Annotated in this window: 53 protein-coding genes (2 of these 53 cut by a window edge); 32 read left to right on the top strand and 21 right to left on the bottom strand. The window is 71.3% G+C overall.

The window, feature by feature from the left end:
- The 6 genes from MQV74_RS09665 to MQV74_RS09640 form a co-directional block, all read right to left on the bottom strand.
- Positions 1 to 294, bottom strand: the start of a protein-coding gene (locus tag MQV74_RS09665) for a PAC2 family protein (RefSeq protein ID WP_242715838.1). Its footprint begins 1,002 nt before the window's first position; 294 of the gene's 1,296 nt are visible here — the first part of the coding sequence; the start codon lies at positions 292 to 294; its stop codon lies off the left edge, out of view.
- Positions 295 to 452: 158 nt separating this feature from the next.
- Positions 453 to 1,124 carry a FadR/GntR family transcriptional regulator gene (locus tag MQV74_RS09660; RefSeq protein ID WP_242715836.1) on the bottom strand — a complete coding sequence of 224 codons (672 nt, stop codon included), beginning with the start codon at positions 1,122 to 1,124 and terminating at the stop codon, positions 453 to 455.
- A 114-nt stretch (positions 1,125 to 1,238) separates the two neighbouring features.
- Positions 1,239 to 2,003 (bottom strand): ferredoxin reductase, encoded by a 765-nt coding sequence (locus tag MQV74_RS09655; protein WP_242715834.1) that lies wholly within the window; start codon positions 2,001 to 2,003, stop codon positions 1,239 to 1,241.
- Positions 1,996 to 2,625, bottom strand: a complete 630-nt coding sequence (locus tag MQV74_RS09650; protein WP_242715832.1) for a sulfite oxidase-like oxidoreductase — start codon at positions 2,623 to 2,625, stop codon at positions 1,996 to 1,998. Before MQV74_RS09650 ends, MQV74_RS09655 begins: the two co-directional genes overlap by 8 nt.
- Positions 2,622 to 3,944, bottom strand: coding sequence for an amidohydrolase (locus MQV74_RS09645; RefSeq protein ID WP_242715830.1), 1,323 nt, complete (start codon positions 3,942 to 3,944; stop codon positions 2,622 to 2,624). The genes MQV74_RS09650 and MQV74_RS09645 overlap by 4 nt, the downstream gene beginning before the upstream one ends.
- A 36-nt stretch (positions 3,945 to 3,980) precedes the next feature.
- Positions 3,981 to 4,772: a phosphorylase family protein gene (locus tag MQV74_RS09640; RefSeq protein ID WP_242715828.1), complete on the bottom strand. Its 792-nt coding sequence runs from the start codon at positions 4,770 to 4,772 to the stop codon at positions 3,981 to 3,983.
- Positions 4,773 to 4,970: 198 nt separating this feature from the next.
- Here MQV74_RS09640 and mtnA point away from each other — a divergent pair, with 198 nt between their 5' ends.
- On the top strand, positions 4,971 to 6,014 hold the full coding sequence (gene mtnA / locus MQV74_RS09635) for an S-methyl-5-thioribose-1-phosphate isomerase (protein WP_242715826.1): 1,044 nt from the start codon (positions 4,971 to 4,973) through the stop codon (positions 6,012 to 6,014).
- A gap of 12 nt (positions 6,015 to 6,026) precedes the next feature.
- Here mtnA and mtnB read toward each other — a convergent pair whose 3' ends face one another.
- The 8 genes from mtnB to MQV74_RS09595 all read right to left on the bottom strand — a co-directional run bounded on the left by mtnB (position 6,027) and on the right by MQV74_RS09595 (position 14,466).
- Positions 6,027 to 6,629 (bottom strand): methylthioribulose 1-phosphate dehydratase, encoded by a 603-nt coding sequence (gene mtnB / locus MQV74_RS09630; RefSeq protein ID WP_242728563.1) that lies wholly within the window; start codon positions 6,627 to 6,629, stop codon positions 6,027 to 6,029.
- A 62-nt stretch (positions 6,630 to 6,691) separates the two neighbouring features.
- A complete protein-coding gene (gene mtnC / locus MQV74_RS09625) occupies positions 6,692 to 7,414 on the bottom strand; it encodes an acireductone synthase (RefSeq protein WP_242715824.1) in 723 nt (240 codons plus the stop codon).
- Positions 7,411 to 8,004: a 1,2-dihydroxy-3-keto-5-methylthiopentene dioxygenase gene (locus MQV74_RS09620; RefSeq protein ID WP_242715822.1), complete on the bottom strand. Its 594-nt coding sequence runs from the start codon at positions 8,002 to 8,004 to the stop codon at positions 7,411 to 7,413. Before MQV74_RS09620 ends, mtnC begins: the two co-directional genes overlap by 4 nt.
- Positions 8,005 to 8,083: 79 nt before the next feature.
- Entirely contained in the window at positions 8,084 to 9,148 is a 1,065-nt protein-coding gene (locus tag MQV74_RS09615) for an LLM class flavin-dependent oxidoreductase (protein WP_242715820.1), read from the bottom strand.
- Positions 9,149 to 9,288: 140 nt separating this feature from the next.
- Positions 9,289 to 10,908, bottom strand: coding sequence for a glycerol-3-phosphate dehydrogenase/oxidase (locus MQV74_RS09610; RefSeq protein WP_242715818.1), 1,620 nt, complete (start codon positions 10,906 to 10,908; stop codon positions 9,289 to 9,291).
- Positions 10,909 to 10,938: 30 nt separating this feature from the next.
- Positions 10,939 to 12,477, bottom strand: a complete 1,539-nt coding sequence (gene glpK, locus MQV74_RS09605; protein ID WP_242715816.1) for a glycerol kinase GlpK — start codon at positions 12,475 to 12,477, stop codon at positions 10,939 to 10,941.
- Positions 12,478 to 12,523: 46 nt separating this feature from the next.
- Positions 12,524 to 13,309, bottom strand: a complete 786-nt coding sequence (locus tag MQV74_RS09600; protein WP_138958707.1) for an MIP/aquaporin family protein — start codon at positions 13,307 to 13,309, stop codon at positions 12,524 to 12,526.
- Positions 13,310 to 13,701: 392 nt separating this feature from the next.
- Complete coding sequence (locus tag MQV74_RS09595) at positions 13,702 to 14,466, bottom strand: IclR family transcriptional regulator (RefSeq protein WP_242715813.1); 765 nt, start codon at positions 14,464 to 14,466, stop codon at positions 13,702 to 13,704.
- Positions 14,467 to 14,764: 298 nt separating this feature from the next.
- On the opposite strand from MQV74_RS09595, the gene metH reads away from it, so the two are divergent.
- From metH to MQV74_RS09575, 4 genes are all read left to right on the top strand, one after another.
- Positions 14,765 to 18,295, top strand: a complete 3,531-nt coding sequence (metH, locus tag MQV74_RS09590) for a methionine synthase (RefSeq protein WP_242715811.1) — start codon at positions 14,765 to 14,767, stop codon at positions 18,293 to 18,295.
- Positions 18,296 to 18,418: 123 nt separating this feature from the next.
- Positions 18,419 to 19,129, top strand: coding sequence for an HAD family hydrolase (locus MQV74_RS09585; protein WP_242715809.1), 711 nt, complete (start codon positions 18,419 to 18,421; stop codon positions 19,127 to 19,129).
- 415 nt (positions 19,130 to 19,544) lie between these two features.
- The gene (locus MQV74_RS09580) at positions 19,545 to 21,155 is read left to right on the top strand and encodes an ABC transporter substrate-binding protein (protein ID WP_242715807.1); all 1,611 of its coding nucleotides are present in this window, start codon (positions 19,545 to 19,547) and stop codon (positions 21,153 to 21,155) included.
- Between the two features lie 43 nt (positions 21,156 to 21,198).
- Positions 21,199 to 22,776: an ABC transporter substrate-binding protein gene (locus MQV74_RS09575; RefSeq protein WP_242715800.1), complete on the top strand. Its 1,578-nt coding sequence runs from the start codon at positions 21,199 to 21,201 to the stop codon at positions 22,774 to 22,776.
- 97 nt (positions 22,777 to 22,873) lie between these two features.
- On the opposite strand, the gene MQV74_RS09570 is transcribed toward MQV74_RS09575, so the two are convergent.
- Together MQV74_RS09570 and MQV74_RS09565 are read right to left on the bottom strand one after the other, a co-directional pair.
- Positions 22,874 to 23,545 carry a response regulator gene (locus MQV74_RS09570; protein ID WP_016639462.1) on the bottom strand — a complete coding sequence of 224 codons (672 nt, stop codon included), beginning with the start codon at positions 23,543 to 23,545 and terminating at the stop codon, positions 22,874 to 22,876.
- Between the two features lie 15 nt (positions 23,546 to 23,560).
- Positions 23,561 to 24,451 (bottom strand): RecB family exonuclease, encoded by an 891-nt coding sequence (locus MQV74_RS09565; RefSeq protein ID WP_138958701.1) that lies wholly within the window; start codon positions 24,449 to 24,451, stop codon positions 23,561 to 23,563.
- Between the two features lie 469 nt (positions 24,452 to 24,920).
- On the opposite strand from MQV74_RS09565, the gene MQV74_RS41140 reads away from it, so the two are divergent.
- From MQV74_RS41140 to MQV74_RS09550, 3 genes are all read left to right on the top strand, one after another.
- Positions 24,921 to 26,528, top strand: coding sequence for a site-2 protease family protein (locus tag MQV74_RS41140; RefSeq protein WP_441349353.1), 1,608 nt, complete (start codon positions 24,921 to 24,923; stop codon positions 26,526 to 26,528).
- A 56-nt stretch (positions 26,529 to 26,584) separates the two neighbouring features.
- Positions 26,585 to 27,487, top strand: coding sequence for a tRNA (adenine-N1)-methyltransferase (locus MQV74_RS09555; RefSeq protein WP_138958700.1), 903 nt, complete (start codon positions 26,585 to 26,587; stop codon positions 27,485 to 27,487).
- 231 nt (positions 27,488 to 27,718) lie between these two features.
- Positions 27,719 to 28,303: a hypothetical protein gene (locus MQV74_RS09550; protein ID WP_242715796.1), complete on the top strand. Its 585-nt coding sequence runs from the start codon at positions 27,719 to 27,721 to the stop codon at positions 28,301 to 28,303.
- Between the two features lie 129 nt (positions 28,304 to 28,432).
- On the opposite strand, the gene MQV74_RS09545 is transcribed toward MQV74_RS09550, so the two are convergent.
- Complete coding sequence (locus MQV74_RS09545) at positions 28,433 to 28,747, bottom strand: ferredoxin (protein ID WP_138958699.1); 315 nt, start codon at positions 28,745 to 28,747, stop codon at positions 28,433 to 28,435.
- Between the two features lie 254 nt (positions 28,748 to 29,001).
- Here MQV74_RS09545 and arc point away from each other — a divergent pair, with 254 nt between their 5' ends.
- From arc to prcA, 6 genes are all read left to right on the top strand, one after another.
- On the top strand, positions 29,002 to 30,768 hold the full coding sequence (gene arc / locus MQV74_RS09540) for a proteasome ATPase (protein WP_242715794.1): 1,767 nt from the start codon (positions 29,002 to 29,004) through the stop codon (positions 30,766 to 30,768).
- A 259-nt stretch (positions 30,769 to 31,027) separates the two neighbouring features.
- Positions 31,028 to 32,539 carry a depupylase/deamidase Dop gene (dop, locus tag MQV74_RS09535; RefSeq protein ID WP_374120601.1) on the top strand — a complete coding sequence of 504 codons (1,512 nt, stop codon included), beginning with the start codon at positions 31,028 to 31,030 and terminating at the stop codon, positions 32,537 to 32,539.
- A gap of 131 nt (positions 32,540 to 32,670) precedes the next feature.
- On the top strand, positions 32,671 to 32,889 hold the full coding sequence (locus MQV74_RS09530) for a ubiquitin-like protein Pup (RefSeq protein ID WP_030356241.1): 219 nt from the start codon (positions 32,671 to 32,673) through the stop codon (positions 32,887 to 32,889).
- 8 nt (positions 32,890 to 32,897) lie between these two features.
- Positions 32,898 to 33,494 (top strand): endonuclease VII domain-containing protein, encoded by a 597-nt coding sequence (locus MQV74_RS09525; RefSeq protein ID WP_308402253.1) that lies wholly within the window; start codon positions 32,898 to 32,900, stop codon positions 33,492 to 33,494.
- Entirely contained in the window at positions 33,446 to 34,291 is an 846-nt protein-coding gene (gene prcB / locus MQV74_RS09520; protein ID WP_030684327.1) for a proteasome subunit beta, read from the top strand. Before MQV74_RS09525 ends, prcB begins: the two co-directional genes overlap by 49 nt.
- A gap of 48 nt (positions 34,292 to 34,339) precedes the next feature.
- Complete coding sequence (gene prcA, locus MQV74_RS09515; protein WP_242715792.1) at positions 34,340 to 35,119, top strand: proteasome subunit alpha; 780 nt, start codon at positions 34,340 to 34,342, stop codon at positions 35,117 to 35,119.
- A gap of 63 nt (positions 35,120 to 35,182) precedes the next feature.
- Here prcA and MQV74_RS09510 read toward each other — a convergent pair whose 3' ends face one another.
- Positions 35,183 to 36,244: a LacI family DNA-binding transcriptional regulator gene (locus MQV74_RS09510; RefSeq protein WP_242715785.1), complete on the bottom strand. Its 1,062-nt coding sequence runs from the start codon at positions 36,242 to 36,244 to the stop codon at positions 35,183 to 35,185.
- Between the two features lie 144 nt (positions 36,245 to 36,388).
- Here MQV74_RS09510 and MQV74_RS09505 point away from each other — a divergent pair, with 144 nt between their 5' ends.
- The 17 genes from MQV74_RS09505 (at position 36,389) to MQV74_RS09425 (ending at position 54,686) form a co-directional block, all read left to right on the top strand.
- Complete coding sequence (locus MQV74_RS09505; RefSeq protein ID WP_242715783.1) at positions 36,389 to 37,663, top strand: MFS transporter; 1,275 nt, start codon at positions 36,389 to 36,391, stop codon at positions 37,661 to 37,663.
- Positions 37,664 to 37,672: 9 nt separating this feature from the next.
- Positions 37,673 to 39,034: a Pup--protein ligase gene (pafA, locus tag MQV74_RS09500; protein ID WP_138958692.1), complete on the top strand. Its 1,362-nt coding sequence runs from the start codon at positions 37,673 to 37,675 to the stop codon at positions 39,032 to 39,034.
- A 175-nt stretch (positions 39,035 to 39,209) separates the two neighbouring features.
- A complete protein-coding gene (locus MQV74_RS09495; protein WP_242715781.1) occupies positions 39,210 to 40,202 on the top strand; it encodes an FKBP-type peptidyl-prolyl cis-trans isomerase in 993 nt (330 codons plus the stop codon).
- Between the two features lie 59 nt (positions 40,203 to 40,261).
- Entirely contained in the window at positions 40,262 to 40,636 is a 375-nt protein-coding gene (locus MQV74_RS09490; protein ID WP_242715779.1) for an FKBP-type peptidyl-prolyl cis-trans isomerase, read from the top strand.
- A 254-nt stretch (positions 40,637 to 40,890) separates the two neighbouring features.
- Positions 40,891 to 41,928, top strand: coding sequence for a helix-turn-helix transcriptional regulator (locus MQV74_RS09485; RefSeq protein ID WP_242715777.1), 1,038 nt, complete (start codon positions 40,891 to 40,893; stop codon positions 41,926 to 41,928).
- Between the two features lie 17 nt (positions 41,929 to 41,945).
- Positions 41,946 to 42,983 (top strand): helix-turn-helix transcriptional regulator, encoded by a 1,038-nt coding sequence (locus MQV74_RS09480; RefSeq protein WP_242715767.1) that lies wholly within the window; start codon positions 41,946 to 41,948, stop codon positions 42,981 to 42,983.
- Between the two features lie 562 nt (positions 42,984 to 43,545).
- Entirely contained in the window at positions 43,546 to 43,788 is a 243-nt protein-coding gene (locus MQV74_RS09475; protein WP_242715765.1) for a phage terminase large subunit family protein, read from the top strand.
- A gap of 9 nt (positions 43,789 to 43,797) precedes the next feature.
- Complete coding sequence (locus MQV74_RS09470; RefSeq protein WP_242715763.1) at positions 43,798 to 43,995, top strand: hypothetical protein; 198 nt, start codon at positions 43,798 to 43,800, stop codon at positions 43,993 to 43,995.
- Positions 43,996 to 44,289: 294 nt separating this feature from the next.
- Positions 44,290 to 44,577 carry a Sec-independent protein translocase subunit TatA gene (gene tatA / locus MQV74_RS09465; RefSeq protein WP_138958688.1) on the top strand — a complete coding sequence of 96 codons (288 nt, stop codon included), beginning with the start codon at positions 44,290 to 44,292 and terminating at the stop codon, positions 44,575 to 44,577.
- Between the two features lie 95 nt (positions 44,578 to 44,672).
- Complete coding sequence (tatC, locus tag MQV74_RS09460; protein ID WP_242728557.1) at positions 44,673 to 45,569, top strand: twin-arginine translocase subunit TatC; 897 nt, start codon at positions 44,673 to 44,675, stop codon at positions 45,567 to 45,569.
- A gap of 101 nt (positions 45,570 to 45,670) precedes the next feature.
- Positions 45,671 to 46,561, top strand: a complete 891-nt coding sequence (locus MQV74_RS09455) for a diacylglycerol kinase (protein WP_242715761.1) — start codon at positions 45,671 to 45,673, stop codon at positions 46,559 to 46,561.
- Between the two features lie 105 nt (positions 46,562 to 46,666).
- On the top strand, positions 46,667 to 49,474 hold the full coding sequence (locus tag MQV74_RS09450) for a DEAD/DEAH box helicase (RefSeq protein WP_242715754.1): 2,808 nt from the start codon (positions 46,667 to 46,669) through the stop codon (positions 49,472 to 49,474).
- A gap of 640 nt (positions 49,475 to 50,114) precedes the next feature.
- Positions 50,115 to 51,743 carry an ATP-binding protein gene (locus MQV74_RS09445; protein WP_242715752.1) on the top strand — a complete coding sequence of 543 codons (1,629 nt, stop codon included), beginning with the start codon at positions 50,115 to 50,117 and terminating at the stop codon, positions 51,741 to 51,743.
- Positions 51,740 to 52,147, top strand: coding sequence for a roadblock/LC7 domain-containing protein (locus MQV74_RS09440; protein WP_138958684.1), 408 nt, complete (start codon positions 51,740 to 51,742; stop codon positions 52,145 to 52,147). Before MQV74_RS09445 ends, MQV74_RS09440 begins: the two co-directional genes overlap by 4 nt.
- A complete protein-coding gene (locus MQV74_RS09435; protein ID WP_138958683.1) occupies positions 52,144 to 52,563 on the top strand; it encodes a DUF742 domain-containing protein in 420 nt (139 codons plus the stop codon). Before MQV74_RS09440 ends, MQV74_RS09435 begins: the two co-directional genes overlap by 4 nt.
- Entirely contained in the window at positions 52,544 to 53,173 is a 630-nt protein-coding gene (locus MQV74_RS09430; protein WP_242715750.1) for a GTP-binding protein, read from the top strand. Before MQV74_RS09435 ends, MQV74_RS09430 begins: the two co-directional genes overlap by 20 nt.
- A 40-nt stretch (positions 53,174 to 53,213) precedes the next feature.
- Entirely contained in the window at positions 53,214 to 54,686 is a 1,473-nt protein-coding gene (locus MQV74_RS09425; RefSeq protein WP_242715748.1) for a cytochrome P450, read from the top strand.
- A 16-nt stretch (positions 54,687 to 54,702) separates the two neighbouring features.
- Here MQV74_RS09425 and MQV74_RS09420 read toward each other — a convergent pair whose 3' ends face one another.
- A complete protein-coding gene (locus MQV74_RS09420; protein WP_242715746.1) occupies positions 54,703 to 55,650 on the bottom strand; it encodes a pseudouridine synthase in 948 nt (315 codons plus the stop codon).
- A gap of 107 nt (positions 55,651 to 55,757) precedes the next feature.
- Here MQV74_RS09420 and MQV74_RS09415 point away from each other — a divergent pair, with 107 nt between their 5' ends.
- Complete coding sequence (locus MQV74_RS09415) at positions 55,758 to 56,336, top strand: GNAT family N-acetyltransferase (RefSeq protein ID WP_242715744.1); 579 nt, start codon at positions 55,758 to 55,760, stop codon at positions 56,334 to 56,336.
- A gap of 60 nt (positions 56,337 to 56,396) precedes the next feature.
- Here the strand turns inward: MQV74_RS09415 and MQV74_RS09410 are convergent, their stop codons facing one another.
- Together MQV74_RS09410 and MQV74_RS09405 are read right to left on the bottom strand one after the other, a co-directional pair.
- Positions 56,397 to 57,230 carry a siderophore-interacting protein gene (locus MQV74_RS09410; RefSeq protein ID WP_242715742.1) on the bottom strand — a complete coding sequence of 278 codons (834 nt, stop codon included), beginning with the start codon at positions 57,228 to 57,230 and terminating at the stop codon, positions 56,397 to 56,399.
- Positions 57,231 to 57,290: 60 nt separating this feature from the next.
- Positions 57,291 to 57,348, bottom strand: the end of a protein-coding gene (locus MQV74_RS09405; protein ID WP_242728556.1) for a 5'-3' exonuclease. It continues 857 nt past the right edge of the window; the window shows 58 of its 915 coding nt (coding positions 858-915); its start codon lies off the right edge, out of view — the gene reads right to left on this strand; its stop codon occupies positions 57,291 to 57,293.

Here is a 57,348-nt window from a genome sequence, read left to right as displayed (position 1 = left end):
GATGCCCCGGACCAGGACCAGGTCGCGCGGCTTCTCGCCGCCGACGCGGACGACCGAGAGCCGGGTCGTCGGCCACGTGATCTTGCGCACGCCGCCGTCCAGCCACACCGTGGGGCGGTTGACCTGGAAGTCGTAGTAGTCCTCGGCGTCCAGTGCCGCGAAGACCTCGCCCTTCCACTCCTTGTCGAGATGCGCGACCGCGGTGGAGGCGGCGTCGCCGGCGTCGTTCCAGCCCTCGAACGCGGCCACCATGACCGGGTCGATCAGCTCGGGTACCCCCTCGAGCTCGATCACCCAGGCCTCCTTCCGACGTTCTCCGCTAAGTACGCCCCAACCTTACGGCGTCCCGCGGGGGCCTCCGCAGCCCCCCGGCGGCGCCGAGTGCCGGATCACTGCCCAGGTCAATCGCGCCTCACTCCTGCCGTGCCCGGTTCGGCCGCGGAGCCCGGAGTTCAGAGGGTGGAGCGCAGCCACTGCTCCACGCTCGCGATGTGCACGGTCGCCCAGGACCTGGCCGCTTCCGCGTCCCGGTCCCGCAGGGCGCCGAGGATCGCCCGGTGCTCGCGCAGCGTGCGGCTGACCGCGTCCTCCTGGGTGAGGCCGCGCCAGACGCGGGCCCGCGTCGTCGGCCCGGACAGGCCGTCGAGCAGCGAGCACAGGACGGAGTTCCCCGACCACTGGACGATGCCGCGGTGGAACTCCAGGTCGCAGGCCACCAGCTCCTCCACGGACGGCGCGGCGCCGAGGGCGTCCAACTGCTCCGTCAGGGCGTCCAGTTCCGCCTCGCTGATCCGCGCGGCCGCCATCGCCGTCGCGGCGGGCTCCAGGATGCGGCGTACGGCGAGGAACTCCAGGACCGTGTCGTCGCGGTGGAAGTCGACCACGAAGCTCAGGGCTTCGAGGAGCAGCTGCGGATCGAGGCTGGTGACGTAGGTGCCGTCGCCCTGTCGTACGTCGAGGATGCGGATCAGGGAGAGCGCGCGCACCGCCTCGCGCAGCGAGTTGCGGGACAGGCCGAGTTCGGCGGCCAGCTCGCTCTCCTTGGGGAGGCGGTCGCCGGGGCGCAGCGCACCCGAGACGATCATGCCCTTGATCTTTTCGATGGCCTCGTCCGTGACAGCCATGGGGACCTCGCCTCGGTGAAGAGCAGCAGGAACGGACATCGGATGTCCGGTAGGTAAATAGACATCGGATGTATCGGCTCATTATGTCCCTTGGAGTCCTACGGGGAACGGGGTTCAGCCGAAGCGTTCGATCCTGATCCGGTCCACGGGCTGGCCGCCCTCCACCAGGAGGCGCGAGGCGTGCTCGGCGAAGCCGTTGGAGCCGCAGACGTACGCCTCCCAGCCGCCTTCGGGCCGCCCGGCGCCGAGGTGGGGCGCCAAGTGCGCGGCGGTGAGGCGTCCTTCGGCGCGGGTGAGGATCACGTCCGTCTCGGCCCCGTACTCGTCGGCGTAGAGGAGGTCGGCGCGGGTGCGGGCCGAGACGAGCAGACGCAGCGGCACGGTCAGGCCCGCCCGCCGGTGGTGGCGGATCATCGACATCAGCGGGACCACGCCGGAGCCCGCGCCGAGCAGCAGCGCGGGCCGGTCGCCGGGCCAGGCGAAGAAGCCGGACAGCGGGCCGCGCACCTCCACGGTGTCGCCCTCCCGCGCGACGGTGTGCAGATGCCCCGAGACCTCGCCGCCCGGCACGTGGTCCAGGGTCAGCTCGATCTCGCCGCTGTCGTCCGGCGCGGAGGCCAGGGAGTAGTGGCGCTGGGCGACGTAGCCGTCCGCGGCGGTCAGGCGCAGCATCAGGTGCTGGCCCGGCAGGTGCCCCTGCCAGTGCGGCACCTTGAGCCGGAAGGTCGCGGCGGCGTGCGTCTCGCGGCGGATCCCGGTGATCAGGGCCTGCTGCCAGTGGGCCGCGGCCTGCTCGCTCACGGCGATGCGCCCGGGCACCGCGAAGGCGGTCGGGGGGACGAAACGGGGGACGAACGCCCCCGTGCTGGTCTCAGTCACCGGCGTACCGCTCCTCACGCCACGGGTCGCCCCGGTGGTGATAGCCGTTCTTCTCCCAGAAGCCCGGCTCGTCGTGGTCGAGGAGCTCCAGGCCCGCGATCCACTTGGCGCTCTTCCAGAAGTACAGGTGCGGCACGACGAGCCGGGCGGGCCCGCCGTGCTCGGGCGGCAGCGGCGCCCCGTCGTACTCCCAGACGATCCAGGCCCGGCCGCCGGTCACGTCGGCGAGCGGCAGGTTCGCGGTGTAGCCGGTGTGGGAGTACGCGACGACGTGCGTGGCGGCGGGCAGCGGGCCGCCCGCCCCGGCGAGGAACGCGTCCAGGCTCACGCCGCCGAAGCGCACGCCGAACTTGGACCAGCTCGTCACGCAGTGGATGTCGCCCCGGTACTCGGAAGCGGGCAGCGCGTGCGCCTCGTCCCAGGTCCAGGTGCGCGGGCTCGCCACCAGGCCGCCGACGCGGAACGTCCAGTCGGCGGCCGCCAGCTGGGGCGTGACCTCGGCGGAGAGCACGGGCCAGGTGTCGCGGGCGTCGTACTGGCCCGGTGGCAGGCGCGGGTCGCGGTCGGCGGCGCGGGCGCGGCCGGTGAAGCCGCGGGTCGGGGCGGGGGGCGGGGAGCTCATGACAGGCGTGCGGGTTCGGCCGGGGCCACGGCGTCGTTGAGGGCGCGCAGCACGTTCGGTTCGTCGAGGGTGAGCAGGGCGCGGTCGCGCATCAGGACGCGGCCGTCGACGACGGTGTCGCGCACGTCCGCGGCCGTGGCGGCGTAGGCGAGCATGCCGTAGGGGTCGTGGCGCGGCGCCAGGTGCGGCCGGTCGAGGCCGACGACGATCAGGTCGGCGCGCTTGCCCGGCTCCAGGGAGCCGAGCCGGTCGCCGAGGCCCAGGGCCCGCGCCGACTCGATGGTGGCCATCCGCACGGCCTGCTCGGCGCCGACCGCCGTCGGGTCGCCGCCCGCCTTGTGGACGAGCGCCGCGAGCCGGACCGCGCCGAGCACGTCGAGCGTGTTGGAGCTCACGGCGCCGTCGGTGCCGATGCCGACCGTGACGCCCGCGTCGAGCAGGTCGGGTACGCGGGCGATGCCGCAGCCCAGCTTCAGGTTCGACGCCGGGCAGTGCGCGACGGACGTCCCCGTGCGGGCGAGCGCCGCGATCTCCGCGTCGGTCAGCTCGACGGCGTGCGCGAGGAGCGTGTCCGGGCCGAGCACGCCGAGCGAGTCGAGCAGCTCCACCGGGCGCATGCCGTACCGCTCGCCGACCAGGGCCACCTCGGCCGCGTTCTCGGCCGCGTGCAGATGCAGCAGGGCGCCGTGGGCGCGGGCGAGCGCGGTGATCGCGGCGAGCTGGTCGGGCGCCAGGGTGTACGCGGAGTGCGCGAAGAGCACCGGCCTGGTGCCCGGCGCGGCGGCGCGGGCGGCCAGCCAGGCGCCCGCCCGGGCGAGCCGCTCCGCGTACGGACGGCCGTCCGGCGGCTCCGGCACGTCCATGAACGTCGGGCCGGTGAGCAGCCGCCACCCGGCCGCGCGCGCCACCTCGTCGGCGGCCTCGTGGAACCAGTACATGTCGAGCGCGGTGGTCACTCCGCCGCGCACCGACTCGGCGATCGCCGCGCGCAGGCCCACCGCGACGGTCTCCGGCGTGAGCAGCTCGGCCTCGCGCGGCACGACCCGCTCCAGGAAGCCCTGGAGGGTGACGTCGTCGGCGGTGCCGCGCAGCAGCGTCATCGCCAGGTGGGTGTGCGTGTTGACGAGCCCCGGCAGGACGAGACAGCCGCGCGCGTCGATCTCCTCGGCCGGGGCGTACCGGTCGCGCAGGTGCTCGGCGGGGCCGACGGCCACGATCTCACCGGCGCGCACGGCGACGGCACCGTCGCTCACCACGGTGCCGGTCGCGTCGACGGTCAGGACGTCGCCGCCGTGGACGAGGAGGTCTATGGGGAGCATGTGGTGCGTATCTCCAGGGTGCTTCCGCGGGCGGTTCTACCGGGTTTGTCCGGTCTGCGCGGGGACGTCGGCGGCCAACAGGCGCAGCGCGTCCAAGGTTATCCGGGCGCCACGGGCGACTCCGTCGGCGACCTCCGACCGGTGCGGGTCGTAGCCGCCGGTGGCCTCCTCGTCGACCAGCTCGTCGGCGTTCGCGCCGTCCACGACGAGCGCGCCGCCCGCGACGAGGCCGTGCGTCGAGGCGAACACGTACAGGGCGCTCAGCTCCATCTCAATGGCGGCGACGCCCGCCCGCTCGTACGCGTCGGTCGGCAGCGGCAGGAAGCCGGGCTGGAAGGCGGCCCGCGTCCACACCACGCCCCGGTGGTGCGGGGCCCCGGCGGCACGGGCCGCCCGCTGCAGCGCGAGCACCGCCTCGGGCGTCCCGAACGCCGGGTACTCGGCCGGGATCAGCTGTCCCGTCACGCCGTCGTCGCGCACCGCCGCGTCCGCGATCACCAGGTCGCCGGCCGCGATGCCGGGCCGGATGGCGCCCGCCGTACCGAGCCGGATGACATGCGTCACACCCGCCTGCGCCAGCTCCTGGAAGAGCAGCAGCGCCCCGGGCGCGCCCACGCCGTGCGAGGCCACGACCACGGGCAGCTCCTGCCAGGTCCCGGTGAAGGTGCGGTACTCCCGGCGGTACGCCACCTCCTTCGCGTCGTCGAGGAGGTCGGCGACGGCCGCCGCACGGGCGGGGTCGCCGACGACGACGGCGTACGGCGGCAGTCCGGTGCGGGGCAGGCCGGTGATGGGCTGCGGGGCGGGGGACGCCGAGGACATGGTCATGTGCGCGCTCCTGGCTGGGTCCGGGGGAGCCGGGGAATCCGAGAGCTCCGAGGGCTTCGGGGGCTTCGGGGGAAGTGTGCCGGGAGCCGGGCGCGGCGGCGGCGCCGGGGTGGCCCGACGGCGTCGAACTCACGTTCAGGGCGCTCGGGTACGGTGGCCGCGCGAGCCGGACCCGTACCGCCACCGGGAGTTGACCCCATGAGCAAGGCGAGCACCGAGGACCTCAGGGCCGTCGTCTGGACGGACACCGGGAGCGGCCCCGCGCTCTGTCTCGTCGACCAGACGGCCCTGCCGCACGCCCTGAAGCGCCTCGACGTCCGCACGGTCGACCAACTCGTCGATGCCATCGTGCGGTTGGTGGTCCGCGGCGCGCCCGCGATCGGCGCGGCCGGGGCGTACGGCGTCGCGCTCGCCCTGGTCCAGGGGGAGCGCGAGGGCTGGGACCGCGCGCGGGTCGACGCCGAGGTCGCCCGCGTCCGCGCGGCGCGCCCCACCGCCGTCAACCTCATGGCCTGCGTGGACCGCGTCGCCGCACACCTCGACGAGGGGCTTGGCGCGGTGCTCGCCGAGGCGGACGCCGTCGTACGGGAAGACCTCGCGGCCAACCACGCCCTGGGCCGGCACGGCGCCGACTGGCTCCTCGACCGCCTCGGCCCGGACCGGCCGCTGCGCGTCCTCACCCACTGCAACACCGGCGCGCTCGCCACGGCGGGCTGGGGCACCGCGCTCGGCGTCATCCGGGAGCTGCACCGGCGCGGCCGCCTCGACTCCGTGTACGCCGACGAGACCCGGCCGCTGCTCCAGGGCGCGCGGCTCACCGCCTGGGAGCTCGCCCACGCGGGCATCCCGCACTACGTCCAGGCGGACGCGGCAGCCGCGGGAGTCATCCTGCGCGGCGAGGTCGACGCGGCGGTCGTCGGCGCGGACCGGATCGCCGCGAACGGCGACACCGCGAACAAGGTGGGCACCGTGGGCATAGCCCTCGCCTGCGCGCACGCGGGCATCCCCTTCGTCGTGGCCGCGCCCACCACGACCGTGGACCTCGCCACGGCGTCCGGGACGGACATCCCCATCGAACTGCGCGCCGAGGACGAGGTCCTGGAGTGGGCGGGCGTCCGCACCGCCCCCGCCGGATCGCGCGGCCACAACCCCGCGTTCGACGTCACCCCGGGCTCCCTGGTGACCGCCCTGGTGACGGAGCGCGGCGTCCGCGAGGTGGCGAAGGGCGAGCTGCCGAGGTAGCCCCGCAGGGGGTCACCCCGTCAGGGCCAGCTCCAGGAGCCACTCGACGACCTCCGTGCGGTGCCGCGCCTGCCGCGGGTCGTCGCCCCAGACGTACAGCCCGTGCCCGGCCACGACCACCGCGGGCATCCCCGGCCGCAGCGCCGCCTCAAGACGGTCCCCGAGCTCCGCCATGTCCTGGCTGTTCCCGATCACCGGCAGGACCACCGCGACGTCGTGCGTCCGGTACCCGAGCCCCTTGAGCATCTCCAGGCCCTCGAACTCGATCCCGCCCGGCCGCCGCCCGCCCATCGCCACGGCAGCCACGGTGTGTACGTGCACGACGGCGCCCGCCCCGGTGAGCCGCACCACGCGCGCGTGCAGCGCGGCCTCGGCCGACGGCCGCCCGGCGCCGACCGCGGCGCCCGCCGCGTCCGTCAGGACCACGTCGGCCGCGGTCAGTTCGCCCTTGTCGAGCCCGCTGGCCGTCACGGCGAGCCGTACGGGATTGCGGGAGACGACGACGGAGAGGTTCCCCGAGGTCCCGCGCATCCAGCCGAAGGAGGCGAACCGCGCGGCCTCCGCCGCGAGCACCGCCCCGGCCTCCTCCAGACCGATGTCCAGAGGGACGTCCAGGCCGACGTCCAGGCCGACGTCCGGGCCGACCTCCGGCGCGACCACCGCACGCGACTCCCCACTCACGACGTCACCAGCCCCACCTCGTCGAACGACCCCGCTTCCGGATGCCCGCCGACGCCCTCGGCGAAGTACGGCTCCCCGGCCCGGCGCACCCCGACCGTCCGCCACCCCGCCTCCCGGGCCGCGTCCAGCTCGCCGAGCCGGTCGGACAGGAACACCGTGCGGCCGGGCGGGACGCCGACCGCGGCGGTGATGGCCCGGTAGGAGCCGGGGTCCTGCTTGGGCCCCGCGTTCTCCGTGTCGTACCAGCCGCTGACCAGGCCGGTGAGCGACCCGTGCGCCGAGTGCGTGAACCACGCGCGCTGCGCCGCCACCGACCCCGACGAGTACACGTAAAGCCGGATCCCGGCCGCGTACCAGCTCCGCAGCCGCGGCACCACGTCGTCGAAGAAGGGCGCGACGAGGTCGCCGCGGGCGAAGCCCTCCGCCCAGACGACGCCCTGGAGCGCCTTCAGAGGCGTGGCCTTGCGGTCCTCGTCGGCCCAGGCGCCGAGGACCTTCTCGATCCGCGCGGCGTCCGCGCCGGGCTCGCCGATCTCCTCGCGGACCTGGGCGACGGCGCGCGCGACGACGGCCTCGTGGGACCGCTCGGCCAGCAGCGCCCCGAACCGCTCCCTGGCGTAGGGGTACATGACGTCCACGACGAACCCGGTGGCGCTCGTGGTGCCCTCGATGTCGAGCACCACCGCGTCCACGGTGCCGGGCCCGAAGCCCACGCTCACCTCGCGGATCCCGTGTGACCGGCGTGGATCGTGTCGAAGTCCGGGAAGTGCCCGGCGATGTCGCTGCCGGTGAACGTGCCGACCCAGCCGTCCTCCTCGTGGAAGAAGCGGATCGCCGTGAAGGAGGGCGACGTGCCCATGTCGAACCAGTGCGTCGTGCCGCGCGGCACCCCGAGCAGATCGCCCTTCTCGCAGTACACGGCGTGCACTTCGCGGCGTACGTGCAGATAGAAGATCCCCGCGCCCGCGACGAAGAAGCGCACCTCGTCATCGTCGTCGTGCGTGTGCTCGGCGAGGAACTTCTCCCGGGCCGCCCGCGCCTTGTCCGGCCAGCCCGGGTCGTCGCTCGGATGCAGCGCGACGACGTCGACGGTCCGGAAGCCCTCCGCCGCGGTCAGCTTGTCGATCTCCGGTCCGTACGCGGCGAACACGGTGTCGCCGTCCGCGTCGGCCGGTACGTCCGCGCGCACCGGCCACCGCTCGTAGCGCACGCCCAGCGGCGCGAGCACCTCGGCGATCTCGGCGGGGTCCGACGTGCGCCGGACGACGGTCTCGGGGCCCGCGTCGGGCCAGGTCGTGAGGAGGGTCATCGGTCGCTCCCAAGGGGCGGACTGCGGTGCGGGCGGTGGCCGGACTCCTGTGGGGATCGTAGCCCGGCCCCGGCCGCCGTCACGAGGGGTCCCACAGCCGGGACGGGGCCTCCCTGCGCACCACCGGCGCGATCTCCTCCGCGAACCGCTGGAGGGTCTCGACCTGTTCGGCGCGCGACAGACCGAACCCGTCGACCGTGATGGACTGCAGGTCGTGCCGGTACACCTCGTGGTAGCCGAGGATCTTGTCGATGATCTGCTGCGGCGAACCGATGAGCTGCGGCCCGTCGGCGATCGCCTCCTCGATGGTGCGGAAGGGCGTGTTGTAGCCCGCCTTGCCCTCCAGGTGCGGCTTGAAGGTCTGGCGCACCTTCGCCTCGTACAGCTCCCGGTAGCGGCGCACGGCCTGCTCCGCGCTGTCGGCGACGAGCAGCCCGCCCGAGCCCGCCGCCACGTGGGCGTCGGCCGGGTCGTGGCCGTGGGCCTCGAACCGCTCGCGGTAGTGCGCGATCAGCTTCGCGTACGCCGCGCGCGGCTGGATCGCGTTGGCGGTGAACAGCGGATCGCCGTGCTTGGCGGCGAGTTCGGGGGAGTTGAGGGAGGTCGCCGAGCCGTGCCAGACGCGCGGCGGCCCCGCGTACGGGCGCGGCACCGTCGTGACGTCCTTCAGGGCGGGGCGGAACTCGCCCTGCCAGTCGACGTTCTCCTCCCGCCACAGGCGCCGCAGCAGCTCGTACTTCTCCTGCTGGAGGTCCCACTGGCGCGCCTCGTCGAGCCCGAACAGGTCGAAGTGGCCCGCCTCGGCGCCCTTGCCGATGACGAGCTCCACGCGTCCGCGCGAGAGCTGGTCGAGCGTCGCGTAGTCCTCGGCGATCCGCACCGGGTCGAGGATCGCGACGACGGTGACGCCGGTCAGGAGCCGGATGCGGGAGGTGCGGGCCGCGAGCGCGCCGAGGACGACCGTCGGGCTCGACGACAGGAAGTCGCCCGCGTGCCGCTCGCCCACGGCGTAGGCGTCGTAGCCGAGCCGTTCCGCCTCGACGCCGACCTCGACGACGTCGGCGATCCGCTCGGCCGTGGAGGCCCGTTCCCCGGTCAGCGGGTGCGGGGAGTGGGAGATGAGGGAAAGCACCTGAAACTTCATGCTTCAAATGTGCGGGGCGAACGTTGCGGGGGTGTGGCAGCGGTATGGCACCCCAGGGAGAGCCAGCAAGAGCCCTGGAGAGGCATGAGTAAGGGGCGGTCGCCCTGGCGACCGCCCCTTACTCACCTACTGCTGCGAGGTCAGCTCTTCTTGCCGAGCAGGCCCTCGACCTTGCCGCGGATCTCGTCCGTCGCGAGGCCGCGGATCGTCAGCGTCGTACGGCGGCGCAGCACGTCGTCCGCCGTCTCGGCCCACTCGTGGTCGCGCGCGTAGACGACCTGCGCCCAGATCTCCGGGGCGTCGGGGTGGACGCGCTCGGCGAGCTCCGGGTTCTCGTTCGCCAGGCGGGCGATGTCGAAGGACAGCGAGCCGTAGTGCGTCGCCAGGTGACGGGCGGTGTCCGGCGCCATGCGCGGGCCGGGGGCCGGGCCGTCGACGAGCAGCCGGTGGGCGACCGCGCGCGGGTTGGCGATGCCGGGCAGCGGCAGCTTCTTCGGCAGCGTGGAGATCGGCTCGTAGTCGTCGCCCAGCGGGTGGCCCGGCAGCGACTCCAGCTTCTTCATGATGGTGCGGCCGATGTGGCGGAACGTCGTCCACTTGCCGCCGGCGATCGACAGCATGCCGCCGCGGCCCTCGGTGACGACCGTCTCGCGCTTGGCCTTGGAGGTGTCGCCCGGACCGCCGGGCAGCACCCGCAGACCCGCGAACGAGTACGTGATCAGATCCCGGGACAGCTGCTGGTCCCGGATCGAGAACGCGGCCTCGTCGAGGATCTGCGCGGTGTCCTTCTCGGTGACCGAGACGTCGCGCGGGTCGCCCTCGTACTCCTCGTCGGTCGTGCCGAGCAGCAGCATGTCCTCCCACGGCAGGGCGAACGTGATGCGGTACTTGTCGATCGGCGTGGCCAGCGCGGCCTTCCAGGGGGCGGTGCGCTTGAGGACGAGGTGCGCGCCCTTGGACAGGCGGATGGAGGGGGCCGCGTCCGGGTCCTCCATCGCGCGCAGGTGGTCGACCCAGGGGCCGGTGGCGTTCAGGACGAGCCGGGCGTTGACGCCGAACTCGTCGCCGGACTGGCGGTCCTTGAGGTCGGCGCCCGTGACCCGGCCCTTGGTGAAGCGCAGGCCGGTGACCTCGGCGTGGTTGAGGACGACGGCGCCGGCCTCGACGGCCGCGCGGACCGTCATCAGGGCCATGCGGGCGTCGTTCATCTGGTCGTCGCCGTAGACCGCGACGGCCTTCAGGTTGTCGGTGCGCAGCTCCGGCACGTCCTGCGCCGCCTTGGCGGGGGAGAGCAGGTGGCCGACGCCGTCGCCGAACGCGGAGAGCGCCGAGTAGGCGAAGACGCCCGCGCCGAGCTTGGCGGCGCCGTGCGGGCCGCCCTTGTACACCGGCAGGTAGAAGGTGAGCGGGTTGGCGAGGTGCGGTGCCACCTGACGCGACACCGCACGCCGCTCGAAGTGGTTCTCCGCCACCAGCTTCACCGCGCCGGTCTGCAGGTAGCGCAGACCGCCGTGGAGAAGCTTGGAGGAGGCGGAGGAGGTGGCGCCGGCGAAGTCGCCGGCGTCCACCAGGGCCACCCTGAGACCCGACTGCGCGGCGTGCCAGGCGGTGGAGATGCCCAGGATGCCGCCACCGATCACCAGGAGGTCGTACGCCGCCTTGGAAAGGCGTTCCCGGGTCTCGGCACGGCTCGGGTTGCCGCCGGCCGCCGGCGGCGTCCCGAGTGCCGAGATGACGGGGCCGCTCTCTAGGGTGGTCATGGTTATTGCTCCTCGTCAGCTGAGCTGTGGTCAGCTCTCGTCTTCGAGCCAGCCCATGGTCCGCTCCACGGCCTTGAGCCAGTTCTTGTACTCACGGGCGCGGGTGTCCGCGTCCATGCGGGGGGTCCATTCGGCGGCCCGGCGCCAGTTGGCGCGCAGGTCGTCGGTGGAAGACCAGAAACCGACGGCGAGGCCGGCGGCGTATGCGGCGCCGAGGCAGGTCGTCTCGGCCACCATCGGACGCACCACGGGCGCGTCCAGGAAGTCCGAGAGGGTCTGCATCAGCAGGTTGTTGGAGGTCATGCCGCCGTCGACCTTGAGGGCCGCGAGCTCGACGCCGGAGTCCTTCGTCATGGCGTCGGTGATCTCACGGGTCTGCCAGGCGGTGGCCTCCAGGACGGCGCGCGCGATGTGCGCCTTGGTGACGTACCGGGTGAGACCGGCGATCACACCGCGGGCGTCGGAGCGCCAGTACGGGGCGAACAGGCCGGAGAAGGCCGGGACGAAGTAGGCGCCGCCGTTGTCCTCGACGCTGGAGGCCAGCGTCTCGATCTCGGCGGCGGACTTGATGAGGCCCATCTGGTCGCGCATCCACTGCACCAGGGAGCCGGTGACGGCGATGGAGCCCTCAAGGGCGTAGACCGGCTTGGCGTCGCCGATCTGGTAGCCGACGGTGGTGAGCAGGCCCGAGTAGGAGTTGATGGCCTTCTCACCGGTGTTCATCAGCATGAACGTGCCGGTGCCGTACGTGGACTTCGCCTCGCCCTCGGCGAAACAGGTCTGGCCGAACAGGGCCGCCTGCTGGTCGCCGAGCGCGGAGGCGACCGGGATGCCGCCCAGGAGGTCGCCGAGCTTGCCGCCGGTGACCTCGCCGTAGACCTCGGCGGAGGAGCGGATCTCGGGGAGGATCCGCATCGGCACGCCGATGGACTCGGCGATGCGCTCGTCCCACTCCATGGAGTGCAGGTTCATCAGCATGGTGCGGGAGGCGTTGGTGACGTCGGTGACGTGCTTGCCGCCGTTCACCCCGCCCGTCAGGTTCCAGATGACCCAGGAGTCCATGGTGCCGAAGAGGATGTCGCCCGCCTCGGCGCGCTCGCGCACGCCCTCGACGTTGTCGAGCAGCCAGCGGGCCTTGGGGCCCGCGAAGTAGGAGGCCAGCGGCAGACCGGTCTCGCGCCGGAAGCGGTCCTGGCCGACGTTGCGCCCGAGCTCCTTGCAGAGCGCGTCGGTGCGGGTGTCCTGCCAGACGATGGCGTTGTACACCGGCTCACCGGTGTTCTTGTCCCACAGCAGCGTGGTCTCGCGCTGGTTGGTGATGCCGATGGCCTTGATGTCGTCGCGGGTGATGCCGGCCTTCTGGATGGCGCCGGCGACGACTTCCTGGACGTTGGTCCAGATCTCCGTGGCGTTGTGCTCGACCCACCCCGGCTTGGGGAAGATCTGCTCGTGCTCCTTCTGGTCGACGGAGACGATGCGGCCGTCCCGGTCGAAGACGATGCAGCGGCTGGACGTGGTGCCCTGGTCGATCGCCGCGATGAAGGGGCCTGCGGTGTGCGCGTCGGTCACGGTGTGCTCCTGAAGTGCGTCGTGGTCGGGTGGTCGGCGGGTTCGCTCAGAACAGCTTGAAGATGTATGCGGCGAGAGCGCCGCCGATCAGCGGACCGACCACGGGAATCCACGCGTACGACCAGTCGGAGCCACCCTTGTTGGGGAGCGGGAGCAGCGAGTGGACGATACGGGGGCCGAGGTCACGGACCGGGTTGATGGCGTAGCCGGTGGGGCCGCCGAGCGAGAGGCCGATGCCCACCACGACGAGCGCGGTGATCAGGGCGCCCAGGGTGCCGAGGCCGTTGCCGCCGTCGTTGAGGCCCTGGGTGAGGATCGCCAGGACGAGCACGGTCGTGGCGATGATCTCGGTGATGAGGTTCTGTACGGCGTTCCGGATCTCCGGGCCGGTCGAGAAGATGCCGAGCACGGGACCGGCCGCGGGGGCCGCCTTCTGGTCGACGAGGCCTTCCTCGGCGGGCTGGGCCTTGATGATCTCGGGGTCCGTGAGGTGGGCCTGGAACTGCCCGTAGTACGTCGCCCACACGAGCACGGCGCCGATCATCGCGCCCAGGAGCTGCGAGGCCAGGTAGAGCGGCACGTCGCCCCACTTGGTGCCGCCCTCGACGGCGAGGCCGATGGTGACCGCCGGGTTCAGGTGGGCGCCCGAGACGCCACCGGCCAGATAGGCGGCCGTGAGGACCGCGAAGCCCCACCCGAAGGTGATGGCGAGCCAGCCGGCGTCCTTGGCCTTCGAGCGCTTGAGCGTGACGGCGGCGCACACGCCACCGCCCAGCAGGATGAGAACGGCGGTACCGATGGTCTCGCCGAGGAAGATGTCGTGGCTGGACACCCGCGACTCCTTTGTCCTTCGTCCAGGGGAAGCCGAACCCCGGGTCCCTCCGGTGGTCCGCGCCCTCAGGTGAGGGCGTTCTCCGGCCCTTGGCTCGCCCCACTCTAACGCGTAATGCCGTTAGCTGTTCGACAATGCCGACCGGTGGACGCGAGTCTGACTCTGGGGTTACCAGCGCGTCAAGACTTCTGTAATTGAAAACACGATCGTTATTGATCGTTTCGCCCTATCGGTGGGCGGCGCGGCCGACGGCGGCGGGCACGTGGCGCCATCCAGCCCGTCCGGCGTTTGAGGAAGAGGCGCGCAGCGCCGACGACGGGGGGCCCGGGGGGAGCCCCCTGGTTTCGGGAAGGGGCGGGCCTGGGGCGCCCCCGCGAGGGCCCCACCGGAAGTCAGAAGCGGCTGGCGCCCAGGTCCCGCGAGACGGCCCGCGCACAGTCGCGCACCGCGGCGATCAGCTCCGGCCGCAGCTCTCCGTCCGGGCACACCCGCTCGACCGCGCCCGTGACCCCGACCGCCCCCACCGGCATCCGCCGCCGGTCGTAGATGGGCGCGGCCACGGAGGCGATCCCTTCCCAGGTCTCCTCCTCGTCGGTCGCGTACCCGCGCGCCCGCGTGAGGTCCAGGACGCCTTCGAACTCCGCGGGGCCGCAGACCGTCCGGTCCGTGAACGCCCGCCGCTCGGCCTCCAGGGCCTCGCTGTGCGCCACCGGGTCGTACGCCGCGAGCACCTTGCCGAGCGCTGTGGAGTGCAGCGGCTGCATGGCCCCCACCTCCAGGACCTGGCGGCTGTCGTCGGGCCGGAAGACGTGGTGCACGATCAGCACGCCCTGCTGGTGCAGCACGCCCAGATAGACGCTCTCGCCGCTGGAGCGGGCCAGGTCGTCGGTCCACACCAGGGCGCGGGCGCGCAGCTCGTGCACGTCCAGGTAGCTGTTGCCGAGGCGCAGCAGCTCCGCGCCCAGCTGGTAGCGCCCCGACGCCGCGTCCTGCTCCACGAACCCCTCCTGCTGGAGGGTGCGCAGGATGCCGTGGGCCGTGCCCTTGGCCAGGCCGAGGGCGGAGGCGATGTCCGAGAGGCCGAGCCGGCGCTCGCCGCCCGCGAGCAGGCGCAGCATCGCCGCGGCCCGTTCGAGCGACTGGATGTTGCGTGCCATCGCAGCCCTTTCCTCCATCCCGTTCCCGCACCCCTGTGTGCCGGGCACTCGTTCCGCGGCTACCTCGCGAACGGGGTCGCCGTTCGGCAATGCTGAACACTATCGGTCGTTGCCGACCTCTGGCTAAGGGTGCGCACCGCCTTGTCGCGCGGCGAGCCCCTCGACGGCGATTTCCAGCCACGCGTCCGTCCCGTGGAATGCCCTCACACCAGAACGCCCGTCCCGGCTACGCTGACCGGGTGCGCCTTCCACGGGAAGCCGCAAAGCCGACAGCCGTCGCACTCCAGGGAGCTCATTCATGGCCTCGTCGCCTACCCCCTCATCCGTTTCCGCAGCGGAGACCTCCGCCGGGAACCGAGCCGACGCCCTTCGCGAGGCGCTCGCCACCCGCGTGGTGGTCGCCGACGGCGCGATGGGCACGATGCTGCAGGCACAGGACCCCAGCCTCGAGGACTTCCAGAACCTCGAAGGCTGCAACGAGGTCCTGAACGTCACCCGTCCCGACATCGTCCGCTCCGTGCACCAGGAGTACTTCGCCGCGGGCGTCGACTGCGTCGAGACCAACACCTTCGGCGCGAACCACGCCGCCCTCGCCGAGTACGACATCCCCGAGCGCGTCTTCGAGCTCTCCGAGTCCGGTGCCCGCATCGCCCGCGAGGTGGCCGACGAGTTCACCGCGAGCACCGGCCAGCAGCGCTGGGTGCTCGGCTCCATGGGCCCCGGCACCAAGCTGCCCACCCTCGGCCACGCCCCGTACCGGCTGCTGCGCGACGCCTACCAGCAGAACGCCGAAGGCATGATCGCGGGCGGCGCCGACGCGCTCCTGGTGGAGACCACCCAGGACCTGCTCCAGACCAAGTCGGCCCTGCTCGGCGCCCGCCGCGCCCTGGAGGCCACCGGCGCGAACCTGCCGCTGATCTGTTCCGTCACCGTGGAGACGACCGGCACGATGCTCCTCGGCTCGGAGATCGGTGCCGCGCTCACCGCCCTGGAGCCCCTCGGCATCGACATGATCGGCCTCAACTGCGCGACCGGCCCGGCCGAGATGAGCGAGCACCTGCGCTACCTGGCCCGCCACTCGCGCGTGCCGCTCGCCTGCATGCCCAACGCGGGCCTGCCCGTCCTCGGCAAGGACGGCGCCCACTACCCGCTGTCGCCCGCCGAGCTGGCCGACGCCCAGGAGACGTTCGTCAGCGAGTACGGCCTGTCCCTCATCGGCGGCTGCTGCGGCACCACGCCCGAGCACCTGCGCCAGGTCGTCGAGCGCGTGCGCGGGCTCACCCCGACCACGCGCGACCCGCGACCCGAGCCGGGCGCCGCCTCGCTCTACCAGACTGTCCCGTTCCGCCAGGACACGTCGTACCTCGCGATCGGCGAGCGCACCAACGCCAACGGCTCCAAGAAGTTCCGCGAGGCCATGCTGGACGCCCGCTGGGACGACTGCGTGGAGATGGCCCGCGACCAGATCCGCGAGGGCGCCCACATGCTCGACCTGTGCGTCGACTACGTGGGCCGCGACGGCGTGGCGGACATGGAGGAGCTCGCCGGACGCTTCGCCACCGCCTCCACGCTGCCCATCGTCCTGGACTCCACCGAGGTCGACGTCATCCAGGCGGGCCTGGAGAAGCTGGGCGGCCGTGCCGTCATCAACTCCGTGAACTACGAGGACGGCGACGGCCCCGAGTCCCGCTTCGCCAAGGTGACCGAGCTGGCCCAGGAGCACGGCGCCGCCCTCATCGCCCTCACCATCGACGAGGAGGGCCAGGCCCGCACCCCCGAGAAGAAGGTCGAGATCGCCGAACGGCTCATCGACGACCTCACCGGGAACTGGGGCATCCTGGAGTCGGACATCCTCATCGACACCCTGACCTTCACCATCTGCACCGGTCAGGAGGAGTCCCGCAAGGACGGCATCGCCACCATCGAGGCGATCCGCGAGCTCAAGCGGCTCCACCCGGACGTCCAGACCACGCTCGGCCTGTCCAACATCTCCTTCGGCCTCAACCCGGCCGCCCGCATCCTCCTGAACTCCGTCTTCCTGGACGAGTGCGTCAAGGCCGGCCTCGACTCCGCGATCGTGCACGCCTCGAAGATCCTGCCGATCGCGCGCTTCAGCGAGGAGGAGGTCACCACCGCCCTCGACCTGATCTACGACCGCCGCGCCGAGGGCTACGACCCGCTGCAGAAGCTGATGGCGCTCTTCGAGGGCGCCACCGCCAAGTCCCTCAAGGCGGGCAAGGCCGAGGAGCTGGCCGCCCTGCCGCTGGACGAGCGCCTCCAGCGCCGCATCATCGACGGCGAGAAGAACGGCCTCCAGGCCGACCTCGACGAGGCCCTGGAGACCCGCAAGGCCCTCGACATCGTCAACGACACCCTCCTGGCGGGCATGAAGGTCGTCGGCGAGCTGTTCGGATCCGGCCAGATGCAGCTGCCGTTCGTGCTCCAGTCCGCCGAGGTCATGAAGACGGCCGTCGCCCACCTCGAACCGCACATGGAGAAGTCCGACGCCGAGGGCAAGGGCACCATCGTCCTCGCCACCGTGCGCGGCGACGTCCACGACATCGGCAAGAACCTCGTCGACATCATCCTGTCCAACAACGGCTACAACGTGGTCAACCTCGGCATCAAGCAGCCCGTGGCCGCGATCCTCGACGCCGCGCAGGAGCACAAGGCCGACGTCATCGGCATGTCCGGCCTCCTGGTCAAATCCACCGTGATCATGAAGGAGAACCTGGAGGAGCTCAACCAGCGCCGGATGGCCGCGGACTACCCGGTCATCCTCGGCGGCGCCGCCCTCACCCGCGCCTACGTCGAGCAGGACCTGCACGAGATCTACGAGGGCGAGGTCCGCTACGCCCGCGACGCCTTCGAGGGCCTGCGCCTGATGGACGCCCTCATCGCGGTCAAGCGAGGCGTGCCCGGCGCGACCCTGCCCGAGCTCAAGCAGCGCCGCGTGCCCAAGCGCGACGCGGCCACGATCGAGGTCAAGGAGCCCGAGGGCCCGGCCCGCTCCGACGTCGCCGTCGACAACCCCGTGCCCACGCCGCCGTTCTGGGGCACCCGCGTCATCAAGGGCATCCAGCTCAAGGAGTACGCCTCCTGGCTGGACGAGGGCGCCCTGTTCAAGGGCCAGTGGGGCCTGAAGCAGGCCCGTACCGGCGACGGACCGACGTACGAGGAGCTCGCCGAGACCGAGGGCAGGCCCCGGCTGCGCGGCCTGCTCGACGACCTGCAGACCAAGAGCCTGCTCGAAGCCGCCGTCGTCTACGGCTACTTCCCGTGCGTCTCCAAGGGCGACGACCTGATCATCCTGGACGAGCAGGGCAACGAGCGCACCCGCTTCTCCTTCCCGCGCCAGCGCCGCGGCCGCCACCTGTGCCTCGCGGACTTCTTCCGCCCCGAGGAGTCGGGCGAGACCGACGTGGTGGGCCTCCAGGTCGTCACCGTCGGCTCGAGGATCGGCGAGGCCACCGCCGAGCTGTTCGCCGCCGACTCCTACCGCGACTACCTGGAACTGCACGGCCTGTCCGTGCAGTTGGCCGAGGCCCTCGCCGAGTACTGGCACGCGCGCGTGCGCGCCGAGCTGGGCTTCGGCGGCGAGGACCCCGCCGACGTCGAGGACATGTTCGCGCTCAAGTACCGCGGCGCGCGCTTCTCGCTCGGCTACGGCGCCTGCCCGGACCTGGAGGACCGCGCGAAGATCGCCGAGCTCCTGCGGCCCGAGCGCATCGGCGTCCAGCTCTCCGAGGAGTTCCAGCTCCACCCCGAGCAGTCCACGGACGCCATCGTGCTCCACCACCCGGAAGCGAAGTACTTCAACGCCCGCTGAAGTCGCTCCGCCCCGGCCGTAACTCAAGAGCACTCACACCGGACGAGTCGTACACTGGTCGGTCCAGTACAGGCCGGTCCCCTCCTGGGGACCGGCCTTCTCGTCCCTCATGGAGGTGTACGGATGACCAGTACGGTCCCCGCATTCGGAACACGAACGGCCGAAGGCTCCGCCCTGCAGGCCGTTCTCCTCGACATGGACGGAACGCTCGTCGACACCGAGGGCTTCTGGTGGGACGCCGAGGTCGAGGTGTTCGCCGCGCTCGGCCACCGGCTCGACGAGGCCTGGCGCGACGTCGTCGTGGGCGGTCCCATGTCCCGCAGCGCCGGCTTCCTCATCGAGGCCACCGGCGCCGACATCACCCTCGACGAGCTGACGGTCCTGCTCAACGACGGCTTCGAGGACCGCATCAGCCGCGCCCTGCCGCTGATGCCGGGCGCCGCCAGACTGCTCGCCGAGCTCTCCGCCCACGAGGTGCCGACGGCCCTGGTCTCCGCCTCGCACCGGCGCATCATCGACCGCGTCCTCGGCTCCATCGGCGCCCACCACTTCGCCCTGACCATCGCGGGCGACGAGGTGGCCCGCACCAAGCCGCACCCCGACCCCTATCTGCTCGCCGCCTCGGGTCTCGGCGCCGACCCGGCCCGCTGCGCCGTCATCGAGGACACCGCGACCGGCGTGGCCGCCGCCGAGGCCGCGGGCTGCCGCGTGGTGGCCGTGCCGTCCGTCGCGCCCATCGGCCCGGCCGCGGGCCGGACCGTCGTACCCTCGCTCGAACACGTCGACCTGTCGTTCCTGCACGGCCTGATGAGCACGCCCGCCACGCGCCGCTGACCGCCCGGGGCCGCCCCGGAGCCGAGCACCTCCGGGGCTGCGGAGAACCGGCCAACCACCGGCCCATGGCCGAAAAGCCCAGACAGCGCGCCCAGTTGAAAGTGTGACCTTTCCCACTGGGAAGAGGGTCGACAGCTGCGCCGACTTGTGCAGATGGGGTGGTGTACCCCTGTGGGGACATGCCCTTGTGTCCCGATTGGCCCGACGGTGCACGAAACCTTCCACTGTCGCGTTATCGGTGCGTCCACACCCCGTATCCCTGCGTGATGGCAGCCCAACTCCGGTCTCCGTCAACGCCCCTAAGGGTGCGGACTAATCTCGTCGCGAGAACATCGCCGCCACCCCCCGTGCCCCTATCAACCCCACCCCGCCGTTGCCGGAAACACGGGATCAAGAGCTCTGGAGAACGTCCAGCATGAACCGCAAGACTTTGGTGCTGCCGGCCCTGATAGGTCTGCTCGCCCCCGCGCTTGCCGCGTGTGGCGGTTCGGGCAGCGGGGACGGCGACGACCCCATCGCAGCGGGCACCACCGACCGGTTCACGGCCTCCAAAGAGGTACCGGCTCCGTTCGACCCGGCGTACGCCTACGACGCCGGGTCCTGGAACGTACTGCGCCAGACCCTCCAGACGCTGATGGCCCTGCCGCGCGGGGGCGGCGGCGAGCCGGAGCCCGAGGCGGCACAGAAGTGCGGCTTCACCGACACCGGCAACGAGCGCTACGCCTGCACCCTGCGCAAGGACCTCAAGTTCGCCGACGGCAAGCCGCTGACCGCGGCCGACGTCAAGTTCTCCATCGAGCGCGTGCGCGACATGAAGGTCACCAACCCCAGCGGTTCCGCCCAGCTCGTGTCCAACGTCGAGGCCATCGAGGTCCAGGGCGAGCGTGGCGTCGTCTTCCATCTGAAGACCCCCGACGCGACCTTCCCGTACAAGCTCGCCACGCCGACCGCGGGCATCGTCAGCCCCGACCACTACCGCAAGGGCAAGCTGCGCGACGGCTTCGACCTCGACGGCTCCGGGCCGTACACCGTCAAGCAAGAAGTGAAGAACAACGAGCTGGTCAAGGCCGTCTTCACCAAGAACCCGAACTACAAGGGCTCCTTCTCCCCGCAGAACAAGAAGGTCGAACTGCGCACCTTCACCACCACCACCGCCATGGGCAAGGCGCTGGAGGACGGCGACATCGACCTGATGACCCGCACCATGTCACCGGAGCAGATCAAGCAGCTCGACGTGAACCCGGGCAAGAACCTCGACCTCGTCGACATGCCCGGCCTGGAGATCCGCTACCTCGCCTTCAACACCGACGCGGCGAGCGTGAAGGACAAGGCCGTCCGCCAGGCCATGGCACAGGTCATCGACCGCGGCGCCCTCGTGGGCAAGGTCTACGGCTCCACCGCCGACCCGCTGTACTCCCTGGTGCCGACCACCATCACCGGCCACTCCAACTCCTTCTTCAACCGCTACAACGACCCCAGCGTCAAGAAGGCCAAGGACCTGCTCGCCGGGGCGGGCATCGACACGCCGGTGAAGCTGACGCTGCACTACACCACCGACCACTACGGCCCGGCCACCAAGAAGGAGTTCGAGGTCCTGAGCCAGCAGCTCAACGACAGCGGCCTCTTCGACGTCAAGGTCAAGGGCGACGTCTGGAACACCTTCCGCGCCGCCGCGCAGCAGGGCAAGTACGACGTCTACGGCATGGGCTGGTTCCCCGACTTCCCGGACGCCGACAACTTCCTGGCGCCGTTCCTCGCCGAGGACAACTTCCTCAGCTCGCCCTACCGCAACCGGACCATCAACAACGAACTGATCCCCACCTCACGCCGCGAGGCCGACCGCCTCAGCGCCGCCAAGAGCATCGAGCGGATCCAGGACATCGTGGCCGAGGACGTCCCGGTGCTCCCGCTGTGGCAGGGCAAGCAGTACATCGCCGCCCGTGACGACATCACGGGCGTCGAATGGGCTCTCAACTCCTCCTCCAACCTGCAGTTGTGGGAGCTCGCCCGTGGTGTGGGCGACTGATCGACGCCCCACACGCCGACAGAAACAACGACAAGGCACGCAAGTGAAAATCCGTAACCCGTGGCTGGCCCTCCCCCTCTCCTCGGGCCTGGCCGCCGCCCTGCTGACCGGCTGTGGCTCCGAGTCCTCCGGATCGGCCGACGACAGCGACTCCGTGGTCGTCGGCATGTCCGACGACGTCGTCGCCACCGACCCGGCCTCCGGTTACGACCCGGGCTCCTGGCTCCTGTTCAACAACGTCTTCCAGTCGCTCCTGAGCTTCCCCAAGGGCGCCACCGAACCGGAGCCCGAGGCCGCCAAGAAGTGCGGCTTCACCGACCAGCAGACCAAGGTCTACACCTGCACGCTGCGCCAGGGCCTGAAGTTCAGCAACGGCAACGCCCTCACCTCGAAGGACGTCAAGTTCTCCTTCGACCGCATGATGAACATCAACGACGGCAAGGGCCCGGCGCTGATGTTCCCGATGCTCGACCGCGTCGAGGCGCCCAACGCCAAGACGGTCGTCTTCAAGCTGAAGGTCCCCGACGCGACCTTCCCCAGCAAGATCGCCTCCGGCGCGGGCTCCATCGTCGACCACCGCGAGTACCCGGCGAACAAGCTCCGCGCCGACGGCGAGGCCGTCGGCTCCGGCCCCTACAAGCTGGACTCCTTCAGCAAGGACGAGGCCGTCTTCGCCGTCAACGACAGCTACCACGGCTCCGTCAAGCCGAAGAACGAGGGCGTCACGCTCCGCTTCTTCCACGGCGACCGCAAGGCCCTCAAGCAGGCGATCACCGACGAGAAGATCGACGTCGCCTACCGAGGCCTCGCCGCCGCGGACATCTCCGACATCCAGCAGGACAACGACCGCAAGCTCCAGGTCGTCGAGGGCACCAGCGCCGAGGTCCAGCACCTGGTCTTCAACGTCAAGGACCCGGTCGTGGGCAAGCCCGGCGTGCGCAAGGCCATCGCCTACCTGCTCGACCGCGAGGCGCTCGTCGACCAGGTGTACCAGGGCACGGCGACGCCGCTGTACTCGATCGTCCCGGCCGGCATCGGCGGCCACAACACCGCGTTCTTCGACACCTACGGCGCCCGTCCGCAGCGCGACAAGGCGTCCGCGGCCCTCCACCAGGCCGGCTACGACAGCAAGGTCCGCCTCACCCTGTGGTCCACGCCGTCCCGCTACGGCCCGGCCACCGACCAGGAGCTGCGCGCCATAGCCAAGCAGCTCAACGCCAGCGGCCTGTTCGAGGCGGACGTGAAGTCCGTCGAGTTCGAGCAGTACGAGAAGGACATCAAGGCCGGCAAGTACGGCGTGTACGTCAAGGGCTGGGTGCCGGACTACCCGGATCCGGACAACTTCACACAGCCGTTCTTCGGCAAGGGCAACGTCCTGTCGAACCGCTACGAGAACGACACGATCACCGAGAAGATCATCCCGGCGACGGCCGCGCAGAGCGACCGCACCTCGACGGACAAGGACTACGGCCGCCTCCAGGACCTCGTCGCCGCCGAGGTCCCCCTCCTCCCGGTCTGGCAGGCCAAGCAGTACGCCGTCGTCCGCGAGAACGTCTACGGCGTGGAGTCCTGCCTCGACGCGTCGACCGTGTTCCGCTTCTGGGAGCTGAGCAAGGACTAGCAGAAACGATGAGGCCCCTGCTTCCGGGAGGAAGCAGGGGCCTCATCGTCATGTCCCGGCCGACCCGTGGTGACCGCTGAACCCCGGGCCGCGGCGGCTACTGGGCCCCGGGCCGCACCAGACCGCTCTCGTACGCGTACACCGCGGCCTGCACCCGGTCGCGCAGCCCCAGCTTCGTCAGCACGTGCCCCACGTGGGTCTTCACGGTCGTCTCGCTCACGAACAGATCCGCCGCGATCTCCGCGTTGGACAGCCCACGGGCCACCAGCTTCAGGACCTCCACCTCGCGCTCGGTCAGCGTGTGCAGCGTGTCCGGCACCGGCTCGTCACCCGAGGGCAGATGCCCCGCGTACTTGTCGAGCAGCCGCCGCGTGATGCTCGGCGCCAGCATGGCCTCACCGGCCGCGACCACCCTGATGGCCTGCACCAGCTCGTTCGCCGGAGCATCCTTCAGGAGGAAGCCGCTCGCGCCCGCGCGCAGCGCCTCCACCACGTACTCGTCGAGGTCGAACGTGGTGAGGACGAGCACCTTCGCCGGGCCGTCCCGGCCGGGCCCGGTGATCTGCCGGGTGGCCTCCACCCCGTCCATCCGCGGCATGCGGATGTCCATCAGGACCACATCGGGCTGCAACGCCCGCACCTGGTCCAGAGCCTGCAGGCCGTCTCCGGCCTCGCCGACGACCGCGATGTCCTGCTCGGCCTCCAGGATCATCCGGAAACCGGTGCGCAACAGCGGCTGGTCGTCGACCAGTAGGACGCGGATGGCCACGTAACTCTCCTTCGCCTAGCCCGGGCCCATTCTGCCCTGCTCGTCGCCGCCCGACTCGGGCGGCCTCACCGCGAGCGGATACGGCGGGGGAGTGCCGCCGAATTCCGGACAGACGGCCCTGTGGTCGCACCAGCCGCACAGCTTCGTCGGCCGCGGCCGCCAGTCGCCCGTCTCCGTCGCGGCGACGATGGCCTCCCACAGCGCGAGCAGCTTGCGCTCGACCCGCTCCAGATCCGCGGGCACCGGGTCGTACGTGATCACGTCACCGCTGCCCAGATACACCAGCTGGAGGCGGCGCGGCAGCACGCCCTTCAGGCGCCACACCACCAGGGCGTAGAACTTCATCTGGAACAGCGCGCCCTCCGCGTACTCCGGGCGGGGCGCCTTGCCCGTCTTGTAGTCCACGATCCGGACCTCGCCCGTGGGCGCGACGTCCACGCGGTCGATGATCCCGCGCAGCTTCAGGCCGGACTCCAGCTCGGCCTGCACGAACAGCTCCCGCTCCGCGGGCTCCAGACGCGTGGGGTCCTCCAGCGTGAACCACCGCTCGACCAGGCGCTCCGCGTCCGCGAGCCAGCGCGCGAGCCGCTCGCCCTCCGCGTCGTCCGCGAACAGCTCCGCCAGCTCCGGCTTCGCCTCCCGCAGCCGGTCCCACTGCCCCGGCACCAGCGCCTTGGCGCGCGGAGCGGTCCGCTCCGCCGCGGGCGCGTCGAAGAGCCTCTCCAGGACCGCGTGCACCAGCGTGCCGCGCGTGGCCGCCTCGCTCGGCTTCTCCGGCAGCTTGTCGATCACCCGGAAGCGATAGAGCAGCGGACACTGCATGAAGTCGCTGGCGCGCGAGGGCGACAGCGAGGCCGGGCGCGCGGCGGTCGCGGACGCCGCGGCGGCGTCGGTCCTGGTCTCCATGACCCCAGACCCTACGACCCACCACTGACAACGGCCGCATACCATCGACGACAGACCCTCTCGCCCTGCATGATCGTGCGTGCACCCGCGCCACGGCAGGAGCGGGGGACGCTTCGAACGAGGGGACACCGTGGACGAAAGCGGCGGGAGCGGCAGGCCGCAGTCCGACAGCACGCCCGAGCGCGACCCGGCGGGCGCGCATCCGGCACGCCCGGAGACGGACGGTCCCGGCCCCGAGCCGACACCGGACCCCACGGCCGGGGCCCCGGAGCGTACGACGGACGGCCCGGCTCCGGAGCGCACGAGCGGCGGCACCGAGCCCTCGGACCCCCCGACGGACGACACCCCCGAGGAGCCTTCGAACCAGCCGGTTCCCCAGCCCTCGAAGCGCGCGACCCCTGAACCACCCAGAACCGAGCCCGAGCCGGCGAAGCCTGAGCCCGAGCCCGTGACGCCGAAGCCCGAGCCCGTGAAGCCCGAGCCCGCGAAGCCTGAGCCCGAGCCTTCCCAGCCCGCAGCCCCGAAGCGCGCGACCCCGGCCCCTGAAGCCTCCGAGCCCGCGGTGCCGAGCGAGGACGCCGGGGCTGCGGTCCCTGAGCCCGAGGCCATCGAATCCCCGGCGCCCAAGCCCGCGGCCTCCGGGTCCGCGACCCCTGAGCCCGAGGCCCCCGCCACCCCGGCGCCGGAGCCCGAGCCCTCGGAGCCCACGGCCTCCGAGTCCACGCCCTCCAAGCCCCAGACCCCCGAGCCCGGCACCGGCGCGCCCACCAGCGCCCCGGCGGCGACCCCGGAGTCCACCCCCGCGCAGGCCCCCCAACCCCCGACGGCCCCGGCGCCCACGCCGCCCCGCGTGGACATCGCCAAGCCGCGCCCCGCGGCGAGCGGCGGCCGTGCCGGTGGCGACCCGGCGAAGGAACAGCCCAAGAACCCCGGCGGTGGTCTCCTCATGGGCCGCCCCTTCGGAGTGCCCGTGTACGTGGCGCCCAGCTGGTTCCTCGTCGCCGCCCTCATCACCTGGGTCTTCGGCGACCAGCTGGACCGCGTCCTGCCCGAGCTCGGCGGCGCCCGCTATCTGGTCTCGCTGTTCTTCGCCGTCGCCTTCTACGCCTCCGTGCTCGTGCACGAGCTCGCCCACACCGTCGCCGCACTCCGCTTCAAGCTGCCGGTACGCCGCATCCAGCTCCAGTTCTTCGGCGGCGTCAGCGAGATCGAGAAGGAGTCCGAGACCCCCGGCCGCGAGTTCGTCCTCGCCTTCGTCGGCCCCCTGCTCTCCCTCGTGCTCGCCGGCGTCTTCTACGTCGCCATGCGCGCCGTGGAACCCGACACCGTGCCCGGCGTCCTCATCGCGGGCCTGATGATCTCCAACCTCATCGTGGCGATCTTCAACCTGCTGCCCGGCCTGCCCCTGGACGGCGGCCGCATGCTCCGCGCCGTCGTCTGGAAGATCACCGGCAGGCCCATGAGCGGCACCGTCGCCGCCGCCTGGGTCGGCCGCGCCCTCGCCATCTCCGTCCTCGTCGGACTGCCCGTCCTCAACCAGTCCGGCGCGCTCGGTGGCGACGCCCAGGACCTCGGCGGCATGGACACCGTCACCGACGCCCTGCTCGCCGCGATCCTCGCCGCCATCATCTGGACCGGCGCGGGCAACAGCCTGCGCATGGCCCGCCTCCGCGAGCACCTGCCCGAACTGCGCGCCCGCGCCCTGACCCGGCGCGCCGTCCCCGTGGAGACCGACACCCCGCTGTCCGAGGCCCTGCGCCGGGCCAACGCGGCCGGAGCCCGCGCCCTCGTCGTCGTCGACACCGACGGCGACCCCATGGCCGTCGTCCGCGAGGCCGCCATCGTCGGCGTCCCCGAACACCGCCGCCCCTGGGTCACGGTCAGCGGCCTCGCCCAGGACATCACCGAGGGCATGCGCGTCCCCGCCGACCTCGCGGGCGAGGAACTCCTCGACCGGCTGCGCGCCACCCCCGCCACCGAGTACCTCGTCGTCGAGACCTCGGGCGAGATCTACGGAGTCCTGTCCGCGGCCGACGTCGAGCGGGCCTTCGTCAAGGCCATGGCCCGCCCCACCTGAGCCGCCCCGCCCCGCCGGTGGTCGGCGGCACCCGCCACGGCCGGTAGGCTGGTCACATGTCCGAACCGACCGGTGCCGCCCGCCGTCGCGGGCCCTTCAAGGTCGGGGACCAGGTCCAGCTCACCGACCCCAAGGGACGCCACTACACGTTCACGCTCGAAGCCGGGAAGAACTTCCACACCCACAAGGGTTCCTTCCCGCACGACGAGCTGATCGGCGCGCCCGAGGGCAGTGTTGTCCGCACCACGGGGAACGTCGCGTACCTCGCGCTGCGCCCCCTGCTCCCCGACTACGTCCTGTCCATGCCCCGCGGCGCCGCCGTGGTCTACCCCAAGGACGCGGGGCAGATCCTGGCCTTCGCCGACATCTTCCCCGGCGCCCGCGTCGTCGAGGCCGGGGTGGGCTCCGGGTCGCTCAGCGCCTTCCTGCTGCGCGCCATCGGCGACCAGGGCATGCTGCACTCCTACGAGCGCCGCGAGGACTTCGCCGAGATCGCCCAGCAGAACGTGGAGCGCTACTTCGGCGGCCCCCACCCCGCCTGGCAGCTCACCGTCGGCGACCTCCAGGACAATCTGTCCGACACCGAGGTCGACCGCGTCATCCTCGACATGCTCGCCCCCTGGGAGTGCCTGGAGGCCGTCTCCAAGGCGCTCGTCCCCGGCGGCATCCTGTGCGCGTACGTCGCCACGACCACGCAGCTGGCCCGCACCGTCGAGTCCATCCGCGAGCTGGGCGGCTTCAACGAGCCGACCGCCTGGGAATCGATGATCCGCAACTGGCACATCGAGGGCCTGGCCGTCCGCCCCGACCACCGCATGATCGGGCACACCGGCTTCCTGCTCACCGCCCGCCGCCTCGCGGACGGCGTCGAGCCGCCCATGCGCCGCCGCCGCCCCGCCAAGGGCGCCTACGGCGAGGACTACAGCGGTCCGAACGCCGACGGCGGCAATCCCCGCTGACGCACCGGCCCCCACGGGCCGCCCGGCAGCACCACGGCGGCCACCCCCGCCGTTTCCAACGCACCGGCGCCGTCGCCGAGTTCCCGAAGTAGCACGGGAACTCGGCGGCGGCGCCGTCCTGTTGAGCGCCCGCGACCAGGCCGTACCCCGGTGTTCCGCGCCCCTGTGAGGTGTGACACGATGCTGGCCATCCCACCACCACCGGCACAGCCCTCACAGGAGACACTCCTCGTGCAGCACCCCGCCGTCCCGGAACTGGCTCACGCGGTGAACCAGCCGTGGGCCACGCGCCCCATCCACTGGGTCGCCACCGCGGCCGCCCTCGCCGCCGTCGTCGCGGCCTCCGCCTTCCTCGGTCCCGACCCGGCCACCGCCGCCCCGACGCCCACCCGAACGGAATCCAAGGCCGCCGCCCCCGCGCCCGACCCCGCGGCCGTCGCGTACCCCCTGAACTGCGGCACCGCCAAGCCCGTCGTGGCCCAGAAGGCCACCGGTGACCTCGACGGCGACGGCCGCCCCGAAGCGGTCGCCGCCGTCCACTGCCAGGCGGGCTCCGGCACCCCGCCCGACGGCGTCTACGTCCTCACCAGGTCCCGCCAGGGCACCCCGCGCATCGTCGCCACCCTCGTCGACCCCAAGGACCGCATCACCGCCCAGGACCTGCGCGTGCGCGGCACCACCGTCTCCGCGACGCTCCTCGGCTACTCCTCGCCGGACGTGCCCCGCTGCTGCCCCGACCGGCGCGACGCGACCAAGTGGCACTGGAAGAACGGCGCGTTCACCCGCTCGACAAGCGGCGAGGCCCGCAGCGTGTGAACGGCGGGGCCCGGCACCACCGGCCCCGCCCGACGACACCCGGAGACAACGAAGAGGGCCCGCACCCGCCTCACACGGCGGATACGGGCCCAGGTGACACGCGCTCGCTAACGCAGCGAAGCTATTCGGTCACTCTGCGTCCGGCCCATAGACCTCGACCTTGTCCGAAACCCGACGTACGTGAATACAGTCGCCGGGGCACTCCTTCGCCGAGTCCACCACGTCCCGCAACAGCGGAAGCGGAACCGGCGTCGACGCCCCAGGAGCCTGCAACAGCTCGTCGTCCGCATCCTTCACATACGCCAGGCCGTCAATGTCCAGCTCGAAGACCTCAGGCGCGTACTGAGCGCAGATCCCGTCCCCGGTACACAGATCCTGATCGATCCAGACCTCGAGGGAGTCCTGCCCCTCACCGACGGTCCGAGCGTCGTGCCCCACGGTCATCTCTCCTGCCGAAACTGCGCCAGGCCCGGCCGACTTTGCAGCAAGTCCGGCCACCCCTGACGGGTGTTGAACAGTTCGACCCTACAACCGGCAGCTTTCCGATGTTGTTCGGTGGGTATTCCCCTGGCGTGAGGGAGAGCGCAAGGGTGAAGATCGGACACACCCCCACCGTCTTTGTGATCTAGGGGTTTCAATCAGCACCCACCCAGGTAGGGTCAGGAAGCGTCCAGCTCCCCTTGGAGGAGGTGAGGACCGTGGCAGCCCACGACGACGACATCAACCGCGGCATCCGGCCGGGGCGAGGGTCTGAAGACCCAGCCGGTCAGGTTGCCTATCTCGAGCAGGAAATCGCCGTCCTGCGACGCAAGCTCGCCGACTCTCCGCGGCACACGAGGATTCTCGAAGAGCGGATCGTCGAGCTGCAGACCAACCTGGCCGGCGTATCCGCACAGAACGAACGGCTCGCCAACACGCTCCGCGAGGCCCGCGACCAGATCGTGGCCCTCAAGGAAGAAGTCGACCGGCTCGCACAGCCCCCGGCAGGCTTCGGAGTCTTCCTCACGGCGAATGAGGACGGCACCGCCGACATCTTCACCGGCGGCCGCAAACTCCGCGTGAACGTCAGCCCAAGCGTCGAGCTCGACGAGCTCAGGCGCGGCCAGGAAGTCATGCTCAACGAAGCGCTCAACGTGGTCGAGGCCATGGAATTCGAGCGCGTCGGAGACATCGTCACCCTCAAGGAGATCCTCGAGGACGGCGAACGGGCCCTCGTGCTCGGACACACCGACGAAGAGCGGGTGGTCAGGCTCGCCGAGCCGCTCCTGGACGTCACCATCCGCCCAGGAGACGCCCTCCTGCTCGAACCCCGCTCCGGCTACGTCTACGAGGTCGTACCGAAGAGCGAAGTAGAGGAACTGGTCCTCGAAGAGGTCCCGGACATCAGCTACGACAAGATCGGCGGCCTCGGCGGCCAGATCGAGATGATCCGCGACGCGGTCGAGCTCCCCTACCTCTACCCCGACCTCTTCAAGGAGCACGAACTCAGGCCGCCCAAGGGCGTCCTGCTCTACGGCCCGCCCGGCTGCGGCAAGACGCTCATCGCCAAGGCCGTCGCCAACTCCCTTGCCAAAAAGGTCGCCGAGGTCACCGGCCAGCCCGCCGGCAAGAGCTTCTTCCTCAACATCAAGGGACCCGAGCTCCTCAACAAGTACGTCGGCGAGACCGAGCGCCACATCCGCCTGGTCTTCCAGCGGGCCCGGGAGAAGGCGAGCGAAGGCACCCCCGTCATCGTCTTCTTCGACGAGATGGAATCCCTCTTCCGCACCCGAGGCAGCGGCGTCAGCTCCGACGTGGAGAACACCATCGTCCCGCAGCTGCTCGCCGAGATCGACGGCGTGGAAGGCCTGGAGAACGTCATCGTCATCGGCGCCTCCAACCGCGAGGACATGATCGACCCCGCCATCCTGCGCCCCGGACGCCTCGATGTGAAGATCAAGATCGAGCGCCCGGACGCCGAGGCGGCCAAGGACATCTTCGCCAAGTACCTCACCCAGCGCCTCCCGCTGCACGGCGACGACCTCGCCGAGCACGGCAGCGACAAGGCCGCCACGGTGCACGCGATGATCCAGTCCGTCGTCGAGCAGATGTACGCCGAATCCGAGGAGAACCGCTTCCTCGAAGTCACGTATGCCAACGGCGACAAGGAAGTCCTCTACTTCAAGGACTTCAACTCCGGCGCCATGATCGAAAACATCGTCGGCCGCGCCAAGAAGATGGCCATCAAGGCCTTCCTCGAACAGAACCAAAAGGGCCTCAGGGTCGCTCACCTCCTCCAGGCTTGCATCGACGAGTTCAAGGAGAACGAGGACCTGCCCAACACCACCAACCCGGACGACTGGGCCCGCATCTCCGGAAAGAAGGGCGAACGGATCGTATACATCCGCACGCTCGTCACCGGAAAGCAGGGTGCCGACACCGGACGCTCCATCGACACGGTGGCGAACACCGGTCAGTACCTGTAGGAAATAGGGCGGCTGCGGGTGCCCTCCACGGGTACCCGCAGCCGACTGTTTTCCGCCGCTCGCGGACACCTCGCGGCCGCGTCCGCAACCCAGCGAGAGCAAAGCAGAAAATGATCTCCCCACCAGCGCAGAGGCGTTCTAGGCTCTTTCCTACCGCCGAGTCGCGCAGTGCGGGGACGGGCACCGCACACGCACCGGAGCACCAGCGGTACTTGAGCTGCGCCCCCGACCGAGGGCGCCGCCGGGCAAGGAGGGCCGCATGACCGTACGGCGAGTAATGGGCATCGAGACGGAGTACGGAATCTCCGTCCCCGGCCACCCCAACGCCAATGCCATGCTCACCTCGTCCCAGATCGTCAACGCCTACGCCGCGGCGATGCACCGGGCGCGACGCGCCCGCTGGGACTTCGAGGAGGAGAACCCGCTGCGGGACGCACGGGGCTTCGACCTCGCCCGCGAAGCCGCCGACGCCAGCCAGCTCACCGACGAGGACATCGGCCTCGCCAACGTCATCCTCACCAACGGGGCACGCCTCTACGTCGACCACGCGCACCCCGAGTACAGCGCGCCCGAGGTCACCAACCCCCGCGACGCCGTCCTCTGGGACAAGGCCGGCGAGCGCATCATGGCTGAGGCGGCCGAGCGCGCGGCCCAGCTCCCCGGCGCCCAGCCGATCCACCTCTACAAGAACAACACCGACAACAAGGGCGCCTCCTACGGCACGCACGAGAACTACCTGATGAAGCGGGAGACCCCCTTCTCGGACATCGTGCGCCACCTCACGCCCTTCTTCGTATCCCGCCAGGTCGTCACCGGCGCGGGCCGCGTCGGCATCGGCCAGGACGGCCACGAGCACGGCTTCCAGATCAGCCAGCGCGCCGACTACTTCGAGGTCGAGGTCGGCCTGGAGACCACCCTCAAGCGGCCCATCATCAACACCCGCGACGAGCCCCACGCCGACGCCGAGAAGTACCGCCGCCTCCACGTGATCATCGGCGACGCCAACCTCTCGGAGATCTCCACCTATCTGAAGCTCGGCACCACCTCCCTCGTCCTCGCCATGATCGAGGACGCCTTCATCGCCGTGGACCTCGCCGTGGACCAGCCCGTCCGCACCCTCCACCAGGTCTCCCACGACCCGTCCCTCCAGCGACTGATCACGCTCCGTAGCGGCCGCACCCTCACGGCCGTACAACTCCAGATGGAGTACTTCGAGCTGGCCCGCAAGTACGTCGAAGAACGCTACGGGGCCGACGCCGACGACCAGACCAAGGACGTCCTGGCCCGCTGGGAGGACGTGCTCAACCGTCTGGAGCACGACCCGATGAGCCTCTCCGGAGAGCTCGACTGGGTCGCCAAGCGTGAACTCATGGAGGGCTACCGCCGCCGTGACGGCCTCGACTGGGACGCCGCCCGGCTGCACCTGGTCGACCTCCAGTACGCCGACGTGCGGGCCGAGAAGGGCCTCTACAACCGCCTCGTGGCCCGCGGCAAGATGAAGCGGCTCCTGGACGAGTCCGACGTCGAGCGGGCCCGCACCAAGCCCCCCGAGGACACCCGCGCCTACTTCCGCGGCCGCTGCCTGGAGCAGTACGCCGACGACGTCGCGGCGGCCTCCTGGGACTCGGTGATCTTCGACCTTCCCGGCCGGGACTCCCTCCAGCGGGTCCCGACCCTGGAACCCCTTCGCGGAACGCGTAATCACGTGAAGGAGCTGCTCGACCGGTGTCGCACGGCGGAAGATCTGGTCCGCGTGCTCTCCGGAGGCTGAACCGCGGCTGAAAGCGCGACGGCCGGGGAATCACAGAGGTGGGCCCCGCACGTTCCACGAAGTGCGGGGCCGATGTCGGACCCGGATTGTAGGGTCTGATCAAGAACGTCTAACCGAGCGGGGTGAGGTAGATGGCGACCAAGGACACCGGCGGCGGACAGCAGAAGGCGACGCGCTCCACCGAGGAGGTCGAGGAGCAGACCCAGGACGCGCAGGCTTCCGAGGACCTCAAGGAGCGCCAGGAGAAGCTGAGCGACGACGTCGACTCGGTACTTGACGAAATTGACGATGTACTCGAGGAGAACGCAGAGGATTTCGTGAGGTCCTTCGTGCAAAAGGGTGGACAGTAGTCACATACGTGAACGCCGCAGGAGTGAAGCGGTGCCCTCGCTGCGAGGAGACTCTCTCCCTCAGTGCATTCGGTCGACACAAGGGGCGGGATGACGGCTTGCAGGACTACTGCAAGGTCTGCGCTCGCGAATACGCCAAGCAGTGGGATCAGCGGAAGCGACGTGAGCGTCGCGAGCTTAAGAACCCTGCTGTGCCGACTGGTTACAAGCGCTGTCGCGGGTGTGATGAGGTCAAGCCTCACAGCGAGTGGCACCGCAACGTGAACGCCTCAGATGGCCTGGCGGCACGTTGTAAGGCGTGTCGGGCCGTCGAGGACCGTGCGGGTCATCTCAAGCGCCAATACGGCCTCACTGAAGCTCAGCGGGACGAGATGATCGCAGCCCAGAAGGGGCTGTGCGTGATCTGCCTGAAAGCCCCAGCGGAGCATGTGGACCACTGCCATGAGACGGGTAGGGTCCGGGGCGTACTCTGCTTCAACTGCAATACAGCCATCGGCCTGTTGGCGGAGGACACCGACGCCATGAGCCGGGCCGCTGATTACGTGGAAGGAAACCCGTGGAAGCCAACACTCGTAGCACCGGGCGTCTACCGGCTGCCTTCCTGACGCCTGGGTCCTCGTCCTTCGTGGACTTCCTCGCTTCGCACCAGCCGGAAATGCTCCCGGGCAAGCGGACGTTGCCGCCGACGCAGGGCGTGATCGAGGCACCGCACGGCACGACCATCGTGGCGACGACGTTCCCCGGCGGCGTGGTGCTCGCCGGTGACCGGCGGGCGACGATGGGGAACGTCATCGCGCAGCGTGACATCGAGAAGGTCTTCCCGGCGGACGAGTACTCGGCGGTGGGCATCGCCGGTACGGCCGGTCTGGCCGTGGAGATGGTCAAGCTGTTCCAGCTGGAGCTCGAGCACTTCGAGAAGGTCGAGGGCGCCCAGCTCTCCCTGGAGGGCAAGGCGAACCGCCTGTCGACCATGATCCGGAGCAATCTGGGCATGGCGATGCAGGGCCTGGCCGTGGTCCCGTTGTTCGCGGGGTATGACGTGGACCGCGAGCGGGGCCGGATCTTCTCGTACGACGTGACGGGCGGCCGCAGCGAGGAGCACGGCTTCGCGGCGACGGGTTCCGGTTCGGTGTTCGCGCGCGGCTCCATGAAGAAGCTGTACCGCGACGACCTGACGGAGGAGCAGGCGACGACGCTGGTCGTACAGGCGCTGTACGACGCGGCGGACGACGATTCCGCGACCGGCGGCCCGGATGTGGCGCGCCGGATCTATCCCATCGTGACGGTGATCTCCGAGGAGGGCTTCCGGAGGCTGTCGGAGGAGGAGTCCTCCGCGATCGCGCGCTCGATTCTGGAGCGGCGTCTTGAGCAGCCGGACGGGCCCCGCGCAGCACTGCTCTGAGTACTCCGTTGTTGTTGTGAAGTTTTGACAGAAAGGGACGGATAGCCGGTGTCGACGCCGTTCTATGTCTCACCCCAGCAGGCCATGGCCGACCGGGCGGAGTATGCCCGCAAGGGCATCGCTCGCGGTCGCAGTCTGGTTGTGCTGCAGTACGCCGATGGCATTGTGTTCGTCGGTGAGAACCCGTCCCGTGCGCTGCACAAGTTCAGCGAGATCTACGACCGGATCGGTTTCGCCGCGGCCGGCAAGTACAACGAGTACGAGAACCTCCGAATTGGCGGTGTCCGCTACGCGGATCTGCGGGGATATACGTACGACCGTGACGATGTGACGGCCCGTGGTCTGGCGAACGTGTACGCGCAGACGTTGGGCACGATTTTCTCGTCCAATGCGGAGAAGCCGTACGAGGTGGAGCTGGTCGTCGCGGAGGTCGGTGCGACTCCGGACGGGGACCAGATCTATCGGCTGCCGCACGACGGCTCGATCGTGGACGAGCACGGCTCGGTCGCGGTGGGCGGCAATGCTGAGCAGATCAGTACGTATCTGGATCAGCGGCACCGGGACGGGATGACCCTCGCGGAGGCGCTGAAGCTGGCGGTGCAGTCGCTGTCGCGGGATACGAACGGCAGTGAGCGGGAGATTCCGGCGGAGCGGCTCGAAGTGGCGGTTCTGGACCGGACGCGTCCGCAGCAGCGCAAGTTCAAGCGGATCGTGGGCGGCCAGCTGGAGCGGTTGCTCGGTGGCGAGGCCGCGGCGGAGGAGTCCTCGGACGCGGAGGCCGATGCCGGGTCGGGCGAGGTCTCCGAGGGCGGTTCGTCCCAGGAGTAGCAGGAGTAGCAGGAGTAGCAGGAGCAGTCCGAGGCTTCACGGAGGGCCCCGTGTCCTGGTGCGTCAGCGCCGGGGTGCGGGGCTCTGTGCTGTGGAGCCGCGGACGACGAGCTGGACGGGCAGGGGCGCGGGTTCGGGGGTGTGGCCGTCGAGGACGGCGAGGAGGGTGGCCATGGCCTGTTCGCCGAAGTCCTCGGCGGGCAGCCGGACGGTGGTGAGTTCGGGTTCGACGGCGGTGGCGAGGGTGAGGTCGTCGAAGCCGGTGACGCTGAGGTCGTCGGGGACGTGCAGGCCGAGTCGGCGCGCGGCTTTGCAGGCGCCCGCGGCGAGGACGTCGTCGTCGCAGATGATCGCGGTGGGTCGGGGGCCGGGCGCGGTGAGGGCTGCTTCGGTGGCCGTGCGGGCTTCGTCGATCGTGATGGCGGCCTTGATGGTGCGGTGGTGCGCGCCGGTGCCGTGCAGGGTGGCGGCGAGGGTGTGGCGGCGTACGTCGAAGGTCCAGGAGTCGATGTCCGCGGTGAGGTGGAGCAGGTCGCGGTGGCCGAGGGCGAGGAGGTGCTCGGTGACCTGGCGGGTGCCGTCGGCGATGTCGAGGTTGACGGTGGCGGCGCCGAGGCTGTGGGCGGGGTCGCTGTCGAGCATGACGAGGGGGAGGGCGTCGCCGCGGAGGGTGGCGAGGGCGTCGGAGGCCATGGAGGAGGCGAGGACGCCGTCGAGGGCGGCGCGGGCGGAGCCGAAGGGGTCGCTGACGCGGGGGGCCTGGGTGGTGGATCCGCTGGGGCCGACGCTGTCGGGGGAGGGGTAGAGGACGACGCTGAAGCCGTGTCGGGTGGCGACGCGGGCGGCGCCGGTGTGCAGCCGGGCGAAGAACTCGTTGGTGAGGGCGGGGACGACGAGGAGCGCGGTGCGGGTGCGGCCGAGGCGGAGGTTGCGGGCGGCGAGGTTGGGGCGGTAGCCGAGTTCGCGGGCGGCGGTGCGGACGCGCTCGGCGGTGCGTTCGGCGACGCGGCCCTGCCACTTCTCGCCGAGGACCAGGGAGACGGTGGCCTGGGAGACACCGGCTGCGCGGGCGACGTCGCGGCTGGTGGGGCGGGGGGCCGTGGTGTCGTGCTGGGGCCTTGCCACGGACGTCTCCTGATGTGGGTGGTCGCCGCCGCGGGGCGGAGTACTTGGTGGACTGTGAACAGCGCTCATGGTACGTATGACCCGCGACGTTATACGTAACACTTGTGGCGCTGTGGCGCACGGGCGGGCGAGGAGAGCTCACTGATGGCTTCCGGTTACGGCGAGATCCTGCGCGCGCGGTACGCGACGCGGCTGCTCGCGGGCACACTTGTGGGCCGTTTGCCCAATGCGACGGCGGCGATCGCCATCGTCCTCTTCGTCCGCGCGGAGGGCGGGACGTACAGCCTGGCGGGGGCGCTCGCGGCGGTGTACGGAGTGGCGACGGCGGTGGGCCAGCCCCTGCTGGGGCGGCTGGTGGACCTGTACGGGCAGCCGCGGGTGATGCTGCCGTCGGCGGTGGCGTCGGCGCTCGGCATGGCGCTCTTCGCGGTCGCGGGGCCGAACGCGCCGGTCGCCGCGTATCTCGCGATGGTCATCGCCGGAGTGTTCACACCGCCCCTGGAGGGCGGTCTGCGGGCGCTGTGGCCGGACGTGCTCGGCAAGGAGGAGCAGGTCCACACGGCGTACGCGATGGACGCGGTGGCGCAGGAAGTGATGTTCACCGTCGGTCCGTTGCTGGTGACGGGCATCGTGTCGCTGTGGTCGGCGCAGGCGGCGCTCCTGGTGGTGAACGTCATCGGGGTGCTCGGCGCGCTGTCGGTGGTGGTGTCGCGGCCGTCGCGCGCGTGGCGCTCGGCGCCCCGGGAGGCGCACTGGCTCGGGGCCCTGCGCTCGCCGGGGCTGCTCGCGCTCCTCGGCGCGTTCCTGTGCGTGGGGACGGCGCTCGGGGCGATCACGGTGGCGGGCGTCGGCTACGCGGACGCGCACGGCGGTGACGCGGTCTACGGCTGGATGATGGCGGGCCTGGGCCTGGGGGCCCTGCTGGGCGGCGTGGTCTACGGGGCACGGCAGTGGAGCGGGGTGCCGGAGCGGCGCCTGGTGGTCCTGGTGGCGCTGCTCGCGGTCTTCTATCTGCCGCTGGTCCTTACGCCGGATGCGGTGGGGATGGTGGTGCTGACGTCGTTGGCGGGGGTGTTCCTCGCGCCGGCGCTCGCGTGCGCGTTCATCGTGGTGGACCGGCACGCTCCGCGGGGCACGGTCACGGAGGCGTTCTCGTGGCTGGTGACGACGTTCACGGTGGGGACGGCGGTGGGGACGGCGGCCGGTGGGCCGGTGGTGGAGCGGGGCGGCCCGGAGTGGGGTTTCGCGGTGCCGGGCCTCGCGGGAGCGGCCGCCGTGCTGGTGCTGCTGTGCACCAGGAGGGTGCTCGTGGTGCGTGGTACGGGTGTGGTCGTCGCGGCCGAGGCCGGTGCGAGCTCTTCGGAAACTGATCGAAACGGTACCGTCGAACCCGGTTTCAGTGCGGGGCATCGGGCGTAATGTTCTGGCATGGACCGCCGCATTTTCGGGCTGGAGAACGAGTACGGTGTCACGTGCACGTTCAGGGGACAGCGCCGTCTGTCGCCTGACGAAGTGGCGCGCTACCTCTTCCGCCGTGTTGTGTCATGGGGCCGCAGCAGCAACGTCTTTCTGCGGAACGGCGCCCGCCTGTATCTCGACGTGGGCTCACACCCGGAATACGCGACACCCGAGTGTGACAACGTGACCGAGCTGGTCACCCACGACAAGGCCGGCGAGCGCATTCTGGAAGGCCTGCTCGTCGACGCCGAGCGCCGCCTGCACGAGGAGGGAATCGCGGGCGACGTCTATCTGTTCAAGAACAACACCGACTCGGCGGGAAACTCATATGGTTGCCATGAGAACTATCTCGTGGCGCGGCACGGTGAGTTCTCGCGCCTCGCGGACATCCTGATTCCGTTCCTCGTCACCCGGCAGTTGCTGTGCGGTGCGGGCAAGGTGCTGCAGACGCCGCGGGGTGCCGTCTACTGCGTGAGCCAGCGGGCGGAGCACATCTGGGAGGGCGTGTCGTCGGCGACGACGCGGTCCCGTCCCATCATCAACACGCGTGACGAGCCGCACGCGGACGCCGAGCGCTACCGCCGTCTGCACGTGATCGTCGGCGACTCGAACATGTCCGAGACGACGATGCTCCTGAAGGTCGGCGCGACCGACCTGGTGCTCCGCATGATCGAGGCGGGCACGGTGATGCGGGACCTGACCCTGGAGAATCCGATCCGGGCGATCCGCGAGGTCAGCCACGACACGACGGGCCGCCGCAAGGTCCGCCTCGCCAGTGGCCGGGAGGCCTCGGCCCTGGAGGTCCAGCGCGAGTACTACGAGAAGGCGGTGGACTTCGTCGAGCGCCGCGGCATCCGCACGGGCACGGTCGAGCGCGTCCTGGAGCTGTGGGGGCGCACTCTGGACTCGATCGAGTCCGAGGACCTGGACCGCATCGCCACGGAGATCGACTGGGTGATGAAGTACAAGCTCATCGAGCGCTACCGGGCGAAGAACAACATGACGATGTCGCACCCGAGGGTCGCCCAGATAGACCTCGCGTACCACGACATCCACCGCCGCCGGGGTCTGTACTACCTCCTGGAGCGCAAGGGGCAAGCCGCCCGGATCTGCAACGACTTGAAGATCTTCGAGGGCAAGTCGGTGCCGCCGCAGACGACCCGGGCGCGGCTGCGCGGCGACTTCATCCGCCGGGCCCAGGAGCAGCGCCGGGACTTCACGGTCGACTGGGTGCACCTGAAGCTGAACGACCAGGCGCAGCGCACGGTGTTGTGCAAGGACCCGTTCCGTTCGGTGGACGACCGGGTGGAGAAGCTCATCGCCGGGATGTGAGGGGTCGGCGGGCCGGGGCCTGCCGTCGTTCGGCCGGTCCCTGGGGCCGGTGAGACGTCAGTGCGTGGCGGGAACGCAACGCGGGGCGCCGCACGTTCCTCGTGCGGCGCCCTTCTCACTGCGTAGAGTTGCGCGCACGCCAACTGACAAGATCGAACGATACGAGGCCCCCACCGTGCGCCGACGCTCACTCCTCCTGGCCGTTCCGGCCGGCCTGCTGACCCTGGCCGGATGTGGTGACGACAAGTCCGACAAGGCCAAGTCCAAGGACAGCAGCTCCCCGACGAATTCCACGCCTCCCAAGGGCAAGATCGTCGACGGCCCTGTGCCCGAGATCACGAAGGGCACGAAGTTCGGTGAGAAGCCGACGGTGGCCAAGGGTTCGGGCAAGCCGTCCACCGATCTCGCGGTGAAGACGATCATCGCGGGCAAGGGCGTCGAGGTCGCCAAGGGCGACTATCTCCAGGCCCACTATCTGGGCCAGATCTGGGACACCGCGAAGGTCTTCGACAACTCCTACGACCGAAAGGCGCCCACGATCTTCCCGATCGGCGTCGGCCAGGTCATCCCCGGCTGGGACCAGGGTCTGGTGGGCAAGAAGGTCGACAGCCGCGTCGAGCTCGCCATCCCCCCGGCCCTCGGCTACGGCAAGGAGGGCAACAAGCAGGCGGGCATCAAGGGCACGGACACCCTGGTCTTCGTCGTCGACATCGTGAACACGTACGGCCCGAAGAGCTCCGCCAAGGGCGACGACGTCGCGCAGGACAACAAGGACCTGCCGAAGGTCGGGACGAACACCGATGGCAAGGCCCCCAAGGTCGACGTGCCGAAGACGGCCGCCCCCAAGAAGGTCGTGGCGAGCTACGTCATCGAGGGCGAGGGCGACGAGGTCAAGGAGAGCGACACGCTCCTGTGCCAGTACAAGGGCGTCCTGTGGGCGGACGGCAAGGAGTTCGACTCCTCGTACAAGAGCGGTCAGCTCGCGCAGTTCCAGCTCGCTCAGGTCATCCCGGGCTGGCGCCAGGGTCTGACCGGCAAGAAGGTCGGCAGCCGCGTCCTGGTCGTCGTCCCGCCGAAGGACGGGTACGCGGACAAGCCGCCGCAGAACAGCCCCATCAAGAAGGACTCCACGCTCGTCTTCTCGGTGGACATCCTCGCGAAGATGTGAGGCCGCGGGATGGCAGACTGTCCCGGTTGTCCTTATCGCTATGAGCAGGAGCTAGTCACGTGAACATCGACAAGCCCGAGATCGACTTCCCCGAGGGCCCGGCTCCCACGGAGCTCCAGATCGACGAGATCTGGGAGGGCGACGGCGCGGTGGCCAAGGCGGGCGACTTCGTCAAGGTCCACTACGTGGGCGTGTCCTTCTCCTCCGGCGAGGAGTTCGACGCTTCCTGGAACCGCGGCAACCCGCTGGAGTTCCAGCTCGGTGCCGGTCAGGTCATCGCGGGCTGGGACCAGGGCGTGCAGGGCATGAAGGTCGGCGGGCGCCGCAAGCTGACGATCCCGGCGCACCTGGCGTACGGCGACCGTGGCGCCGGTGGCGGCCGCATCGCCCCGGGCGAGACGCTGATCTTCGTCTGTGACCTCGTCTCCGTCTGAGACGGCTGACCCGGCCGCGGGGGCTCGTGCCGTGCGGCCGGAGGTGTCCGCGGGGGCCCGTGCCGGTGTCGGCACGGGCCCCCGCGTCGTCTTCCGCGGCCGTCGGCGGACGGCCGCCGGGGCGTGCGCCGTGCCCTCGGCTTTTGCCACGACACGCCGTAGCGGTACGGTCATCGTTCGGAAGCACTGGTGAGCGGGGCACCTGGGGCGGCGGGCGGTCGTCCACCGGGGAGCACGGCCGAGAAAGGGCGTCGATGGCCATTGCCAAGGCCGAGCGGCTGATGAGTCTGGCGCTGTGTCTGCTCGGGACGAGGCGTCCGCTCAGCAAGCGTGAGCTTCGGGAGTCGATCGAGGCGTACGTCGAGGCGTTCGGGCCGGGAAGGGGTGCCGCCTTCGGGCCCGGGCGGGGTGCCGCCGGGTCCGGCAAGGGCGCGGCCGCCGGGCCGGGGGCCGCCGCCGAGGAGTCCTTCAACCGCATGTTCGAGCGCGACAAGGACGATCTGCGGGAGCTGGGCCTCGTCATCGAGACGGTGGAGAACCTGGACGGCGAGACGGGCTATCTCGCGCGCCGGGACAGCAACCGGCTGCCGCCGATCACGCTGGACGCCGAGGAGGCCGCGGCGCTCGGCGTCGCCGCGAAGGTGTGGCAGCAGGCGAGGCTCGCCGGTGCCGCGAGCGGCGCGCTGCACAAGCTGCGGGCGGCCGGGCTGCCCGAGGGCGTCGATCCGTACGAGGCGCACGGCGCCCTGGAGCCGCGCATCCCCGTGCACGAGGCGGCGTTCGAACCGCTGATGCTGGCGTGCCGCGACCGCAGGCCGGTCGTCTTCGACTACCGCAAGGCGACGGCGGCCCGGCCCGAGCAGCGCCACGTCGAGCCGTGGGCGCTCGAGTGCTGGCGCGGCCACTGGTATCTGGCGGGCTGGGACCGGGACCGCGAGGACGAGCGGGTCTTCCGGCTCTCCCGCATCACGGGCAAGGTCCGCTCGCGGGCGGGCAAGTTCCGGGCCGAGGTGCCCGACGTGGTGACCGTGCGGGAGACCGTGGCGAGCTGGGCGGGCGAGAAGGCGGACCGCACCGCGCTGATCCGGCTGCGCAGGGGCGCGGGCTATCCGCTGCGCGCGCGGGCCGTGGGCACGCGGGCGCTGGACGGCGACTGGGACGAGCTGGAGATTCCGTACGGACACGGGCTCGACGCCTGGCTGGTGGAGTTCGGGCCCGACGTGGTGGTGCTTGAGCCCGCCGAGCTGCGGGCCGACGTGGTGGACCGGCTGCGTGCCGTGGCCAAGGGCTGAGGGGACGAGAGCGAGCAATGGCCGCGAACGCCATCGACCAGACCCGGCGGATGCTGTCCCTGGTGACGTATCTGCGCGAGCGCCCCGGGGCGCGCGTCGCGGACGTCGCGCGGGCCTTCGGCATCAGCCAGGACGAGCTGATCTCCGACCTGGACGTCCTGCCGCTGTGCGGGACCAGCTTCCGCGGGGGCGACCTGCTCGACATCGACACGGACGGCGACCGCATCTGGTGGCACAATCCGGACGCGCTGGGGGCGGACGCGGCGGAGCCGCTGCGGCTCGCCGCCGACGAGGCGACGGCGCTGCTCGTGGCGGCGCGCGCGGTGGCGACGCTGCCGGGGCTGCGCGAGAGCGACCGCCTCGCCCTGCTGCGGGCCACCGCGAAGCTGGAGGCGGCGGCCGGTGAGGCGGCCGGTGCCAGCTCGCGGCTCTCGGTGACGTTCGAGTCCGAGGGCGGGGTCTTCGCCGATGTGGACCGGGCGATCTCGGAGCGGCGCAGGCTGTGGATCCGCTACTACTCGCCCGCGCGCGACGAGCTGACCGAGCGCGAGATCGACCCGATCCGGCTGGTGAGCGTCGGCCACACCTATGTGGAGGCGTGGTGCCGCCGCTCCGAGGCGCGGCGCACCTTCCGGCTCGACCGGGTCGCCGAGATCAAGGTCCTGGACGAGCCGTCCGCGCCGCCCGAGATCGAGCTGCGGGACCTGTCGGAGGCGTTGGTGCAGCCCGCCGCCGAGGATCCCGAGGTGGTCGTGGAGGTGGGTCCCGGCGGCCGCTGGGTCGCGGAGTACTACCCGCACGACAGCGCGGAGGAGCTGCCCGACGGCGGTCTGCGCATCACTCTGCGCACCCCCGACCCGGCGTCGCTGCGGCGTCTGGCGCTGCGCCTGGGCGGCGACGGCCGCATCGTCTCGCCGCGGGACCTGGCGGACAGCGCCCGTGAGGCCGCCCGCGAGGCGCTGGCCGCGTACGACGGGCTGCCGTGCGAGGGCGAGCGGGACGGGCGCGAGCCCCTCGCGCCGGGTCCCGGCGCGTCGGGTGAGGGTGGGGCGTGAGGGCGCGGGGCACGGTGAGAGGGCGTGCGGGGGCGGGTCGTCCGGAAGCCGGCGCCCGTAGCAGGTGCTCCCGTGGGGCGCGGATGCCGGTCGGCGGTGGCCGTGACCGGGGCCGGGGGAGCGGTGCCGTCCGGCGCGGTCGCGCGGTTCGGCCCAGGGGCGCGGACGCGGTGGCGCCGGGGGCCGCGGGCGCGGGGTGGATTCCGTTCTCGGCAGGGCGTGACCGAGCGTCGTCGGGCGGGCTCGCACCCGGACCTGACCGTGGGTCATCGGGCCAGTTCGGGCCGGGGCGCGACCCGGCGGCCCGACGCGACCCCTCTGCCGTGTGCGACCGCGTGCCCGGGCGTGACCGTGCGCCGGGGCACGACCGTGCGCCGAAGCGGTGGTGCGGGCCGAGGTGCGACCGTGTGCCGACGCACACCGGCGAGGTGCGACGCGGGACGGGGCCGCGGCGGACCGGAGCGGGGCCGCGGCGCCCGCGCGGTGGTGCGTGGGAACCCGCGCGGTGGAGTGTGGAGAGCGCGGAGAACAGAGCTGAGGAGACCTGCACAGTATGTCACTGATGCCCCTTACGTCCCGCCCGGTGGCCGTCCTCTTCAAGGCCGCCTGCCCCGACTGCCGCGCGCGCTTCGAACTGGCGGCGGGCGCGCTGCGGTTGGCGATCGGTGCCAGCCGCCGCACCACCTTCTACTCCTTCACCTGCCCCGAGTGCGGCACCGCCGTGCGCAAGCCCGCGGGGGAGCGCATCGTCGAACTCCTCACCGGTGGCGGGGTGCGGACGCTGCGCCTGCACTCCACCGTCTAGGCTCGACGCATGTTCTGGGCGATGCTGGCGGTGACCGTGGGATTCTGCGGTCTCGCCGTTCTGGGTGTGTTCGCGATCAAGGTCTTCGTGGAGGCCCAGCGGCTCGGGCGGCAAGTGACCGAGACCACACGGCGCATCAACCGCGCGGCCGAGGACCTGGAGCGGGCGGCTGCCGGGGTGGTCCGCGCGAGCCGGGACGTCGGCTGAGCGCACGCGGCGCGCGGACGCCGGGCGGGCGCGGGGAGACACCGGACCGGACCGCGGGGCGACTTGCCGAGGTGGCCGTCGCCCACCGTCATGCGGCCTGCCGCCTTCCCCGACCCTCCGGGTACGCTGCTGAAGTGGTCCGAAATGTGAGGCGCGGGCCGCAACTGGGAGTATGCACGGGGATTGCCCCGCGTTTACTCCAGGGGGTTACGATCGCTGCCAAGCCCGGTGGTCGGACGACTGTCCGACAGCCGGTCCCGAAATCTGACGCCTCGGTGAAGAAGGTAGACAGCTATGGGTAGGCTCGGCCCCACCGAGATCATCCTGATCCTCGTCATCCTGGTCCTGCTCTTCGGTGCGAAGAAGCTCCCGGACATGGCCCGGTCCCTCGGCAAGTCGGCGCGCATCCTCAAGAGCGAGGCCAAGGCGATGAAGTCGGACGGCAAGCAGGACGAGGCCGCCCCGGCCGACCCGCCCGCCGACACGACGGCTCCGCAGCAGCGCACCATCCAGGCGGCTCCCGGCGATGTGAGCAGCTCCCGTCCGGTCGCCGAGCCGACCGACCACACGACGAAGCGCTGACCCAAGGCCGGCCCCGGCGGTCGGCCTGCCGCACGAGATGAGGACGTGGGTTGCTCAAGTCTGCCCGCAAGAAGGAGAGGGACCCCGAGGGGCGGATGCCTCTCGCGGACCATTTGCGTGAGCTCCGCAACCGGCTCGCGAAGGGAATGCTGGCGATCGTCGTCGTGTCGATCATCGCCGCGTTCTACAGCGAGGAACTCATGGAGTTCCTCTCCGACCCCGTGCCGCGCTGCGAGGACGGAAAGCCCACCACGGGCGGCGTCTGCGCCAAGGTCGCGTACATGGACCTGCTCTCGCCGTTCACCACGACGGTGAAGGTCTCCCTCATGGTCGGTGTCGTGGTGGCCAGCCCCGTCTGGCTGTACCAGCTCTGGGCCTTCGTCGCGCCCGGCCTGCACAAGCACGAGCGCAAGTACACCTACGCCTTCGTCGCCGCGGCCGTGCCGCTGTTCTTCGGCGGCGCCTGGCTGGCGTACGAGATCATGCCCATCAGCATGCGGGTGCTGCTGAGCATCACGCCGGACGGCTCGGAGAACATCCTGCCGATGGACAAGATCCTGGACTTCAGCGTCCGGATGGTCCTGGTCTTCGGCGTCTCCTTCGAACTGCCCCTGCTGCTCGTCATGTTGAACATGACGGGCATCGTCACCGGACGCCGCATGCTCACCTGGTGGCGCGGTGTCGTGATGGGCGTGTTCGTCTTCGGCGCCGTGGCGACGCCGACGACCGACCCGTTCGGCATGATCGCCCTCGCCGGCCCCATCGTGGTCCTGTACTTCCTGGCCGTCGGCTTCTCCATCCTCAACGACAAGCGTCGCCGCCGCGCCGACCCGGACGCGGAGCTGGACGACGACGAGGCCTCCGAGCTCGACCTCACGCCGCAGCCGGTGGACGACAGCGAGCCCGTCCCCGCGGCCAGGACCGTGCCGGAGCAGGTGAACGGCGACAGCGGCCGCTCACCGAAGTACAACGGCTACGACGACGTCACCTGACCCCCGGCGTCATCGGGAGCGCAGCAGAGCACAGGGGCCGGACGCCCGCCGCGTCCGGCCCCTTCTGGTTGGCGGGCGGCGCGCTGTGTAGGGTCCGCCCAGTGACCAGCGAGATCACCCTCTTCGTGAATCCCACCGCGGGCCGGGGCCGCGGCGCGCACGCTGCCCAGCCCGCCGCCGCGGCGCTGCGCGCGTCCGGCTTCTCGGTGCGCACCGTCATCGGCGAGGACGCCGGGGACGCGCTGCGCCGGGCCCGTGCCGCCGTCGACGGCGGCACCGGGGCGCTGATAGCCGTCGGCGGCGACGGCATGGCGAGCCTCGCCCTCCAGGCCGTCGCCGGGACCCGCACCCCGCTCGGCGTGATCGCCGTGGGCACGGGCAACGACTTCGCGCGCGCCCTCGGCCTGCCCGTGCGCGCGCCCGCGGCCGCCGGGGCGCTGGTCGCCGACGCGCTCAAGGGCGCCCGGACGCGGGACGTCGACCTCGGCCGGGTGGGGGAGACCTGGTTCGGCACGGTCCTCGCCTCCGGCTTCGACTCGCGGGTCAACGACCGCGGCAACCGCATGCGGTGGCCCACCGGACGCTTCAAGTACGACCTGGCGATGGTCGCCGAACTGGCCGCCCTCGAACCCATCCCGTACCGCCTGACCCTCGACGGCGGCGAGGTGCGCGAGATCGAGGCCACGCTGGTCGCGGTCGGCAACGGCTCCTCGTACGGGGGCGGCATGCGGATCTGCGCCGGGGCCGACCCGAGCGACGGCCTCTTCGACGTCACGGTCGTCGGCGCCTGCAGCCGCACCACGCTCCTGACGGTGTTCCCGCGGGTCTACAGAGGAACGCATCTGGGCCATCCCAAGGTCACCGTGCACCGTGCCGTGAAGGTCGAGCTCGCGGCCGCGGGCGTCACCGCGTACGCCGACGGGGAGCGGCTCGGGGCGCTGCCCGTGACGGCGGAGTGCGTCCCCGCGGCCGTCCGGGTCCTCGGTCCCTGAAGGGGCGGCTCCCGACCGGGAGCCACGCCCCTGACCTGGTGTTCTTCCGTCGGCCCCGATAATGATCGTCCGATGTCAGCGGTGGCCGGTAGGCTCGAAAGCACGATGACAGAGGACCTCTCACCGGCCGAGCGATATGCGGCAGCGCGGCAGCGCGCTGCCGAGCAGGCCACCGCACTCGCGTCCTTCCGCGAGATGTACGAATTCGGCCTCGACCCCTTCCAGATCGAGGCCTGTCAGGCACTCGAGGCGGGCAAGGGCGTGCTGGTCGCCGCGCCCACGGGCTCCGGCAAGACGATCGTCGGCGAGTTCGCCGTGCACCTCGCCCTCCAGCAGGGCAAGAAGTGCTTCTACACCACGCCGATCAAGGCGCTCTCCAACCAGAAGTACGCCGACCTCGCCAAGCGCTACGGCGCGGACCGCGTCGGCCTGCTCACCGGTGACAACAGCGTCAACTCCGAGGCGCCGGTGGTCGTCATGACCACCGAGGTCCTGCGGAACATGCTGTACTCGGGCTCCCAGTCCCTGCTCGGCCTCGGCTACGTGGTCATGGACGAGGTGCACTACCTCTCGGACCGCTTCCGAGGCGCCGTCTGGGAGGAAGTGATCATCCACCTGCCGGAGTCGGTCACGCTGGTCTCCCTCTCGGCCACGGTGTCGAACGCCGAGGAGTTCGGCGACTGGCTCGACACGGTCCGGGGCGACACCGAAGTGATCGTCTCCGAGCACCGGCCGGTGCCGCTGTTCCAGCACGTCCTCGCCGGCCGGCGGATGTACGACCTCTTCGAGGAGGAGGGCCGCCGCAAGACGGTCAACCCCGATCTGACCCGCATGGCCCGCATGGAGGCCAGCCGGGGGTACAACCCGCGCGAGCGCCGCAAGGGCAAGATGGTCCGCGAGGCCGACCGCGAGCGCGAGCGCCGCCAGCGGTCCCGGATCTGGACGCCCTCGCGCCCCGAAGTCATCGAGCGGCTGGACGCCGAGGGCCTGCTGCCCGCCATCACGTTCATCTTCAGCCGCGCGGGCTGCGAGGCCGCCGTCCAGCAGTGCCTGTACGCGGGCCTGCGGCTGAACGACGACACGGCGCGCCTGGCGGTCCGTGAACTGGTCGAGGAGCGCACGGCCTCCATTCCGAACGAGGACCTGCACGTCCTCGGGTACTACGAGTGGCTGGAGGCCCTGGAGCGCGGCATCGCCGCCCACCACGCGGGCATGCTGCCCACCTTCAAGGAGGTCGTGGAGGAGCTGTTCGTCCGCGGTCTGGTCAAGGCCGTCTTCGCCACGGAGACCCTCGCCCTCGGCATCAACATGCCCGCGCGCAGCGTCGTCCTGGAAAAGCTCGTGAAGTGGAACGGCGAGCAGCACGCCGACATCACCCCGGGCGAGTACACCCAGCTGACCGGCCGCGCCGGACGCCGGGGCATCGACGTCGAGGGCCACGCGGTGGTGCTCTGGCAGCGCGCCATGAGCCCCGAGCACCTGGCGGGCCTCGCGGGCACGCGCACCTATCCGCTGCGCTCCAGCTTCAAGCCGTCGTACAACATGGCGGTGAACCTGGTCGCGCAGTTCGGCCGCCACCGCTCGCGCGAGCTCCTGGAGACGTCCTTCGCGCAGTTCCAGGCCGACCGCTCGGTCGTCGGCATCTCCCGCCAGGTGCAGCGCAACGAGGAGGGCCTGGAGGGCTACCAGGCCTCCATGACCTGCCACCTCGGCGACTTCGAGGAGTACGCGCGGCTGCGCAGGGAGCTCAAGGACCGCGAGACCGAGCTGGCCAAGCAGGGTGTCGTGCAGCGCAGGGCCGCCGCGGCGGCCGCCCTGGAGAAGCTCAAGCCGGGTGACGTGATCCACGTGCCGACGGGCAAGTACGCGGGCCTCGCCCTGGTCCTCGACCCCGGCCTGCCCGCCGGGCGGGCCAACGGCCACCGCGGCTTCGACCACCAGGACGGCCCGCGCCCCCTGGTGCTCACCGCCGAGCGGCAGGTCAAGCGGCTCGCGGCGATGGACTTCCCGGTGCCGGTGGAGCCCGTGGAGCGGATGCGCATCCCCAAGTCGTTCAACGCCCGCTCCCCGCAGTCCCGGCGCGACCTGGCCTCCGCGCTGCGCACCAAGGCCGGGCACATCGCGCCCGAGCGGCACCGCAAGGGCCGCGCGGCCGCCGCCGACGACCGGGAGATCGCCCGGCTGCGCACCGAGCTGCGCGCCCACCCCTGCCACGGCTGCGACGAGCGCGAGGACCACGCCCGCTGGGCCGAGCGCTACCACCGCCTCAAGCGCGACACGCACCAGCTGGAGCGCCGCATCGAGGGCCGGACGAACACCGTCGCGCGCACCTTCGACCGCATCGTCGCCCTCCTCACCGAGCTGGACTATCTGCGCGGCGACGAGGTCACCGAGCACGGCAAGCGCCTCGCCCGGCTGTACGGCGAGCTGGACCTGCTGGCGAGCGAGTGCCTGCGCGCCCAGGTGTGGGAGGGCCTCGACCCCGCCGAACTGGCCGCGTGCGTCTCGGCGTTGGTGTACGAGGCCCGGCTCAGCGACGACGCGCTCGCGCCCAAGCTGCCCTCGGGCAAGGCCAAGGCCGCCCTCGGCGAGACGGTGCGCATCTGGGGCCGCCTCGACGCGCTCGAGGAGGAGTTCCGGATCAGCCAGACCGAGGGCGTCGGCCAGCGCGAGCCCGATCTGGGCTTCGCCTGGGCGGCGTACATGTGGGCGAGCGGCAAGGGGCTCGACGAGGTGCTGCGCGAGGCGGAGATGCCCGCCGGCGACTTCGTGCGCTGGTGCAAGCAGGTCATCGACGTGCTCGGGCAGATCTCCGCGGCGGCCTCCGGCGAGGGCGGCACGGTCGCGAGGAACGCCCGCAAGGCCGTCGACCAGCTGCTGCGCGGAGTGGTGGCGTACAGCTCCGTCGGCTGAGCGCGGCGCCGTCCGCGCGGACGGCGAGTGAAGGGTGTGGCCCCCGCCGGGTGACTCGGCGGGGGCCACTCGCGTACCGGCCGGGGCCGTCGCGGGCGCCGGGGGTTGACGCCGGCCTCGCACACGCGGGGCGGGGCCGGGATCGTACAGGCGGTCGGGGTACGGCGGCGGGTGGGGCGGCGGCGCTCGCACGCCGCCGTTCGACGGGCTCACCGCACGCGTTCGAGTGATCGCGATGCGTGTAAATAGGGCTGAGTGTAGGCGTGTTGGCGGGCGCTCGCAGAGGGTTGCCGAATATGACTCCAGCGTGATGCGAGCGGACTAAGCTCGCCCGGAGCGCGACGAGTTGAACGAGTTGCGACAGATTCGCGCACTTGTTCGCGCTTTATGGCTGCTAGTTCGATATTTCGCTTTCGCGTATGTGTCGAAACCCCCACGTACCACCTTCACGTACAGAACTCCCCACGCACTCCCCCCACATGGCGAACTCCCCGCGCACCACGTCGTTTTCCCAGGTACTACCTGAACCCCCGCGCACCACCAGATTTCCCAGGCATCACCCGAACCCCATGCACCACCCCGCGCACATCCCCCTTCCCCCCAACTTCCTCCCCCCAAGACGAGTGTTCAGAGGGCATACATGGTGAGTGTTCAATCGCCTCCCGGTGGCCGAGAAGTCCCTTACGCACGCGTGCTGTTGCTGCCCGCCATGGTGATGGCCGCGGCGACCGGAGCCGCCGTCGCCGCCGTCGCGGCCCCGGCCCGGACCGCCGTGGCCTGGTGCGGCGCCGTCGCCACCCTCGTGGTGATCGCCGTCGGCGCCGAGGCCGCACGCCGCGCCCGCACCATCCGGGAGCTGCGCAGGAGTCACACGGAGCGGGTCGCCCACCTGGAGCGGCGCATCGCGGCCATCGACGAGGACACCGAACGACTCGGCCAGGAGCTGCTGCCCGAGACCCTCTACCGGGTCCGGCAGGGCGAGGCTCCCTCTGAGGTCGTCCGCCACGTCATCGACGGCGACGAGACCAACCGCCGTCTGCCGCTCTCGCAGCGCGTGCTGCTGCGCTCCATCCTGGACATCCTGGACCGCGAGGAGGCGATGCGCGAGAACGCCCAGCGCGCCTTCGTCAACATCGCCCGCCGCGTGCAGTCCATCGTCCACCAACAGGCCGCGGAACTCCGTGAGATGGAGGAGTTCCACGGCCGCAACCCCGAGGTCTTCGACGACCTGCTGCGCATCGACCACGGCACGGCCCTCATCGGCCGCCTCGCCGACTCGATCACGGTCCTCGGCGGGGCCCGGCCCGGCCGGCAGTGGCCCAAGCCCGTCCCGCTGTTCAGCGTGTTGCGCGGCGCCATGTCCCGCATCCTCGAATACCAGCGCGTCGACCTGCACTCCATCGCCAAGGTCGCCATCCACGGCACCAAGGTCGAGCCGCTCATCCACGCCTGCGCCGAACTCCTCGACAACGCCACCCGCTACTCACCGCCGCAGACCCGGGTGCACGTCACCGCGGTCGAGGTGCAGACGGGCATCGCCATCGAGATCGAGGACGGCGGCGTCAGCCTCAGCGAGGAGGCCCGCGGCCGCGCCGAGCGCATGCTCGAACAGGCCCAGCAGGGCATGGACCTGAACGACCTGGGTGAGACCCCGCGGCTCGGCATGGCGGTGGTGGGGCGGCTCTCGCAGATGTACAACATGCAGGTCTCCCTGCGGCAGTCCGCCTACGGCGGCGTGCGCGCCGTCCTGATCGTGCCGCGCGACATGCTCACCGCCGCACCCGCGCACGGCATCGCGCACGGCATCGGCGCCTCCGCGGTACCGCGCGTCAACGCCGACGGCACGGTCATCGAGGAGGCCCGCGACATCCGGCGCAAGAAGCCGCGCAAGGTCACCACCGTGCCGCGCCCCTCCATGCCGCTCACCGCGTCCATGGACGACGAGATCCCCGAAGTCACCGAGTGGACGGCCAACGGCCTTCCCCAGCGCAGGAGTCGAGTCAAGATGCCCCTCAGCCAGCGCTACGCGCAGGAGGCGGAGGCACAGCGGCGCGCCGAGGCGGCCATGGCCGCCGCGCCCCCGCAGGCCGTCAGCCCCCCCGTCCAGAAGGAGGAGCCCGAGCCCGGTCTGTGGATCGAGGCCTTCATGAAGGGCGTCAACGGCGAGGACCCGGCCGACCGGCCGGACGACCCGGCGGCCCCGCAGCAGCACCGCACCGAGAACGACCACGGCAGCACCGACCACGCCGACGAGGGGGGCTGGAAGTGATCCAGCAGCGGGCCAACTTCGACTGGATGCTCAAGGAGCTCGCCGACGGCGTGCACGGCACCCGGCAGATCGTGGTGCTCTCCGCCGACGGCCTGCGCATCGCGCGCCACGGCGGCGACCCGGACGGCGCCGACCGCCTCGCCGCCGCCTGCGCCGGACTGCAGAGCCTCGCCGCGGCCGTCGCCACCGAGATCCCGGAGAGCGACGGCAAGATGCGCATGGTCATCATCGAGGTCAACGGCGGCTACTTCTACATGATGGCCGCGGGCGCGGGAGCCTTTCTGGCCGTGCTCGCCGACGAGACCGTGGACGCGGGCCTGATCGGCAACCGCATGCGGGACCTCGTCGTGCGCATCGGCGCCCACCTGACGAGCCCGCCGCGGCGAGACGGGCAGGCCGTATGACGCATCCGCAAGACCCCCCGTACGACGATCCCCACGACCCCCGCTTCCAGGCCGAGGTAACCGCGCAGCGGGAGCGCCGCAGCCAGGAGCCCGCCGCCAACCCGGCGCGGCTCTACATCCTCACCGGTGAGGACTCCGAGCGGGCACCGCTCGACCTGGTCACGCTGATCGTCGCCAAAGGACAGCCGTCGCCCACGGCGCAGCCGGAGCACTCCGCCCTGCTGCGCCTGTGCCGGACCCCGCTGTCCGTGGCGGAGCTCTCGGCCTATCTGGTGCTGCCGTTCAGCGTGGTGACCGTGCTCCTCACGGAGCTGCTCGCGGCGGACTTAGTGCAGGCGCGCGCTCCGCTCGTGCGCTCCGCGCTCCCCGACCGTTCCCTCCTCGAAGCGGTGATGCATGGACTTCAAAAGCTCTGACACGCTCACCTCCGGCACCCATGCCGGGCCGCGCGAGCAGGACGTCCTGCCCGCCACGGCCGCCGCCGCGGTGAAGATCGTCATCGTGGGCGGCTTCGGGGTCGGCAAGACCACCATGGTGGGCTCCGTCAGCGAGATCCGCCCGCTGACCACCGAAGAGACCATGACTCAGGCCGGCATCGGCGTCGACGACAACTACGGCTCCGAGACCAAGACCGCCACGACCGTCGCCATGGACTTCGGGCGCATCAGCATCTCCGACGAACTGGTCCTCTATCTGTTCGGCACCCCCGGCCAGGAGCGGTTCTGGTTCCTGTGGAACGGCCTCTTCGAAGGCGCGCTCGGCGCGGTCGTGCTCATCGACACGCGCCGCCTCGAAGTGAGCTTCGACGTGATAGGCCGCCTGGAGGAGCGCGGCGTCCCGTTCATCATCGCCGTGAACGACTTCCCGGACGCGCCCCGGCACCCCGTCGAGGCCCTGCGTACGGCACTCGACCTGGAGAAGGAGGTGCCGATCGTGCACTGCGACGCGCGGCGGCGCTCCTCAAGCCGCGACGCGCTCCTCACCCTCATGCACTATCTGCACTCCCTCGCCATGGCCCGGGCCTAGGCCCGGCCGCACGACCCTTCGCGACCCCGGAGCGACCACCGTGACGACTCCTTCCTCATCCCCTTCTCCCGCCGCGCCGCCCGGCTGCCCCGCGCACCACGGCGCGTCGCTCGGCGCGGACGGACTGCGCCGCCTGTACGGACCCGAGGCCGACGAGGACCTCGCGGGCGTGTACGAGAAGCTGCGCGCCGAGCACGGGCCCGTGGCCCCCGCGCTGATCCACAACGACGTACGCGTCTGGGCGGTGCTCGGCCACAGCGAGAACCTGCACATGGTGCGCACGCCCTCGCAGTACACCCGCGACTCCCGCGTGTGGAGCGCGGTCAAGGACGGCAGGGCGGGCCCCGACCACCCGCTCGCGCCCGTGTTCACCTGGCAGCCGATGTGCAGCTTCGCCGAGGGCGCCGAGCACCAGCGGCTGCGCGGCGCGGTCACCGGCGCCATGGCGGGCCTCGACCACCGCGGCATCCGCCGCCACATCAACCGCTACAGCAACAAGCTCCTCAACGGCATCTGCGAGAAGGGCGAGGCCGATCTGGTCGGCCAGTTCGCCGAGCACCTGCCGATGATGGTGATGCTGCACGTCCTCGGCATGCCCGAGGACTACAGCGAGCGCATGGTGCAGGCCGCCCGCGACATGATCAAGGGCACCGAGACGGCCATCGCCAGCAACGCGTACGTGATGGAGGCCCTCACCCGGCACGTGGTGCGTCGCCGCACCCAGCCCGAGGAGGACTTCACCAGCGCCCTCATCGCCCAGCCGCAGCAGCTCACCGACACCGAGATGGCGGAGCACCTGCGCCTCGTGCTCATCGCCGCGTACGAGGCGACGGCGAACCTCATCGCGAACGTGCTGCGGATGGTGCTCACCGACCCGCGCTTCCGCGCCCAGCTCAGCGGCGGCCAGATGACCGTCCCCGAGGCGGTCGAGCAGTCGCTGTGGGACGAGCCGCCGTTCAGTGCGATGGTCGGCTACTTCGCCAAGCAGGACACTCAGCTCGGCGGCCAGCAGATCAAGGCGGGCGACGGCCTCCTGCTCGGCATCCAGCCCGGCAACGTCGACCCGGTCGTGCGCCCCGACCTGTCCGCCAACATGCAGGGCAACCGCTCCCACCTGGCCTTCAGCGGCGGGCCGCACGAGTGTCCCGGCCAGGACATCGGGCGCGCCATCGCCGACACCGGCGTGGACGCGCTCCTGATGCGGCTCCCGGACGTCGAACTGGCCGTGGACGAGGCCGCGTTGTCCTGGCGCTCGTCGATCCTGTCCCGGCATCTGGTGTCGCTTCCGGTGACGTTCGGCAAGCGGCCGCCGCAGGACGTCACCGCCCGGCCCATGGCGCAGGTGCCGACGCCGCGCACGAGCTGGGAGGTGTCGTCGCCGATGCCGGAGGCGCAGGTTCCGCCCGCGGCCCCGGTGCCGCAGCCCGCGGCGAGCGCCCCCGCGGCCGCCCCGGCGCCGGTCCGCCGCAAGGGCGCGTGGCGGCGCTTCCTGGAGTGGTGGCGGGGCTACTAGAGGCCGCTCCGGCCGCTCAGCCGCCGGCCCACGTCCCGTACGACGACCAGGCGTCCAGGACCCGCTCGCTGACGAAGCGGTGCGCCGCGCCCGTGAGCGGGTCCGTGAACTCCAGGGAGCGGGCGAGGAGTTGCAGCGGGCGCCGGAAGTCGTCCGGCGCCACCGCCGGGAGCACCGCCGGGTAGAGCGGGTCGCCGAGCAGCGGCAGGCCGAGGGCGTTCATGTGGACGCGCAGCTGATGGGTGCGGCCGGTGTGCGGGGCGAGCCGGTAGCGCCCCATGCGGCCGTCGTGCGCGAGCAGTTCGACCCGGCTCTCGCTGTTCGGCTCGGCGTCCGGCACCTCGTACGCGGCGAGCACGCCGCGTTCCTTGACGATGTGGCTGCGGACGGTACGGGGCAGCGCGACGGCCGGGTCGTACGCGGCCACGGCCTCGTACTCCTTGTGCACCCGCCGGTCGGCGAAGAGGGTCTGGTACGCGCCGCGCTCCTCGGGCCGCACGGTGAGGAGCAGCAGCCCGGCGGTGAGCCGGTCCAGGCGGTGCGCGGCGCCGAGCGCGGGGATGCCGAGCTCGGCGCGCAGCCGGGCGAGCGCGGTCTGCGTCACGTGGCTGCCGCGCGGCATGGTCGCGAGGAAGTGCGGCTTGTCGGCGACGACGATGTGCTCGTCGCGGTACACGACAGTGAGGGCGCCCGGCACCCGGGGCTCGGCGGGCAGGTCCCGGTGGAACCACACGTACAGGCCCGCCGCGTACGGGGTGTCCGGGGCGAGCGGCGTGCCGTCCGCGCCGACGATCCGGCCCTCGTGCAGCATCCGGTCGACGACGCCCGGTTCGGCCGCGAGCCGCGCCACGAGGTGGTCGCGCACGGTCGCCCAGGTGCCGTCCGCCGGGAGGCGCACCCGCACCGGGTCGACGCCGTCGCGCTGGGGGAGCGGTGCCGGAGGCACGCGGGGCTTTCGTCTCACGTCGGCCCAGCGTACGGGGCGGTCGAGGGGCGCGGCCCGCGGGGCGGCCCGGGTGCGGCGGCGAAAACCGCTGTGCCGCGGCGGCCTCCGGCAGCACCATGAGGGGCATGCCCTTCATGATCTCGAACGCCGTCGAGCCCGGCGCCCTCGCGGGCCGGGCGCAGCCGACCCTGCCCGCCTCCGGCGGCCTCCTGCTGCGCCCCTGGGCCGCCAAGGACGCGCCCGCCTTGTACGAGGCCTTCCAGGACCCCGTCCTCCAGCGCTGGCACGCGCGCGTGGCCGACTCCGAGGACGAGGTCCGCCAGTGGATGGAGACCTGGCGCGCGGAGTACGAGGAGGAGACCGGTGCGCAGTGGGCCGCCGTCGACGCGGACACCGACGAGGTGCTCGGCCGGGCCGCCCTGCGAATGATCAACTTCATCGACGGCCAGGCGGAGATGGCCTACTGGACCATGCCGCGCGCCCGCGGCCGGGGCGTGGCCCCGCGCGCGGTGACGGCGCTGACCACCTGGGCCTTCGACGGCCTCGGCCTCCACCGCATCGAACTGCGCCACTCCACGCTCAACGAGGCGTCCTGCCGCGTGGCCCTGAAGACGGGTTACGCCGCCGAGGGCGTCCAGCGCAGCGCGGTCCTGCACGGGGACGGCTGGCACGACATGCACCTGCACGCGCGGATCCGCGGGTAGTCGGGGCCGTACCCCGCGGGAGAGGGGTACGGCCTGGGCGCCGGAGGCGGAGCGCGGTGGTCAGGCCGCTTCCTGCTCGGCTTCCACCTGGGCGTTCCAGTCGCGCTTGGAGGCCTGCCAGCCGTCCTCGTTGTGGCCGAGGCGCCAGTAGCCGGAGACGGACAGGCGCTCGCGCGGGACCTGGTGCTCGACGCGCAGGACGCGGCGCAGCTCCTTCACGAAGCCCGCCTCGCCGTGCACGAAGGCGTGCGGGGTGCCCTCGGGGAAGTCCAGGGCGCGCACGGCCTCGACCAGGGCCTGGCCGACCGGGCGGCCCGCGCGGTGCAGCCAGACGACCTCCGCGCCGGTGGCGATCCGCTGCTCCTCCTCGGGGCCCTCGACCTCCACGAAGGCGCGTACCTCGGAGCCCTCCGGCAGGGCTTCGAGGGCGGCGGCGATCGCGGGCAGCGCGCTCTCGTCACCGGCGATCAGGTGCCAGTCGGCGGCCGGGTCCGGGGCGTAGGCCCCGCCGGGGCCGAGCAGGCGCACCGTGTCGCCCGGCTCGGCGCGCAGCGACCAGGGCCCGGCGAGGCCCTGGTCGCCGTGGACGACGAAGTCCAGGGCCAGCTCGCGCTTCTTGGGGTCCCACCAGCGCACGGTGTACGTACGGGTGACGGGCCACTGCTCGCGCGGCAGCTCCTCGCGGATGCGCTGGAGGTCGAACGGCTCGGGGTAGGTCACACCCGCCGGGGCGAACAGGAGCTTCACGTAGTGGTCGGTGCAGTCACCGGTCGTGAACTCCGCCAGGCCGTCGCCGCCGAGGACCACCCGCTGCATGTGAGGGGTGAGCCGTTCGGTGCGGACGACCTGCGCGACATGAGGCGTGGGACTCTTGCGTGCGGGCCGCTCTGCCATGGTGTGCCTCCCCTGATCCACAACTTGTTAGGTTCACCTAACCTAACATCCGGCCCTCGCTCACGCCTCGAGCGTGGTCAGCAGCCGGCCGAGCGAACCCCCGAGGCCCCAGCGGGCG

The organism is Streptomyces sp. AN091965, from assembly GCF_022698285.1.
Lineage (GTDB): Bacteria > Actinomycetota > Actinomycetes > Streptomycetales > Streptomycetaceae > Streptomyces.
Note: the sequence above shows the minus strand (reverse complement) of the source record. Positions and strands in the feature narration are given on the sequence as shown.

Bases quoted from the DNA above. Each gene is read 5' to 3' on its own strand.
- pafA (WP_138958692.1), top strand. From the start codon at position 37,673: ATGGACCGCCGCATTTTCGGGCTGGAGAACGAGTACGGTGTCACGTGC.
- MQV74_RS09475 (WP_242715765.1), top strand. From the start codon at position 43,546: ATGCCCCTTACGTCCCGCCCGGTGGCCGTCCTCTTCAAGGCCGCCTGC.
- MQV74_RS09615 (WP_242715820.1), bottom strand. From the start codon at position 9,148: ATGAAGTTTCAGGTGCTTTCCCTCATCTCCCACTCCCCGCACCCGCTG.
- MQV74_RS09470 (WP_242715763.1), top strand. From the start codon at position 43,798: ATGTTCTGGGCGATGCTGGCGGTGACCGTGGGATTCTGCGGTCTCGCC.
- MQV74_RS09595 (WP_242715813.1), bottom strand. From the start codon at position 14,466: ATGGCACGCAACATCCAGTCGCTCGAACGGGCCGCGGCGATGCTGCGC.
- MQV74_RS09580 (WP_242715807.1), top strand. From the start codon at position 19,545: ATGAACCGCAAGACTTTGGTGCTGCCGGCCCTGATAGGTCTGCTCGCC.
- MQV74_RS09435 (WP_138958683.1), top strand. From the start codon at position 52,144: ATGACGCATCCGCAAGACCCCCCGTACGACGATCCCCACGACCCCCGC.
- tatA (WP_138958688.1), top strand. From the start codon at position 44,290: ATGGGTAGGCTCGGCCCCACCGAGATCATCCTGATCCTCGTCATCCTG.
- MQV74_RS09620 (WP_242715822.1), bottom strand. From the start codon at position 8,004: ATGACCCTCCTCACGACCTGGCCCGACGCGGGCCCCGAGACCGTCGTC.
- dop (WP_374120601.1), top strand. From the start codon at position 31,028: ATGACCGTACGGCGAGTAATGGGCATCGAGACGGAGTACGGAATCTCC.
- MQV74_RS09545 (WP_138958699.1), bottom strand. From the start codon at position 28,747: ATGACCGTGGGGCACGACGCTCGGACCGTCGGTGAGGGGCAGGACTCC.
- MQV74_RS09430 (WP_242715750.1), top strand. From the start codon at position 52,544: ATGGACTTCAAAAGCTCTGACACGCTCACCTCCGGCACCCATGCCGGG.
- MQV74_RS09485 (WP_242715777.1), top strand. From the start codon at position 40,891: ATGGCCATTGCCAAGGCCGAGCGGCTGATGAGTCTGGCGCTGTGTCTG.
- MQV74_RS09565 (WP_138958701.1), bottom strand. From the start codon at position 24,451: ATGGAGACCAGGACCGACGCCGCCGCGGCGTCCGCGACCGCCGCGCGC.
- MQV74_RS09415 (WP_242715744.1), top strand. From the start codon at position 55,758: ATGCCCTTCATGATCTCGAACGCCGTCGAGCCCGGCGCCCTCGCGGGC.
- MQV74_RS09410 (WP_242715742.1), bottom strand. From the start codon at position 57,230: ATGGCAGAGCGGCCCGCACGCAAGAGTCCCACGCCTCATGTCGCGCAG.
- MQV74_RS09445 (WP_242715752.1), top strand. From the start codon at position 50,115: ATGGTGAGTGTTCAATCGCCTCCCGGTGGCCGAGAAGTCCCTTACGCA.
- MQV74_RS09450 (WP_242715754.1), top strand. From the start codon at position 46,667: ATGACAGAGGACCTCTCACCGGCCGAGCGATATGCGGCAGCGCGGCAG.
- MQV74_RS09530 (WP_030356241.1), top strand. From the start codon at position 32,671: ATGGCGACCAAGGACACCGGCGGCGGACAGCAGAAGGCGACGCGCTCC.
- MQV74_RS09645 (WP_242715830.1), bottom strand. From the start codon at position 3,944: ATGCTCCCCATAGACCTCCTCGTCCACGGCGGCGACGTCCTGACCGTC.
- MQV74_RS09480 (WP_242715767.1), top strand. From the start codon at position 41,946: ATGGCCGCGAACGCCATCGACCAGACCCGGCGGATGCTGTCCCTGGTG.
- mtnA (WP_242715826.1), top strand. From the start codon at position 4,971: ATGAGCAAGGCGAGCACCGAGGACCTCAGGGCCGTCGTCTGGACGGAC.
- MQV74_RS09650 (WP_242715832.1), bottom strand. From the start codon at position 2,625: ATGAGCTCCCCGCCCCCCGCCCCGACCCGCGGCTTCACCGGCCGCGCC.
- tatC (WP_242728557.1), top strand. From the start codon at position 44,673: ATGCCTCTCGCGGACCATTTGCGTGAGCTCCGCAACCGGCTCGCGAAG.
- MQV74_RS09505 (WP_242715783.1), top strand. From the start codon at position 36,389: ATGGCTTCCGGTTACGGCGAGATCCTGCGCGCGCGGTACGCGACGCGG.
- metH (WP_242715811.1), top strand. From the start codon at position 14,765: ATGGCCTCGTCGCCTACCCCCTCATCCGTTTCCGCAGCGGAGACCTCC.
- MQV74_RS09660 (WP_242715836.1), bottom strand. From the start codon at position 1,124: ATGGCTGTCACGGACGAGGCCATCGAAAAGATCAAGGGCATGATCGTC.
- MQV74_RS09610 (WP_242715818.1), bottom strand. From the start codon at position 10,908: ATGACCACCCTAGAGAGCGGCCCCGTCATCTCGGCACTCGGGACGCCG.
- MQV74_RS09640 (WP_242715828.1), bottom strand. From the start codon at position 4,772: ATGACCATGTCCTCGGCGTCCCCCGCCCCGCAGCCCATCACCGGCCTG.
- MQV74_RS09585 (WP_242715809.1), top strand. From the start codon at position 18,419: ATGACCAGTACGGTCCCCGCATTCGGAACACGAACGGCCGAAGGCTCC.
- MQV74_RS09555 (WP_138958700.1), top strand. From the start codon at position 26,585: ATGTCCGAACCGACCGGTGCCGCCCGCCGTCGCGGGCCCTTCAAGGTC.